A 56,213-nucleotide genomic window follows, 5' to 3' on the forward strand; every position below is an offset into this window, starting at 1 on the left:
CAGCCGCTCCAGCAGCGGCTGCACCGGCAGGGAGCCGGGCACCAGCAGCGGGGCGACGCAGATCCGGCTCACGGTGGTGCGGGAGCGCTCGGACTCGGGCACGGCGAGGGCGTCCTTGAGGTGGACGACCCCGGTGACCTCGTCGATGCGCTCCCGGTAGACCGGGAAGCGGGACAGCCCGGTGGCGCGGGTCAGGTTCAGCACGTCGGCCGCGGTGGCCGTGTGCTGGAGGGCGCTGACCTTCACCCGGGGGGTCATGACGTGCTGGGCCGTGAGCTCGCCCAGCGAGAGGGTCCGTACGAAGAGGTCGGCGGTGTCCTGTTCGAGGGCGCCGGCCTGGGCCGAATGACGGACCAGGGAGACCAGTTCGCCGGGGGTGCGGGCGGAGGCCATCTCCTCGGCCGGCTCCACGCCGAGCATCCGTACGAGCCGGTTGGCGACGGCGTTGAGGGCCGCGATGACCGGCCGGAAGGCCCGGGAGAAGACCTGCTGCGGGCCGGCCACGAACCGGGCCACCTGCAGCGGCCGCGAGACGGCCCAGTTCTTCGGGACGAGCTCGCCGACGACCATCTGGACGGCGGAGGCGAGCAGCATGCCGATGAAGACGGCGATGCCGGAGACGGCTCCCGCGGGCAGGCCGGTGGCCGCGAGCGGCCCGGCCAGCAGTCCGGCGAGGGCCGGTTCGGCGAGCATGCCGACCACGAGGGAGGTGATGGTGATGCCGAGCTGGGTGCCGGAGAGCTGGAAGGACAGCTCCCGCAGGGCTTCGACCACCGTGCGGGCACGGCGGTCGCCGTCGGCCGCGGCGCGTTCGGCCTCGGGACGTTCCACGGTGACGAGGCCGAACTCGGCCGCCACGAAGAAGCCGTTGGCGAGGATCAGGGCGAATGCCGCCACGAGCAGAAGTAGCGGGATGGTCATGCCGCCGCCTCCGTGGGGAGGGCGGCGCGGGTACTACCGGACGATCCGTCCATTGCTGGAGGGAGTCACTCCTCAAGTCGCAGGTGCCCGCGGGCCTCGGGGTCCCGGGGCCGGTGGGAGGGCGCACGGGTGCGCCCCGCCACCAGGGTAGTCACTGAGATCGCCGCCGCAATGGGACGCAGCGGCCGACCGTGGCTCCGGTGCTTCGCACGAGAGCCGCTCAAGGCCCGTTCGAGGCCTGTTCCACGGCTGTTCGCCGGGTTTTCGAGCGTCCGCCGTCCGGGGTCCGCGAGGGGACGTCCGCGCGGCGGAATCAGTGGTGGTGCGGCCCGGTTCCCCGGGCGTCGGCGAGCGCGCGCAGCGCGCGGGCGTCGCCGATGGCCTGCTGCCTGGCCACGCCCGGCTGGATGCCGAGGGCGGGCAGGCTCGTACCGTCGCTGAGGTCCAGGAACACCCACGGGTCGCCGGGGCGGAGGTTGACGCGCAGGATCTGCGCCCACTCCAGACGGCGGGTGCTGGTCAGGTTCACGACGGTGACGCCCGCCTCGTCCGCGACCACCTTGGGGCGGCTGAGCAGGACGAGCACGGACGACAGCAGGACGGCGGTGAAGATGAAGCTGAGCCGCTCCCCCGGGCCGAGGTTCTCCAGCAGCAGGGCGATCGCCGTGATGGTGGCGAACATGGCGAGCCCGACGCCCAGCAGGACCGCCCGGGTGCGGGTCGGCCGGAAGGTGACCGGCAGGGCGGGCGGCGGTGCGGGCTGGGCGGCGGACTCGGCCATGATGCGGGAGATGCCTTCGGGAGGGAGTGTGCGGATCGCGGGGAAGGCCGGCCGTACGGACGGCCGGGCCGGGTCAGAGGCGGCAGGCGTGGATCGAGGTGGTGAGGATCGCGCGCGCGCCGAGCTCGTACAGGTCGTCCATGATCCGCTGTGCCTCCTTGGCCGGGACCATCGCGCGGACGGCGACCCAGCCCTCGTTGTGCAGCGGGGAGATGGTCGGCGACTCCAGGCCCGGGGTGAGGGCGACGGCCCGCTCCAGGTGCTCGGCCCGGCAGTCGTAGTCCATCATCACGTAGCTGCGGGCCACCAGGACGCCCTGGAGGCGCCGCAGGAACTGCTGGGCCTGCGGGTTCTCGGCGTCGGCGCCGTTGCCGCGGATGACCACGGCCTCGGAGGTGAGGATCGGCTCGCCGATGACCTCCAGGCCGGCGTTGCGCAGGCTGGTGCCGGTCTCGACGACGTCCGCGATGATCTGGGCGACGCCGAGCTGGATGGCGGTCTCGACCGCGCCGTCCAGGTGCACGACGGAGGCGTCGATGCCCTGCTCGGCGAGGTGCTTGGCGACGATTCCCTCGTACGAGGTCGCGATCGTCATCCCGGTGAAGTCCTCGGGGCCCTTCGCGGTGCCGGGCTTGGTGGCGTAGCGGAAGGTGGAGCGGCCGAAGTTCAGCGGGAGGATCTCCTCCGCGCTGGCGCCGGAGTCCAGCAGCAGGTCACGGCCGGTGATGCCGATGTCCAGCTTGCCCGAGGCCACGTAGATCGCGATGTCCTTGGGGCGGAGGTAGAAGAACTCCACGCCGTTCTCGGGGTCGAGGACCACGAGCTCCTTGGACTCCTTGCGCTGGCGGTAGCCGGCCTCATGGAGCATCGCCGACGCCGCTCCGGAGAGTGAACCCTTGTTGGGGACGGCGATGCGCAGCATGGGGGCTTCCTTCAGTGCGTGGAGTGCGAAACGTGCGGGCTGGGGCGGGCGGGGGCCCGGGGTGAGGAGCTCCGGCCTAGAGGTGCGCGTAGACGTCGTCGAGGGAGATCCCGCGCGCGACCATCATCACCTGGACGTGGTACAGCAGCTGGGAGATCTCCTCGGCGGCGGCTTCCTTGCCCTCGTGCTCGGCGGCCATCCAGACCTCGGCGGCCTCCTCGACGATCTTCTTGCCGATCGCATGGACGCCCTTGCCGACGAGCTCGGCGGTCCGGGAGGTGCTGGGGTCGCCGTTGGCGGCCTTGAGCTGGAGCTCGCTGAAGAGCTCTTCGAAGCTCTTGGAGGGTGTGTTCGCCATGATGGTCCTCAGAATACGGGGTCGCCCGCCGCCACTCAGCGCCAGGGTTCGCTGACGGACCGCAGGGTCGCAGCGGTGGAGACGGCGGCGATGACCGCTTCGTGTCCCTTGTCCTCGTTCGACCCCTCAAGCCCGGCGCGGTCCAGCGCCTGCTCGTCGTTGTCGCAGGTCAGTACGCCGAAGCCGACGGGGACTCCGGTGTCGATCGACACCTGCACCAGGCCTTGGGTGACGCCCTGGCAGACGTATTCGAAGTGCGGGGTGCCGCCGCGGATGACGACTCCGAGGGCGACGATGGCATCGTAACCGCGACCGGCCAGTACCTTCGCCACGACCGGGAGCTCGAAGCAGCCCGGGACGCGGAGCAGGGTGGGCTCGTCGATGCCCAGTTCGTGCAGGGCGCGCAGCGCGCCGTCTACGAGCCCGTCCATGACCTTCTCGTGCCACTGGGCCGCGATGACGGCGACACGGAGGTCTCCGCAGTTCCTGACAGTCAGTTCGGGTGCGCCCTTGCCGCTCACAGCTGTGCTCCTCGGTTCTTCGTGGTGTGTGGTGTGCGTCGGTGGTGGTCGTGCTTATTCGTCGATCACTGGTTGCCGCAGGCCGAGGTGGTCACGGTCTGGTCCAGCCAGGGCAGGTCGTGGCCCATCCGGTCCCGCTTCGTGCGCAGGTACCGCAGATTGTGCTCGCCCGCCTCCGTCGGCATGGCCACCCGGTCGTTGACCGCGATTCCGTGCCGTACGAGGGCGGCGGACTTGTCGGGGTTGTTGGTCAGCAGCCGGACGCTCTTGACGCCGAGGTCGGCGAGGATCTGCGCGCCGGCGGCGTAGTCGCGTGCGTCGGCCGGCAGGCCGAGCTCCAGGTTGGCGTCGAGGGTGTCGCGGCCGCGCTCCTGGAGCTCGTACGCGCGCAGCTTGGACACCAGCCCGATGCCGCGTCCCTCGTGGCCGCGCAGGTAGACGACGACGCCGCGGCCCTCGTCCTTGATCCGGGCCATGGACTCGTGCAGCTGGGGGCCGCAGTCGCAGCGCAGGGAGTGGAAGATGTCGCCGGTCAGGCACTCGGAGTGGAGTCTGACCACGACGTCCTGACCGTCGCCGATCTCGCCGTGGACGAGGGCCACGTGCTCGACGCCGTCGGCGGTGGAGCGGTAGCCGTACGCCGTGAAGTCGCCGTGGGCGGTCGGCAGGGTGACCGTGGCCTCGCGGCGGACGGTCGGCTCCGCCGAGCGGCGGTAGGCGATCAGGTCCTCGATGGAGATGATCGTCAGGCCGTGCTTGCGGGCGAAGGGGATCAGCTCGGGCAGGCGCAGCATGACGCCGTCCTCGCCGGCGATCTCCACGATGGCGCCGACGGGGCGCAGGCCCGCGAGGCGGGCGAGGTCGACGGCGGCCTCGGTGTGGCCGTTGCGGACCAGGACGCCGCCGGGCTTGGCGCGCAGCGGGAAGACGTGGCCCGGGCGGACGAAGTCCGAGGGCCCGGAGACCCCGTCGGCGAGCATCCGCAGGGTGGTGGAACGGTCGGCGGCCGAGATGCCGGTGGTGACGCCGTGGGCGGCGCTCGCGTCGACGGAGACGGTGAAGGCGGTCTGCATCGACTCGGTGTTGTGCTGGACCATCTGGGGCAGTTCGAGCCGCTCCAGCTCGGGGCCCTCCATGGGGGCGCAGATCAGGCCGCGGCACTCGCTCATCATGAACGCGACGATCTCGGGGGTCGCCTTCTCGGCGGCGATGACGAGGTCGCCCTCGTTCTCGCGGTCCTCGTCGTCGACGACGACGACCGGCCGGCCGGCCGCGATGTCGCGGATGGCCTGTTCGACCGGGTCGAGCCGGAAGCCGGCGTCGAGGACGTCGTCGATGTCGGGCACGGGCTTGAGGGTGGTCATGCCGTTGCTCCTTCGAGGGCCGGGGCGGGGGTGGTGCGCGAACGCTGGTACCAGTCGTGGGCGCCCCACAGGACGAGCGCGAAGTAGACGACGTAGACGAGACCGGAGAAGGCCAGTCCGTTGGTGAAGGCGAGCGGGACGCCGACCAAATCGACGAGGAGCCAGGCGAACCAGAACTCGACGAGACCGCGGGCCTGGGCGACCATCGCGACGATCGTGCCGACGAAGATGTAGGCGTCGGCCCACGGGCTCCACGACAGGTTCGGGAAGAGGGTGAACAGACCGCCGACGGCGAGGGTGCCGAGGGCCGCCCCGGCCAGGAGCAGTCCGCGCTCCGTCCAGGTGGCGGTGCGCACGGCGAGGGTGCCGTCCTGGGCCTGCTGCCGGCCGCGCTGCCAGGCGCGCCAGCCCCAGGCGGCGACGCCGATGACGAGGAGCTGCTTGCCGACGCCGCCGGCGAGGTGGGCGGAGGCGTACGCGGCTATGAGGATCAGGCCGGACAGGAGCTGGGCGGGCCAGGTCCATATGGAGCGGCGCCAGCCGAGGGCGAGGGCCGCCAGCCCCATCAGGTTGCCGATCATGTCGGACCAGATGACCTTCTGGCCGAAGACCGTGAAGGCGTCCGCGTTGAGCCAGGTCAGCGCGCTCACGGCTGGTCCTCCCGGGCGGTCAGCGGGTTCACGCCGGCGGCGAGCAGGCGCTCCACGTACTTGGCGAGGACGTCGACTTCGAGGTTGACCGGGTCGCCGGGCTGCTTGAGGCCGAGCGTGGTCAGCGCGAGGGTGGTGGGGATGAGGCTGATGGTGAACCAGTCGGCGGCGGCCTCGACCACGGTGAGGCTGACGCCGTCCACCGTGATGGAGCCCTTCTCCACGACGTACCGGGACAGGTTCTGCGGGAGCGAGACCTTGACGATCTCCCAGTGCTCGGAGGGCGTCCTGGACAGGATCTCGCCGGTTCCGTCCACGTGCCCCTGGACCAGGTGTCCGCCGAGCCGTCCGCCGAGGGCCATCGGGCGCTCCAGGTTGACCCGGGAGCCCGCGTGCAGGGCGCCGAGGCTGGAGCGGTCGAGGGTCTCCTGCATGACGTCGGCGGTGAACTCGCCTTCGCCGGTCTCCACGACGGTCAGGCAGACGCCGTTGACGGCGATGGAGTCGCCGTGCTTGGCGCCGTCGGTGACGACGGGTCCGCGCAGGCGGAAGCGGGAGGCCTCCGAGAGCTCCTCGACGGCGGTGACCTCGCCCAGTTCTTCGACGATTCCGGTGAACACTCAGTGCTCCTTGGGGGCGGTGGGGGTGGGGACGGCTTCGGACAGGGGTACGGCGGTGATGCGCAGATCGGCGCCGACGCGGACGGCCTCGGTGATGTCGAGGCGTACCGCGCGGGCGATGTTCGTGACGCCGGCGTCGGCGAGGGCGGCGGGGCCGGAACCGAGGAGGGCCGGGGCGAGGTAGCCGATGACGCGGTCGACGGCTCCGGCTTCGAGGAAGGCGCCCGCGAGGGTGGGGCCGCCTTCCAGGAGGACGGAGCGCACGCCGCGGTCGTACAGCTGCGCGAGCAGGTCGTGGACGGCGATGCGGCCGTCGTGCAGGGGCAGCCGGAGCAGGTCGACGCCGCCTGGCAGGTGCCGGGTGTCGGCGTCCTCGCCGACGACGAGCAGCGTGGGCGCGGCGTCGTCGAGGATGCGGGCGGTCGGCAGGAGCCCGGCGCGGGTGTCGAGGGCGACGCGCAGGGGCTGGGTGGCCCCTTCGACGCCCCGTACGGCCAGGTGCGGGTCGTCGGCGCGCAGGGTGCCGCCGCCCACGAGGACGGCGTCGGCCTCGGCGCGCAGCCGGTGGACGTCGGCGCGGGACTCCGGGCCGGTGATCCAGCGGCTGCTGCCGTCCGCGGCGGCGCTGCGGCCGTCGAGGGTGGCGGCGTACTTCCAGGTCACGTGCGGGCGGCCCAGGCGTACGGAGGTGAGCCAGGCTGCGTTGCCGGCCGCGGCCTCGGCCTCCAGGAACCCGCCCTCGGCCTTGACCCCGGCGGTGCGCAGGGTGTCGGCACCGCCGCTGGCCTGCGGGTTCGGGTCGGGGACGGCGTAGACCACGCGGGTGACGCCGGCCTCGACGAGCGCCCGGGCGCAGGGTCCCGTACGGCCGGTGTGGTTGCAGGGTTCGAGGGTGACGTACGCGGTGGCGCCGCGGGCCGCTTCGCCGGCGGCGCGCAGGGCGTGGACCTCGGCGTGGGGGCCGCCGGCCCGCTCGTGCCAGCCCTCGCCGACGACGGCGCCCGCGGCGTCGGTGATGACGCAGCCGACGACCGGGTTCGGGCTGGTGGAGCCGAGGCCGCGGGCGGCGAGCCCGATGGCGCGGCGCATGGCCCGTGCGTCGGCTACGGCGCCGGCGTCGACGGGGGTCTCGCCCTCGCCGAAGGCGTCGTGCGGTGCGTGCGCGGCGTGGTTCGCCACCGGATCCTCCTGCCTCATCGGGCACGGACTCCGGGGCCTGTCGGGATACGACAGATGAAGCGGTACAGCACACGCGGGGACGCCGAGGCCGAAAATACGGTCCGTCCGGACGCATCCGCAGGGATACGCCGAGTGAACCGCCGACGGCGGCGTACCGGTGACTGGCCCGCCGCGCACTGCCTCCCATCCGGACTTTCACCGTCGGTCCAGGAATTTCACCTGGTCAACCGGCCGCTGGCTGCGGACGGGTCGCGGACTATACCGCCGGTTCGGAATTACACCGACCCCGGAGTGCGCTGCTTACTGGTACTGCTGCCATTTTGCCACGGTCGATCGTCGGCCACGCGGGCGAGGTGCTGTGGCCTGGGTCACAAGGGGGCGCCGGCGCGGGAATCCGTCACGTCGGACCGTCATTGGTCCAGACCTATTGACGGGGTGGTCTAGTCCTCTTAACGTTCCCTTCATCTTCCCCGGGAGACAGCCCGTCAGATGTGCGCACGTCACGGGCCAACACGCACCACGTTTCCGCCTGTTGTGTCCTTTGTGTCTGCCATCCTCCCCTCCCCAGGAGGCACCATGCCGTCCCCCACACGTATGAGAGCGATGCTCCTGGCATCCGGCGCGGCGATCGCCGGACTGCTACTACCCGCAGTATCGACGGCCTTTTCGCACGCCGCCTGGGGGTCCCCCCAGACGGAGTCTGGGGGAGAGAGCTGTCGCCCCGACGGGCTGTACAAGACGGCTGGCGTCGACGTCCCCTACTGCTCGGTCTACGACTCCGAGGGCCGCGAGAAGATGGGCGCCGACCACCAGCGCCGCGTCATCGGCTACTTCACCGGCTGGCGGACGGGCAAGGACGGCACCCCCGCCTACCTCGCCAACAACGTCCCGTGGTCCAAGGTCACCCACCTGAACTACGCCTTCGCCCACGTCGGCTCCGACAACAAGATCTCGGTCGGCGCCGACAGCGCGAACAACGCCGCCACCGGGATGACCTGGCCGGGCGTGGCGGGCGCCGAGATGGACCCGGCCCTCCCGTACAAGGGCCACTTCAACCTGCTGAACAAATCCAAGAAGCAGTACCCGAACGTCAAGACGCTGATCTCGGTCGGCGGCTGGGCCGAGACCGGCGGCTACTTCGGCGACGACGGCAACCGCGTCGCGTCCGGCGGCTTCTACTCGATGGCCACCAACGCCGACGGCTCGGTCAACCAGGCCGGCATCGACACCTTCGCGGACTCCTCCGTCGCGTTCATCCGCACGTACGGTTTCAACGGCGTCGACATCGACTACGAGTACCCGACCACCATGAAGGACGCCGGCAACCCGCTGGACTGGCAGCTCTCCAACGCCCGCCGGGCCGGCCTCGTCCAGGGCTACGCCGCGCTGATGAAGTCGCTGCGCGAGAAGCTCGACCGCGCGGGAGCCGCCGACGGCAAGCACTACCTGCTCTCCGTCGCCGCCCCCTCCTCCGGCTACCTGCTGCGGGGCATGGAGACGTTCCAGATGCAGAAGTACCTGGACTACGTCAACATCATGTCCTACGACCTGCACGGGGCCTGGAACGAGTACGTCGGCCCGAACGCCTCGCTCTTCGACGACGGCAAGGACGGCGAGCTGGCCGCCGCGGGCGTCTACTCCACTTCCCAGTACGGCGGCATCGGCTACCTGAACTCCGACTGGGCCTACCACTACTTCCGCGGCTCCATGCCGGCGGGCCGCATCAACATGGGCCTGCCGTACTACACCCGCGGCTTCAAGAACGTGCAGGGCGGCACGGACGGCCTGTGGGGCAAGGCCCCCGCGACCACCTGCCCGGCCGGCGCGGGGCTGACCAAGTGCGGTGACGGCGCGGTCGGCATCGACAACCTGTGGCACGACCTGGACACCAACGGGGTCGAGTCCCCGGCGGGCTCCAACCCGATGTGGCACGCCAAGAACCTGGAGAAGGGCGTCGTCGGCGACTACGTCACCAAGTACGGCTTCCCCGCGAACACCACGCTGACCGGCACCTACGCCCGCAAGTACGACTCCACGCTGGTGGCGCCGTGGCTGTGGAACGCCCAGAAGAAGGTCTTCCTGTCGACGGAGGACGAGCAGTCCGTCGCCGCCAAGGCCGACTACGTGGTGGACAAGGGCATCGGCGGCACCATGGTCTGGGAGCTGGCGGGCGACTACGGGTACAACGCCGCCAAGGGCCAGTACGAGATGGGCGACACGCTCACCTCGCTGATGTACGAGAAGTTCAAGTCGGCCGCGCCGTACGGCGCGAAGAAGGCGGGCGCGACCGCCCCGCCGGCCCAGGCCGTGGACATCAAGACGGAGTTCGGCGAGTTCAAGCTGGGCGACTCCAACTACCCGATCACCCCGAAGCTCAAGATCACCAACAATACGAAGACCACCCTGCCCGGCGGCACCGAGTTCCAGTTCGACTACGGGACCTCGGCCCCGAACAACGCCTCCGACCAGTCCGGTTTCGGCACCAAGGTGGTCTCCACCGGGCACAGCGGCACCAACGTCGGCGGTCTGAAGGGCGACTTCCAGCGGGTCTCGCTGAAGCTCCCCGCCTGGCAGACCCTGGCCCCCGGCGCCTCGGTGGACCTGGCGTTCAACTACTACCTGCCGGTCTCCACGCCCTCCAACTGGACAGTGAACATCTCCGGCACCACGTACGCCCTCGCCGGTGACCTGGCGCGCGGTACGGCGCTCGTCGAGCCGGGGGGCCCGACGATCCCGCCGACCACGCCGCCCACCACCCCGCCCACGACCCCGCCGACCACTCCCCCGACCACGCCTCCCACCACCCCGCCGGGCGGGACCTGCACGAACCCGGCGTACGTCGCGGGCAGCGTGTACACGGGCGGCCAGGTCGTCTCGCACAAGGGCCACAACTGGAAGGCCCAGTGGTGGACGCAGAACGAGGAGCCCGGCACCACCGGCGACTGGGGCGTCTGGAAGGACCAGGGCGCCTGCTGACGCCGGGCGCGTACGTCCCGTAGGCGAACGGACGTGAGGACCCGGTGGCCCGGCGGCCACCGGGTCCCTCGCACGTGCGGGCGCGGGGCCCTCGTAGGCTGCTGCCGTGATCACACCGGGCCCCGCGCCGCTCGCGGACTTCGAGGAGCACCGGCCGCGGATGTTCGGGATCGCCTACCGCATGCTCGGCTCGGCCGCCGAGGCCGAGGACACCGTCCAGGACGCCTGGCTGCGGTGGAGCTCCGCCGGGCGCCAGGACGTCGAGCACCCCGGGGCCTGGCTCGCCAAGACCGTCACGCGCCTGTGCCTGAACCGCCTGACCTCGGCGCGGGCCCGGCGTGAGGAGTACGCCGGCCCCTGGCTCCCGGAGCCGGTCCTCACCGGGGACGGTGCGCTCGGCCCGCTGGAGTCGGCCGAACAGCGGGACGGCGTCTCCATCGCCCTGCTGGTGCTGCTGGAGCGGCTGACGCCGGTGGAGCGGGCGGTGTACGTGCTGCGCGAGGCCTTCGCCTACGGCCACCGGGAGATCGCCGCCCTGCTCGACCTGACCGAGGCCCACTGCCGGCAGCTCTACCGGCGGGCGGCTGTCAGGGTGGAGACGGCACGGGCCGAGGCCGAACGAACCGGGGCCGGGCGGGCCGAGGCGCCCTCGCGCCCGCGTTTCGAGCCGGATCCGGCGCAGTGGCAGAGCCTGGTGGAGACCTTCATGGCGGCGGCCCGCGAGGGGGACCTGGCCCGGCTGGAGTCCTTGCTGAGCGCCGACGTGCGGTACGTGGCGGACGGCGGCGGGATCGTGTCCGCGGCCCGGCGGCCGGTCCTGGGCCGGCAGAAGGTGGCGCGGTTCCTGGCGGGGGCGCTGCGCAAGTACGGGGCCGGTCTGCCGGTCTCGCTCGCGGAGGTCAACGGCGAGCCCGCGCTGCTGTTCGGCGGGGCGGGGGTCCTGCAGGTGGAGTTCGAGGACGGGCTGGTCCGCGGGGTGCGGAGCATGGTCAATCCGGAGAAGCTGGAATTCCTTCAGCGGCAGCTGTCACATTCCCCGGGGCTGTCCGGTCGTAGCCGGTGAACGGAACCCTTCAGGGAAGGAACGGACACCATGAGCACGATTCTCGTCACCGGAGGCACAGGAAACCTCGGCGGGCCGGTCGTCACCCGGCTGCGCGCGGCGGGCCACGACGTACGGGTTCTGAGCCGCCGCGCGAAGGACTACCCCGTCGATCTGCGGGACGGCAGCGGGCTGGACGCGGCGATGGCCGGCGTTGAGGTGGTCGTGCACTGCGCGAGCACCCCGCGCGGCGGTGACGACGTGGCCGCCGGGCACCTGATCGAGGCGGCCCGGCGGGCCGGGACGGTCACGAACATCGTCTACATCTCGATCGTCGGGGTGGACGTGGTCCCCTTCGGCTACTACACGGTGAAGTACCAGGTCGAGCGGATGCTGGAGGCCTCGGGGCTGGGCGTGACGATCCTGCGCACCACCCAGTTCCACGACCTGGTGGCGATGCTGATGGACGCGCTGGTGAAGGTGCCGGCGGTGCCGGTGCCGCTGCCGAAGGGGGTCCGGGTGCAGCCGGTCTCCGTGGAGGAGGTCGCGGACCGGATGGCGGAACTGGCCGTACCGGCCCCGGCCGGCCGGGTCACGGACATGGGCGGCCCGGAGATCCACACGCTGGTGGAGCTGGGCCGGGCGTACCTGGCGGCGGCGGGGAGCCGGCGCAGGGTGTTCGCGCTGCCGCTGGCGGGCAAGGCGTACGCGGCCTTCCGCCGGGGCGGCAACCTGGCCCCGTCCCACGCCTCGGGCAAGGGCACGTTCGCTCAGTTCCTGGCGGCCCGGGCCGCGAAGGCGCCGGCGGCCGGAGGGTGATCGTTTCGGTGGTGTCCATGCCGGAGGGCACCGTGCGGCGCGCTGCCGTGTCCGAGGCCCGTGAGCGCCTCGCGGAGTCCCGTTTCCTGTTCGTGGACGCGGAACTCCCCGAGGAGGCACCGTCCGGGGAGCAGCCGGTCGCCCACCTGCTCGGCCTGGAGGCCGAGGGCCTGTCGTGGCTCGGCCGGGAGCGGGAAACGACCCGCGCCGAGTTCCTCGGTGACGCCGCCGTGTTCGTCGTCCCCGCCTTCGAGGGGGGCCAGGTGGTCCACCTGCACGTCGTGGCCACCGAGCGGTACCTGCTCACGGTGCACCGGGGGCCGGCGGGGCTGGTGGAGAGCTTCATCGCCCGTCTTCCGCACGAACGGCCCCCCGACGCCGTGGCGATGCTGTTCCTGCTGCTGGGCGAGGCGCTGGAGACCTACCGGCGCTCCGCCGTCCAGGCCCTGCTGGAAGTGGAGGACCTGGAGGACGAGATGTTCCGGCAGCGCGAACCCGAGCAGCTCTACAGTCTGGCGCGGCTGCGCCGGACCTCGGCGCTCCTGCACCACACGCTCCTCCCCTACCACCAGGCGGCGGAGGAGGCCATCACCCGCCGGGTGCTGAACCGGAACTTCCCGGAGGAGCGCCAGCGGATCGCCCGCGAGTACCAGCGCCTGTCGAGGCTGGTGCTGACGGACATCGAGGCGCTCCAGGATGCGGCCCGGCGGGGCTTCAGCACCTACTCCTCGCTGGTGTCCGGCGAGCAGAACGGGGTGATCAACCGGCTGGCGATCGTGTCCACGATCTTCCTGCCGCTGACCTTCCTGACGGGGTTCTTCGGCATGAACTTCGCCTACCTGACGGACGAGCTGGAGAGCAGGTCCATCTTCTGGGTGCTCGCCGTGGGCCTCCAGGTGGTCTTCCTGGCCGGCGCGCTCTACGTGCTGCACCGCACCCGTATCTGGCGCCGGCTCCACGACGACGAGGGCATCGAGGACGAGTAGGCCGCCGGTCCGCCCTGCGGCTCGGTCCGGGCCGGCCTCCGGGGCCGTTGCGGCTCGGTCCGGGCCGGCGCGGTCAGGGCGCGAAGAGGTCCGCCTGGGCGGCTTCGCGGGCGGCCAGCCGGGCTCCCGTCAGGACCGCCGAATCACCGAGGGCGGTCGCCCGGACCTCCATCGGGACGGGGGTCAGCGCCGTCAGGCGGCGGGCCACCGCCGAGGCGAGGGCGGCGCCGCCCGCGTGGCCCAGTCCCCCCGCCAGGACCAGGCAGCCCGGGTCCAGGACCGCTGCGACGGCGGCCGCGCCCAGCGCCAGTCGCTGCGCCAGGGCGTCGAGGAAGGGCTCGCCCGCCGCGCCCGACACCGCCTCCTCCACCGGCCCCGTCCACCCGTGATCCGCCGCCAGCGCCGCCACCGCGTCCCGGCCCACCAGCGCGTGGAACCCGCCCTCGCAGTCCGTGGCCGAGGGCAGCCGCCCCGTGCCCGGCACCGGCAGGAAGCCGATCTCTCCGGCCCCGCCGGAGGCGCCGCGGCGCAGCCGGCCGTCGAGGACCACCGCCGCGCCCACGCCCGCGCCCAGCCACAGCAGGACGAAGGACTCCAGGTCCCGCGCCACGCCGACCCGCTGTTCGGCGAGGGCCGCCAGGTTCGTCTCGTTCTCCACGGCCACCGCGGCCGGCAGCCGCTGCTGGAGGGCCGCCACCAGGTCCCGGTGCCAGGCGGGCAGTCCGACGGTGCTGCGCAGTTCCCCCGCCTCGGCCACCAGCCCCGGCGCGCCGACCACCACCGTGTGCAGCCGGTCCGCGCCGGCCTCCCGTCCCAGCGCCTCCAGCAGGTCCACCGCCTCGTCCACGGCGTCCACGGGGAGCGCGGCCTGGGCCAGCGGGCGGCCCAGCAGGTCGGTGACCACCGCCGTCGCGCTGTCCGTCCGTACGTCCAGGGCCGCCAGGTACGCGCGGCGGGCGACGATCCCGTACACCCGGGCATTGGGTCCGCGCCGCTGTTCGCCCGACTCCCCCACCACCTCGATCAGCCCGGCGCCGGAGAGCCGTTCCACGAGATCGGCGACCGAGGGGCGGGACAGGCCGGTCATCGCCTTGAGCTGAGTGGCGGTCAGCGGCCCCTCCTCCTGGAGGAGTCGCAGGGCGAGCCGGTCGTTGATGGCCCGTGCCGTGCTCGGCGACGCGGGCGAGGGGGCGGCGGCGGTCAGGGCCTTGGCAGGAGTCACAGCGCCCATCTTAGGTAGCTCCACCACACTAACTATCAGGCAGGGTCCCTGATAGTTTAATCCCATGACAGGGGAAACAGACCTCAGCCCGGCGCGCCTGCGCCATGCCCGCATCGCCATCGCCGCCGTCTTCTGCACCCACGGGGCCGTCACCGGCTCCTTCGCCACCCGCATCCCCTGGATCCAGGACCACGCCCAGCTCGGCTCGGGCACCCTGGGCCTCGCCCTCGCCTTCCCCGCGCTGGGCGCGGCGGTCGCGATGCCGCTGGCCGGCCGGATCAACCACCGCTTCGGGGCCCGCGCCGCGCTGCGCTGGCTGCTGGTGCTGTGGACCCTGTCCCTGATCCTGCCGAGCCTCGCCCCGAACCTGGCCACCCTGTGCTTCGCCCTGTTCTTCTACGGAGCCAGCGCCGGGATGGCGGACGTGGCGATGAACGCGCTGGGCGTGGAGACCGAGAACCGGCTCGGCCGCTCGATCATGTCCTCCCTGCACGGCATGTGGAGCGTGGGCGCGCTGATCGGCTCGGCGGCGGGCACCCTCGCCGCCCACGCCGGGGCCGATGCCCGGCTGCACCACTTGATCGCCGCGCTCGCGCTGACCGCGGCCGGGCTGGCCGCCGTGGGAGGGGTGCTGGACCTGCGCAGCGCCCCGGACGCCGAGGCGCCGCCGCACTTCGCGCTGCCGCCGAAGTCGGCGCTGCTGATCGGCGCGATCGGGTTCTGCGCGGTCTTCGCGGAGGGCGCGAGCATGGACTGGTCCGCGGTCTACCTGCGCGACGTACTGGACACGGACGCCGGCCTCGCGGCCGCCTGCACCACCGCGTTCGCGCTCACGATGGCGCTCGCCCGGCTCGTCGGGGACCGGGTGGTGGACCGGTTCGGGGCGGTGCGCACGGTCCGGGCGAGCGGGGTACTGGCCACCGCGGGCGGGGTGCTCGTGGTGGCGGCCGGGAATCCGGCCGTGGCGATCGCGGGCTTCGGGCTGATCGGGCTCGGCATCGCGGTGGTGGTCCCGCTGGCCTTCGCGGCCGCCGCGCGCAGCGGGCCGGCCCCGGCCCAGGCCATCGCGGGCGTGGCGACGATCACGTACACCTCGGGGCTGGTCGCGCCGTCGGCGATCGGCGCGGTGGCGGACGCGACCTCGCTCGTGGTGTCCTTCGGGCTGGTCACGCTGCTCGCGTTCGCGCTGGTCCTGGGGGCGGCCGTGCTGCGGCAGAAGCCGGTGGCGGCAGGGGCGGCGCCGGTGGGCAGGGACGAACCAGCAGCTGTCCGGCCGTAACATTGCGCAGGCTGCTCTGCGGCCCGGATGCCTGATCGGTTCGACGGGAGTGGTGGACACATGGGCCTCGGCGTGGGCTGGACCCTGCACGGAGACGGGCGGACCCCCGCCCCCGGTGCGGTGGTACGGCCGGACGAGCGGCTGTCGTGGCCGCGGACCGCCGGGCTCGGCGCCCAGCACGTCGTGGCGATGTTCGGGGCGAGTTTCGTCGCGCCCGTCCTCATGGGCCTGGACCCGAACCTGGCCATCATGATGTCGGGTGTCGCGACGGCCATCTTCCTGCTGGCCACGCGCGGGCGGGTGCCCTCGTACCTGGGCTGCTCCCTCTCCTTCGTGGGCGTCGCCGCCGCGATCCGGGCGAGCGGCGGGGACAGCGCGGTCGTCACGGGCGCGGTGTTCACGGTCGGCGCGGCACTGTTCCTGGCGGGGCTCGCCGTGCGGCGCTTCGGGGCGCGGATCATCCACGCCGCGATGCCGCCGGTGGTGACGGGCGCGGTGGTGATGCTGATCGGCTTCAACCTGGCGCCGGTGACGGCCTCGACGTACTGGCCGCAGGACCAGTGGACGGCGCTGCTGACCATGCTGTTCACGGGGGCGGCCGTGGTCTGCCTGCGCGGCTTCTGGTCGCGGATCGCGATCTTCCTCGGGCTGCTCTTCGGGTACGGGATCTCCTGGCTCTTCGACCTGCTCTTCGGCAAGATCCACTCGACGGTGGGCGGGGAGGCGGCCGTCGACCACTGGCGGCTGGACCTCTCGGCCGTCGGCACGGCGGACTGGTTCGGCCTGCCGTCCTTCCACGCACCGCAGTTCGAGTGGTCGGCGATCCTCATCGCCCTGCCGGTGGTGATCGCGCTGATCGCCGAGAACGCCGGTCACATCAAGGCCGTCGGCGAGATGACCGGAGATCCGCTCGACGACGAGCTCGGCACGGCGATCGCGGCCGACGGCGCCGCGTCGATGCTGTCCACGGCGGTGGGCGGTCCGCCGAACACCACCTACTCCGAGAACATCGGCGTGATGGCGGCCACCCGCGTCTACTCGACGGCGGCCTACTGGGCGGCTGCCGGCTTCGCGCTGCTCTTCGGCCTGTGCCCCAAGTTCGGCGCGGTCGTCGCCGCGATCCCCGGCGGGGTGCTGGGCGGGATCACCGTGATCCTGTACGGGATGATCGGCCTGCTCGGCGCGCAGATCTGGATCAACGGCGGGGTGGACCTGCGCAATCCGCTGAACCTGGTGCCGGCCGCGGCGGGCATCATCATCGGCATCGGCGGGGTGAAGCTGCGGTTCACGGACAGCTTCGAGCTGGGCGGCATCGCGCTCGGCACGATCGTGGTGATCACGGGCTACCACGCGCTGCGGTACTTCGCACCGGCGCACCTCAAGCAGCGGGAACCGCTGCTCGACGCGGGCACGTCGGCGTACGACGCGGGTGACGGGGGCGGCGCGAACGGCGGGGACGAGGGCGGGGCCGGCCGGGCCGGCCGCCCCTGACCGAGCCGGCGAACGGCCCCCGTTCGCCCGAACCGGCGAAGCACACGGCCAAGTCACCCGGATCCGCGCCGACGGCTGCCACGCTGCCACCCATGGAAGCGGTACTCGCGCGGATGCGCGCCCTGGACGAGCGGCTCCCCGCGCAGGACGGCGTCGCCGTCTTCAACCGGGTGTACCTGACGGTGACGGAGACGCTGCACGCGCGCATCTCCCACGGGGAGTTCCCGGCGCCGCGGCGGGCTCAGGCGCTCAGCGTGCGGTTCGCGGAGCGGTACCTGACGGCCGTGGAGGCGGACCGGGCCCCGGCGTGCTGGCGCCCGCTGCTCCAGTACCGCCGGCACCCCGGCGTCCGGCCGCTCCAGCACGCGCTGGCCGGGATCAACGCGCACATCGGGCACGACCTGGCGCTGGCCGTGGTGGCCACCTGCCGGGCCCTGGACTGCGAACCGCGCGCCTTGGAGGCGGATTTCGACCGGGTCGGAGACACCCTGGTCTCCCTGGAGGAGCACATCCGGGAGGACCTGATGCCGGGCCCGGACCTGCTGGAGGTCGCGGACCCGCTGACCCACCTGCTCGGCTCCTGGAGCCTGGAGCGCGCCCGCGGCGCCGCCTGGTCGGCGGCCCGCCTGCTGTGGACGCTGCGCCGCTCCCCCGAACTGGCCGAGGAGTTCACGGACTCCCTGGACGCGGGAGTGGGCCTGGTCGGCCGCTGCCTCCTGACCCCGCGCAGCTGAAAACGGGCCGCCGCCGCGCTCGTGGCGCGGGGGCGGCCCGTGGTCATGGGCGGAGGGACCGGGTGGGTCAGTCCTCCGGGAGTTCGACCGGGGCTATCTCGTCGTAGACGTCGCCCGGGCCGGGGTTGGTGGAGTCCGTGGTGCCGCCGAGGTGGTGCATGACGCCCCAGACCGCGTTCAGCGCCGTCTGGACCGCGCCTTCGGCCCAGCCCGCGGTCCAGGAGATGTCGTCGCCCGCGAGGAAGATGCCGCGCTTGTCCTCGGGGAGGCGGTCCTGCATGAAGTGGGTGAACAGGCGCCGCTGGTAACGGTAGTGGCCCGGCAGGTTGGCCTTGAACGCGCCCATGAAGTAGGGCTCGTTCTCCCAGGACACGGTCACCGGGTTGCCGATGATGTGACGGCGGATGTCGACCTTGGGGTAGATCTCGCCGAGGGACTTCAGCATGACCTCCATCCGCTCGTTCGCGGACAGCGGCAGCCACTTCAGGCTGTCGTCGCACCAGGTGTACGAGAGGCAGATGGTGGCCGGCTGGTCCGGGCCGTTGTCCAGGAGGTACGTACCGCGCGTCATGCGGTCCGTCAGGGTCATCGACATGACGTCGCGGCCGGTCTCCTCGTCCTTGTCCAGCCAGAACGGCCGGTCGACGGGGATGAAGAGCTTGGACGACTCCATGTAGTGGGTGCGCTCGATCGCCGTCCAGTGGTCGATCGGGAACAGCGTGTCGTCGCACGCGATCTTCGACAGGAGCATCCAGGACTGCGCCGTGAAGATCGCGGCACGGTACGTACGGATGTCGCCGTCGGCGTCGGTGACCGTGATGCGGTTGCCGGCGGTGCGGTGCAGGCGGGTCACCGCCGGACGCGGCGCGCCCTCGTGCAGGGAGGACAGCGAGGTGCCCTGCGCCCAGTGCACGATCTTCTCGGGCTCGCGCTCCCACAGGCGCAGCGGCAGCTGCTGCGAGCCGCCGACGATGCCGCGGTGGTGGTCGTCCGCCTCGGTGTAGACGACGCGCAGGATCTCCAGGATGGAGTTCGGGAAGTCGGTGTCCCAGCCGCCCGTGCCGAAGCCGACCTGGCCGAAGATCTCGCGCTTGCGGAAGGACTGGAAGGCCTCGGACTTGCAGAGGAAGCCGTAGAAGGTCTCGTCGTCGAGCTTCTCGACGAGCTTGGCCCAGATCTCGCGGATGCGCGGGACGTCCCGCTCGCGCATCGCCTGGTTCATGTCGGAGAAGTCGGCGCCCTCGTCGAGGCAGGCGTTCCACGCGGCCGACACGTCGCGGTAGACCTGCGGGAGGTCGGCGATGGTCTCGGCGTAGTGGGTCTCGCCCTTGAGGTCCACGACCGTCGAGGGGGTGGCCTCGGCGAGCGGGTTCGGGAAGGGCTCGGTGACCAGGCCCACGAGGTCGATGTAGTGCTGGAGCGCGGTGGAGGAGGGCGGGAAGCGCATGGCGCCCATCTCCGCCGTCAGGCCCTCGGTGCCGGCGCCCTCGAAGCCGACGGTGCGCAGGCGGCCGCCGATCTGGTCCGCCTCGTAGACGACGGGCTTGAGGCCCATCTTCATCAGCTCGTAGGCGGAGATGATGCCGGACAGCCCGCCGCCGATGACCGCGACCTCGGTGCCGAACTCGGTCGCCGGGATCTGGCCCAGGCCCGCGGGGTGGGCCAGGAAGTCGTCGTACGCGTACGGGAAGTCCGGGCCGAACATGGTGATCGGCGGCTGTCCGTCGCTGTGCGGGACGGCGGTGGTGGGCACCGTGGACGTCATGGGGTACGGCTCCTTGCGGGGGTGGGGCAGGGGGAGGGCGCCGGCGGGGGCGTGGGCCGGGCCGGGGCTCAGACGAGGGAGGCGTAGAGCCCGGGGCGGCGGTCGCGCAGATAGGGGTTGGTCTCGCGCGACGCGCGCAGCAGCTCGGGATCGGCCTCGCCGATCACCAGCTCCTCGCCGCGCCCGGCCCGGGTGCGGGTCACCCCGTCGGGGCTCGCCAGGCAGCTGAGTCCGACGAACTCGAACTCGCCTTCCGGACCGGTGCGGTTGACGTACGCGATGTACATCTGGTTCTCGAAGGCCCGTACGGGGACGAGCTGTTCGGCCACGAACTGGAACGGGTGCATCTGCGCGGTCGGCACCAGGAGGAGGTCGGTGCCGGCCAGGGCGTGCGCCCGGACGTTCTCGGGGAACTCCACGTCGTAGCAGATCATGATGCCGACGCGGAGGCCGTTCAGGTCCGCCTGGACGACGGGGGTGTCGCCGGGGGTGAAGGCGTCCTGCTCGAAGCAGCCGAAGAGGTGGGTCTTGCGGTAGTTCGCGAGCCGGGCCCCGTCGGGGCCGATGAGCTGCGCCGCGTTGTACACGGTGTCGCCGTCGCGCTCGGGGTAGCCGTACAGGACGGCCACGCCGTGGCGGCGGGCGATCTCGCCGATGGCGCGGGCCGACATGCCGTCGGCGGCCTCGGCGAGGGCGGCGACGTCCTCGATCTCCAGCGCGTAGCCGGTCAGGAACATCTCCGAGGTCACGAGGAGCCCGGCGCCCGCCCGAGCGGCGCGCTGCGCGGCCTCGTCGAGCGCCTTCAGGTTCTCGGCGGTGTCGCCGAGCCGTCCGGAGCTCTGGAGGAGGGCGGTGCGCAGCGGGGGCATGGGCGTACCTCTGTGGCAGGAGGGGAGTGGGTCCTATTGAAGGTACGTTCACCCGTTCGACGCCGACAAGCCATGACTGTTGCGCTCGGAGCATCGATTCGTTGCGTGTTTCGCGGCATGGGCGAAGATTCGTTGCGCGGAGGCGTTCGGCGCGCTCGGGGCATAAACGCGGCCCGGGCGGACGCTGACCCTCTTGAGCGTCGTCACCGGCAGAAGGAGTCTCCCACCCCATGGCGTCCGACATCGACACGGCCACCCCGCTCCACGTACTCGACAATCCGGTCTGGGCCGCGCTGACCGGCCCGAGCAGCGCCCTCGCCGAGACCGGGCCCCGCGGGCTGGCGGCCCGGTACGCCGCCGACATCTCGCCGTTCGTGGCGCTCGCGGATCCGGAGGACCCCGGGTCCTGGGCGGATCTGGCCGCGCTGGCCGGCCCGGGCACGACGGTCTGGATCACCGGCCTGCCGACCCCGCCCCCGGGGTGGACGACGGAGAACGCGATCCCGGGCGTGCAGCTGGACGGCGGGGCGGTACGGGCCGAGACCGCGCCCGAGGCGGTCCTGCTGGGGCCCGCCGACGTGCCGGAGATGCTGGAGCTGGTAGGCCTGACGAAGCCGGGGCCGTTCGCCCGGCGCACGGTCGAGCTGGGCACGTACCTCGGGATCCGGCACGAGGGCCGGCTCGTCGCGATGGCGGGGGAACGGATGCGCCCGCCCGGCTGGTCGGAGATCAGCGCCGTCTGCACGCACCCGGACCACCGGGGCAGGGGGCTCGCGGGCCGCCTGATCCGGGCGGTGGCCGCCGGGATCCGGGAGCGGGGCGACCGCCCGTTCCTGCACGCGGCCGCGGACAACGCGGGCGCCATCGCCCTCTACGAGTCGATGGGCTTCACGCTGCGCCGCCGCCCGGTGTTCATGGGGGTCCGCACCCCGGACGCGACGGCCTGACGCCGGAGTTGGCGGGGCCGGGTCGGGCCGGCAGGTTTCACGGGGCGCGCAGCGGTCACACGCGGGGAATCCCATGGAAACGAAAGGACCGAGAGGACCTGCGATGAACGACGTCTCACGCCTGCCCGGTGCCGCCGGCCATCACTGGCAGTGGCAGCTGCGTGCCGCCTGCCGGAATCTGGGACCGGGCCGCTTCTATCATCCGGCCGGTGAGCGGGGTGAGGACCGGGAGGACCGCGACGAGGCCGCGAAGCGGGTCTGCGCGGTCTGCCCGGTGCGCACCGCGTGCCTGGAGCACGCGCTGCGGACCCGGGAGCCGTTCGGCGTGTGGGGCGGGCTGACGGAAGAGGAACGCCGGGCCATGACGGGCCCGGCGCACGCCACGGCCTCGCGGAGGACGGCGTAGGGGTGTCCGCGACGGTGCGGACGCCTTATGCCGGGGCGCCCGAGGTGAAGCGGCGGAGCAGGGGGGAGAGGACCAGGACCGACTTGGTGCGCTCCACGAACGGCTCGCCCGCGATGCGTTCCAGCACCCGCTCGAAGTGCCGCATGTCGGAGGCGAAGATCTGGACGAGGGCGTCCGCGTCGCCGGTGACGGTCGACGCGGACACCACCTCGGGGTACCGCTCCAGCCCCCGCCGGATGTCGTCCGGCGAGGTGTTGTGGCGGCAGTAGATCTCGATGAAGCCCTCGGTCTCCCAGCCCATGGCGGCGGGGTCCACGCGGACGGTGAAGCCGGTGATGGCTCCCTCCGCCCGCAGCCGGTCCACGCGGCGCTTCACCGCGGGGGCCGAGAGTCCGACCTCGGAGCCGATGTCGGCGTAGGAGCGGCGGGCATCCTCGGCGAGGGCGTGCACGATGCGTTCGTCGAGATCGTTCAGTCGCACTGCGGGTGGATCACTTTTCTGCTGTGGCCACTTCTGCCGTGGCCAGTCGGGAGCGGCGGATGCCGTACAGGAAGTAGACCACGAGGCCGACGGCCATCCAGACACCGAAAGCGACCCACGTGGCGACCGGCAGGCTGTACATCATGTAGCCGCAGGCGAGGAAGCCCAGGATCGGCGTGACCGGGAACAGCGCCACCTTGAAGGTGCGCGGCATGTCGGGCTTGGTGCGACGCAGGATCACGACCGCGATGTTGACGAGGGCGAAGGCGAAGAGCGTGCCGATGCTGGTCGCGTTGGCCAGCTCACCCAGGGGGATGAACGCCGCGAGCGCGCCGCAGAAGAGGGAGACGATGACCACGTTGGCGCGCGGGGCGCCCGTCTTGGCGTCGACCTTGGCGAAGACCTTGGGGACGAGGCCGTCGCGGGACATCGCGAAGAGGATGCGGGTCTGTCCGTAGAGGACGGCGAAGACGACGGAGGCGATGGCGACGACGGCGCCGGCGGCGAGGACGACGCCCCAGAACTTGTCACCGGTGACGTTGGTCATGATCTGGGCCAGCGCGGCCTCGGTGCCCTCGAAGTCCTTCCAGGGCAGGGCGCCGACGGCGACGAAGGCGACGAGGCAGTACAGGACGGTGACGATGCCCAGCGAGAGCATGATCGCGCGGGGCAGGTCCTTCTTCGGGTTCTTGGCTTCCTCACCGGCGGTGGAGGCGGCGTCGAAGCCGATGTAGGAGAAGAAGAGCGTGGAGGCGGCGGCGCTGATGCCGGTGATGCCGAGCGGGGCCAGCGGGGCGTAGTTGCCGGACTTGATGCCCATGACGCCGATGCCGATGAAGAGCACCAGCGTGACGATCTTCACCACGACCATGATCGTGTTGATCCGCGCGCTCTCCTTGGCGCCGCGCATCAGGAAGACCATGGCGAGCAGGACCACGACCAGCGACGGCAGGTTGATCCAGCCCCCGTCACCCAGCGGGGCGGCGGAGAACTTCTCGGGGAGGGTGACACCTATGGTCCCGTCGAGCAGCTCGTTCAGGTACTGGCCCCAGCCGACGGCCACGGCCGAGACGGAGACGGCGTACTCCAGGACCAGGCACCAGCCGCAGATCCAGGCGATGAACTCGCCCATCGTCACGTACGAGTACGAGTACGAGGAGCCGGAGACCGGCACCGATCCGGCCAGCTCCGCGTAGGAGAGGGCCGAGAAGAGCGCGGTCAGGCCCGCGATGATGAAGGAGATCGTGACGGCCGGGCCGGCCTTGGGGGCCGCCTCGCCGAGGACGACGAAGATGCCGGTGCCCAGGGTGGCGCCGATGCTGATCATGGTCAGCTGCCACATGGTGAGCGAGCGGCGCAGGTTGCCGCCCTCGCCCTGGCCGCCCTCGGCGACCATCTGCTCGACCGGCTTGCGGCGCAGCAGAGGGTTCACGGGCTTGCGGGGCCCGGAGGTGAGCGGTGGCGCCTGGCCGGTTTCGAGCACGACGGGACTCCTTTGACACTGCGGATGGGGACTGAGGCGTCGACCGCAGCGGTCCGGGGCAGGACACAGACAAAGAGCCTGGGCATGGGGGACCGCCGAGCAGGCGGTCCGCGCCACTCCACGTACAGCGAGTGAGCCTACGAGCTGAGTGATACCGCCCGTAATGCACCATCCTTGCACATTGCCGCACGATCGTTGCGCGGATCTGTCCTGGATGGTCCTTTGTTGCGCACGGATGATCGATCAATGCGCAGGGTCCCCGAGCCCCCTTCGTTGACACCTCGTCAGATGTACCGCAGCATGCCGCCCGGACCGATGATCGGAGGCGCACCGTGAACGCAGTGAACGCCGCGAACGCCCTGAACACCACGAACGCGATCAACACCGTGAACGCCGACGGCGACGCCGGCGCCGACGGCCCGCGCTGGCTGGACCCGGGGCCGTTCCTGCGCGGGGTCGCCTGGCTCGACAAGGGCCGCCCGGTCCGGGCCGACCCGGAGGACACCATGCGGCTGCCCTGGGACACCGGGGAGCGGGCCACCCTCCCGATAGGGGTGCGTCTGGAGTTCACCGCCCGGGCGGCGCGGGCCGTGGAGATCCGCTACCGGGCGACCGTGCCCGGCCCCACCGACGCCCTGCGAGACCTCGCGCACGGCTTCGCCTTGTGGGACCGGCACGGAGTGGTCCGCGAGGTCTGGACGGAGCCGGCCGCCGAGGCCGTCGTACGGATCGAACTGCCCGGCGGGGCCGGACCGTTCACCCTCCACCCGCCGGAGGCGCAGTCCCCGCTGATCCTCGGCCTGCGCGGGATCGGCGGCACGGTGGCCCCGGCCCCGCCCGCCCCGCGCTGGGTGGTGCACGGCGATTCGATCACCGAGGGCTGGTGGTCGACCCGGCCCGCCCACGGCTGGCCCGCCGTCGCCGGGCGGGCGCTGGGCTGGGACACGGTCAACCTCGGGTACGCGGGCGCCGCCCGCGGGGAGCTCGCCACCGCCGAGCAGATCGCGGGCCTGCCCGCCGATGCCATCACCCTCGCGTTCGGCACCAACTGCTGGTCCCGCGTGCCCTTTTCGGTACCGCTGCTGTACGAGACCACCCGCGCCTTCCTCGACCTGGTCCGCCAGGGGCATCCGCGGACCCCGCTGCTGCTGGTCTCCCCCGTACTGCGCCCCGACGCCGAGCGCACCCCGAACCGGCTCGGCGCCACCCTGGGCGCCCTGCGCGACGCGATGGAGCGGGCGGTCCGCGACCGGATCGCCGCCGGGGACGACCGCCTCGCCCTGCTCCCGGGCCGCGACCTGCTGGGACCGGAGCACCTGGCGGACGGACTGCACCCCAACGACTCCGGACACCAGGTGCTGGGCCTTGCCGTGGTCACGGCTCTGCGGCGCTCCGGGTTCGGTCCCGGGTGAGTGAAACAGCCCACAGCAATCCACTTGAACGGATCGACCCCGACAGCGCGTGTCCTGAGCACAGTTGCCGACGCACCGGAAACGGGCGGCGGACACGGAGACAGACACCACACGTGGGAGAGATCAAGATGGGCATCAAGCGCGGAACCACCCTGGCCACCGTCGCCGTCGTCGTCGCCCTGACGGCGACCGCCTGCGGCGGGGACGATACGGCGGGCAACGCGAAGCCGGCCGGGGCCGCGGCCGTGGCTCCCGCCGCCGGTGCCGGCGACTACGGCTCCGACTACGGGGCGGGTGCCGCCGACGGCGCCGCGGGCGCCAAGGGCGCCGGACAGCTGGCGATCGCCCAGAACGAGCAGATCGGCGCCCTGCTCACCGACAGCGCCGGCATGACCCTCTACCGCTTCGACAAGGACACCGCCAAGCCGCCGAAGTCCAACTGCGACGGGGACTGCGCCAAGGCCTGGCCGGCCGTCGCCGCCGGTGACGCCACCGCCGCCGCGGGCATGGACGCCTCGCTGCTGGGCGAGGTCGTGCGCACCGACGGCAGCAAGCAGCTGACGGTCGGCGGCTGGCCGGTGTACCGCTACGGCAAGGACACCAAGGCGGGCGAGACCAACGGGCAGGGCGTCGGCGGCACCTGGTTCGCCCTGGCCGCCGACGGCAAGAAGGCCTCGAAGGCGGCCGCCGCTCCGGCCGGGGCGCCGGCCGGAGCGGGCGAGGCCACGGGTGCGCTGACCGTGGCCAAGGACCCCAAGCTGGGCGAGCACATCGTCGACGGCAACGGGATGACGGTCTACCGCTTCAAGAAGGACACCGCCTGGCCGATGGCCTCCAACTGCACCGGCGACTGCGTGGCCAAGTGGCCGGTGGTGCCCCCGGTGGACAAGGCCAACGCCAAGGGCATCGTGGAGAAGGGCTACTCGGTCCTGGACCGTCCCGACGGAAAGAAGCAGCAGGCCATCGACTGCTGGCCCGTCTACACCTTCACGGGTGACAAGAAGGCCGGTGACATCAACGGCCAGGGCGTCGGCGGCACCTGGTACGCGGTGTCCCCCGACGGCAAGCTGATCACCACCTCCTGATCCACCGCCCTCCTTCCCCGTCCCCCACTCACCCGCCCCTCCTCTCCCTCCTCCCCCTCACCCCCCACACATCCGGACCGCGCGGCCCCCTGCCTCCCCCTCTCCCCCCCTGGCAGGCGGGCCGCGCACCGTTCCGCCCCGGCGCGGTCATCCATACACTCCACCGCATGCTGCGCGTACTGGCCGTCGACGACGAGAAGCCGCTCCTTGAGGAGCTCCTCTACCTGCTGCGCTCCGACCCCCGGGTGCTCAGCGCCGAGGGCGCCTCGGACGCCACGGAGGCCCTGCGGCGGATAACCCGGGCCCTGGAGACCGGCCCCGAGGGCCCCGACGGCATCGACGTCGTCTTCCTCGACATCCACATGGCGGGCCTGACCGGCCTCGACATCGCCCGGCTGCTGGCCGGGTTCGCACGGCCGCCGCTGATCGTGTTCGTCACCGCCCACGAGGGGTTCGCCGTCCAGGCCTTCGACCTGAAGGCGGTGGACTACGTCCTCAAGCCCGTCCGCCCCGAGCGGCTGGCCGAGGCCGTCCGGCGGGCCTGCGCCCAGCTCGGCCGGTCCGCGGTACAAGCGCCCGAACCCGCGGGGGCGGCGGCCGGGGCCGCGGCCACGGGCGCCCCGTCCGGTCCGGCCGCCCTCGCCGGTCCCTCCGTCCCGGCGCAGCGCCGCCCGGCCCCGGAGGTGACCGTCGCCGACCGGACCGCGGACCAGATCGCGGTCGAACTGGGCGGCGTCACCCGGTTCGTGGCGATCGCCGACATCGCGTACGTCGAGGCCCAGGGCGACTACGCCCGGCTGCACACCGACGAGGGCAGCCATCTGGTCCGCATCCCGCTCTCCACGCTGGAGGAGCGCTGGGCGGCCCGCGGGTTCGTCCGCATCCACCGCCGCCACCTGGTGGCGCTGGGCCGCATCGACGAGCTCCGGCTGGACGCCGGCACCACCAGTGTCCGCGTCGGATCGGCCGAGCTCCAGGTCAGCCGGCGCCACGCCCGCCAGCTGCGCGATCTGCTGATGCGCCAGGCGACCGGATAGCGAAGGGGCGACCCGGCGTCGCCGGCGGACCGGTCGGCGAGCCGGCCGTCGGACCGGCCGTCGGACCGGCCGGCGGACCGGCCGGCGGACCCGTGGCAGGGCGGACCGCCGACCGTCCGGCGCGCGCGGGAACCGTTCGTCGCACCGGAGGTGACGTACGGCGCCCCGCCGCAGCCGTCGGTCGCAGGGCGGCCCCCTCCGCCCGCCGCCGGCCCGCCGCGGACCTATGGTGGAGCCGCCGGGAACGAGCGGGGGGTGCGTATGGCGGAGATCCAGGCGCTGCTCGACGCGCTGACCGCATTGCCCCGGACCCCGCCCGCCGGCCCCGCCGAGGCCGAGTCGCTGCTCGCGAGCCTGCGCAGCGCCGCCGCCCGCTGGGCCGAGGTCCTGTACGAGGCGAACGAGGGGGTCGGCCGGCAGCTCCCGCCCCGCGCCGAGGCGGCCCTGACCCTGGCCTTCCGCCGCGCCGAAGACTCCTACGTGGAACTGGAGATCGCGCTGCGCGACTGCGCCGAGCACCGCGACCCCGCGCTCTGACGCGCCTTTTCGGCCGGTGGGAGGGGTGGCGATCGGCCCGGTTCGCGTCTGTTGCCGGGTCCGGGGGCGTGCGTAGACTCCGGTACCCCCTCCCCCGGGCGATGAGGACCGAGCCGTGAACCAGACGTACGCGCTGACCGCGGTCACCGTCGTCGTCCTGGTAACGGTGCTGGTCGGAGCCCTGGGGCTGCGGATATCGCGGACCACCTCCGACTTCTACGTCGCCTCGCGGACGGTGGGCCCCCGGCTCAACGCGGCCGCGATCAGCGGGGAGTACCTCTCCGCGGCCTCCTTCCTCGGGGTGGCCGGACTGGTGATGCTCCAGGGGCCCGAGATGCTCTGGTACCCGGTCGGCTACACGGCGGGGTACCTGGTGCTGCTGGCGCTGGTGGCGGCGCCGCTGCGGCGCTCGGGGGCGTACACGCTGCCGGACTTCGCCGAGGCCCGGCTGGAGTCGCTGACGGTGCGCCGGGTCTCGGTGCTGTTCGTCGTCGGGGTGGGCTGGCTGTACCTGCTGCCGCAACTCCAGGGCGCCGGGCTGACCCTGGAGATCCTGACCGGCGCCCCGCACTGGGTGGGCGGGGTGGTCGTCGCGTTCGTGGTGATCGCGGCCGTCGCCGCCGGCGGGATGCGGAGCATCACGTTCGTCCAGGCCTTCCAGTACTGGCTGAAGCTCACCGCCCTGCTGGTGCCCGCCTTCTTCCTGCTCGCCGCGTGGGCCGGGGACGGAGCGCCGCGCGCCTCCTTCGACGCCCCCGCGGTCTTCCGCGAGCACACCGCCGTCACGCTGGCCGAGGACGTACGGCTCTCCCTCGACGAGCCGCTGGCGCTGAAGGTCACCGGTCGCGTCGACGGACGCGATCACACCGCCGCCGCGCTGACGCTGGAGCCGGGGGAGCACGCCGTACGGGGCGGGGCGCGGCTGGAGTTCGCCCCGCAGACCGTGGTCCCGCGGACCCGGGCGGCCTCCGGGGGCGACACCGCGCGCTGGTCGCAGGCGAGGGACGGGGGCCGGCCGGCGCTCGGCCTGTACGCGACGTACGGGCTGGTGCTGGCCACCTTCCTCGGCACGATGGGGCTGCCCCATGTGGCGGTGCGCTTCTACACGAGCCCGAACGGCCGCGACGCGCGGCGCACCACGCTGGTGGTGCTCGGTCTGCTCGGCTGCTTCTACCTGCTGCCACCTGTGTACGGGGTGCTGGGCCGGACCTACGCGCCGGAGCTCGCACTGACGGGGGACGCCGACGCGGCGGTGCTGGTGCTGCCGGCGCGGATGGTGGGCGGGGTACTCGGGGATCTGCTGGGGGCTCTGGTGGCCGGGGGCGCCTTCGCAGCGTTCCTGTCGACGGCTTCGGGGCTGACCATGGCGGTGGCCGGGGTGCTGCACCAGGACGTCCTGGCGGCGCGCGGGGTACGGACCTTCCGGGTGGCGGTGCTGGTGGCGGTGCTGGTGCCGCTGGGCGGGAGCGTGCTGCTGTCGGACGTGCCGGTGGCGGACGCGGTGGGGCTGGCCTTCGCGGTGTCGGCCTCGTCCTTCTGCCCGCTGCTGGTGCTGGGCATCTGGTGGCGCGGGCTGACCCCGCCGGGCGCGGTGGCGGGGCTGGTCACCGGGGGCGGGGCGGCGCTGGGCGCGGTGCTGGCGACCCGGGCGGGACTGCCGCCGGCGGGCTGGACGCACACGCTCATGGCATGGCCGGCGGCGTGGTCGGTGCCGCTGGGCTTCCTGACGATGGTGCTCGTATCGCTGGCGACCCGGTCGCGGATCCCGGCGGGCACGGCGGCGACCCTGGCCCGGCTGCACCTGCCGGAGAGCGTGACGGGGGCCGGCTCCGCTTCCGGCCCCGGCACCCGCGCGGGCGGTGCTCCGTGACCGGAGCACTGCTCACGGCGCTGGCCGTCGCCGGCGCGGCCCTGCTGCTGGGCCTGGGCTGGGCCGGCGGCCTCCGGCACGCCCGGCGCGGCGAGCGGGCGAGCGGCCCGGACCTGGGTTCCCCCGTGGAGCGGGCCACCTTCCACACCCTGCACACCGCCTCGCTGGCCGCTCCCCCGCTGCGCGCCGGGCTCACCGAGGACGCCGCCCGCAAGGCCGCCAGACGGCTGCGCTCGCTGCTGGGCACGGAGGCACTGTGCCTCACCGACCGCCAGTCCGTGCTGGCCTGGGACGGGCCGGGCGCCGACCACCACCAGCGGCGGGCGATGGCCCGGGTCGCCGTCATGCTGGACTCCGGCCGCAGCATGAGCGTGCGGACCGAGTGCACCCGCCCCGACTGCCCGCTGAAATGGGCGGTGTTCGCCCCGCTCACCGGCGAGGACGGGGTGCTCGGCGCCCTCGTGGCCTACGGTTCCCGGGAGTCCGCGGTGCTCGTGCGGGCCGCGACGGAGGTGGCCCGCTGGGTCTCCGTACAGCTGGAGCTCTCCGAGCTGGACCGCTCGCGCACCCGCCTGATGGAGGCGGAGATCAAGGCGCTGCGCGCGCAGATCTCCCCGCACTTCATCTTCAACTCCCTCGCCGCGATCGCCTCGTTCGTCCGCACCGATCCGGAACGGGCCCGGGACCTGCTGCTGGAGTTCGCCGACTTCACGCGCTACTCCTTCCGCCGGCACGGCGAGTTCACCACGCTGGCCGAGGAGCTGCGCTCCATCGAGCAGTACCTGGCCCTGGCCGGCGCCCGGTTCGGGGACCGGCTGAAGGTGACGCTCCAGGTGGCCCCCGAGGTGCTGCCGGTGGCGCTGCCGTTCCTGTGCCTCCAGCCGCTGGTGGAGAACGCCGTCAAGCACGGGCTGGAGGACTCCACCGAGGAGTGCCTGATCACGATCGCCGCCCGGGACGCGGGCGCGGAGGCGCTGATCACCATCGAGGACAACGGGGTCGGCATGGATCCGGCCGTGCTGCGCCGGATCCTGGCCGGCGAGCGGGGCGGTTCCTCGTCGGGCATCGGGCTGACGAACGTGGACGAGCGGATCCGCCAGGTGTACGGGGACGCCTACGGCCCGGTGATCGAGACGGGTGTCGGCGCGGGCATGAAGATCTCCCTGCGCATTCCCAAGTACCGTGCGGGCGTGCATAGTTCATGGCCCGGTCAGCAGCCGCCCCGGTACTGACCACGCCCCGGCGGCAGCCGGGGCACAGTCTGGGAGGTTCGCCGCGTGCGGGTCGGGCGGGAACGGCAGCGGGACGGGTTGCGGGACTGGGTGCGGGACTGGGTGCGCGGCGGAGCGCGGGGCCGCGGCGGCCGCCTGCTCGTGGAGGGCGAGCCCGGCGCCGGCCGGACGGCGTACGCGGGCGAGGCGCTGGCCGAGGCGGCCGCGCTGGGCTTCCGGGTGCGCTGCGCGGCCGCCGAGCCGTTCACCGCGGAGCTGCCGCTGCGGGCCGCTCTGGACTGCCTGCACCCCGAGGGCTCCAGCCGGGCGGCCGTGATCGCCCTGCTCCGCGAGGCCGGGGAGGCGGAGCAGCCCGGCGGGGCGTGGCTCGCGGCCGCGGACCTGCTGGTGAGCGGCGTCGGGGAGTGGTGCGCGCGCGGCCCGGTGCTGCTGGTGCTGGACGATCTGCACTGGGCGGATCCGGCCAGCCTGCTGCTGTGGCGGCGCCTGGGCCGGCTGGCGGACCGGCTGCCGCTGCTGCTCGCCGCGACCCGGAGACCGCTGCCCCGGCGCCCCGAGGTGGAGGAGCTGTGCGCCGGGCTGACCGCGGCCCCGGGCGGCCGCGCGGTCCGGCTGGAGCCGCTGACCGGGCCGGAGTCGGCCGAGCTCCTCCGCGACGTACTGGGCGCGCCCCCCGGGCCGCGCCTGCGCCGGGCCGCGGCGCAGGCGGGCGGCAACCCCGCCCTGCTGCGCGAGCTGGCCGCGCACTGGTCCCCCCTCATCGAGATCACCGGTGACGCCGTGGCGGAACTCGTCGTGCCCGAAGCGGAGTTGCCCGAGCCGCCCGATTCCCTTCCCCAGAACCTCGGCTATCTCTCCCGCTCCGCCTACACCACCCTGCGCCATGCCGCCCTGCTCGGGCCCGCCTTCACACCCCGCGAGCTGGCCCTCGTACGGGCAAGGCCCGCGCGCGAGGTGCTGGCCGAGCTGGAGGAGCCGCTCCTCGCCGGGCTGCTGGAGGACACCGGCGAACAGCTGCGCTTCCGGCATCCCGCGCTGCGCCGGGCCCTGTACGCCGAACTGCCCCGGGCCGCCCGCTCCGCCCTGCACCAGGAGGCCGCCGCGGCTCTCGCCGGGGCCGGGCACGATCCGGCCCGCACGGCCGAACAGCTCCTCGCGGGCGGGGCGTTGGACCGCCGGGCCGTGCAGTGGCTGGCGGACTCGGCGCCCTCCCTGATCGCGGCGGCGCCCGGAGCCGCCGCCGAACTGCTGGAGCGGGCCGTCGGGCAGGCGGACCGCGCCGACCGGGAGGCGCTGGACGCACTGGAGACCCTGGAGGGCAGCCTCGCGGACGCCGCCCTGATGCTGCGCCGCCCCGAGTCGGCGGAGCTGCTGGCCACCTTGCACGAGCGGGCCGCGGATCCCGGGGCCCGGGCCGCGCTGGCCTTCAAGCTGGTATCGGCGCTGATGATCCAGGGGGACATGGGGAAGGCGCTGGCCGTCACCGAGGACGCCCTGGCGGAGCCGGTCCCCTCCCCCGCGCTGCGCCTGCGGCTGGAGGCCTGCCGGGTCCTGTCCCTGGCCGAACTGGGTTCCGCGGCACGGGCCCGCGCCCTGGCCGTACCGGTGGTGGCGGAGGCGGCCCGGCTGGGCGATCCGCTGTGCGGGGCGGAGGCCCACCACGCGATGGCCTTCGCCCTGTTCCACCTGGGCCGGGGCCGGGAGTCGCTGCGCCACGTCGCCGAGGGGATCGCCTGCGCCCGGCGCGGCCCCGAGGCCAACGACATGCGGCTGCTCCTCCTGGCCAACCAGGCCGAGGGCCATGAGCGGTTCGACGAGCCCGAGCCGGTCGCGGCGGCGCTGCGCGAGGCGCGGGAGCTGGCGCTGGCCACCCGTTCGACGGGCCGGCTGGTGGTGACGGAGGCCCTGCAGGCCGCCTTCGACTACCGGCTCGGCGACTGGGACGCGGCGCTCGCCGGCGTGGACCGGGCGGACGGGCTGCCCGTCTCGGACGGCTGGCTCCCCGTGGTGGTGCACGGGCTGCGGGCCCTCGTTCAGGGCCACCGGGACGAGCGCGAGGCGGCTCGGGCCGAGCTCGCCCGGCTCCCGCCGGCCGCGTTCGAGGCCCCGGCGGCCCGCCGCTACAGCGGGCACGTGCTGCTGGCCCGGGCCCTGTTGGCGGAGCGGGCGGGCCGCCCGGCCGACGCGGTGCGCGAGCTGCTGCCGGCGCTCGCGGACGGTCCGGACGAGACGAGGGCGTACGAGCGCCCCTGGATGCTGTCGGAGATCGTCCGGCTGGCCCTGGAGTGCGGGGACACGGCCACGGCCCGGGCGGCGGTGGCGGCCTGCGGGCGTACGGCGGCGGCGCTGGCCGAGTACCCGGGGCCCGCTCTGGCGCTGCTGCGCTGCGAGGGGCTGTTCGCGCAGGACCCGCAGCTCCTGGAGCGGGCGCTGGAGCGGGCGCGGCGCGGCGGCCGGCCGCTGGTGCTCGGCCACGCGTGGGAGGACCTGGCGGTGGCCCGGGCCTGGCACGGCGATCTGGCGGCGGCCCGGTCGGCGCTGGCGCAGGCGGTGGCCGCGTACGAGGACCTGGGCGCGCGGTGGGACGTCGCGCGGGCCGATGCCCGGCTGCGGAGCCTGGGGGTGCGGCGCGGCAGCCGCTCGGCGCGGCGGCGGGCGGCGAACGGGTGGGAGGCGCTGACTCCGGCGGAGCTGAAAGTGGCCCTGCTCGTCGCGCAGGGGCGTTCGAATCCGGAGATCGCGAGCGCGCTGTTCCTGTCCGCCCGGACGGTCCAGACGCACGTTTCGCACATCCTGGCGAAGCTCCAGGTCCGCTCGCGGGCGGCGGTGGCGGCTCAGGCGGCGACGCGGCGGTCGGGACCGGAGGCTGCGCCGGCGCCGGGGACCGGCCCGTAGCCGGGCATGGCCTCGCGCAGGGCCCGCAGGGCGTAGTACGTACGGGACTTGACGGTCCCGGCGGGGACTCCGAGCGCCTCGGCGGCCTCGCACACCGAGGCGCCGCGGAAGTAGATCTGCACGAGCACGGCGCGGTGCTCCGGGCTGAGCGATCTCAGTGCCTCACGGACGTCGAGGACGGTCACGGCCTGCTCGGTGCCGTCCTCGGCGGCGGGCGCGTGGGCGTCGAGGGCGTCCGGCCCGACCTCGGCGGGGCGTACCCGGCGGGCCCGGCGGGCGTCGATGGCGAGGCGCCGGCCGACGGTGTAGAGCCAGGGCCGCAGGGAGGCGTGGTCGCTCTCCAGCACCTCGGGGTGTTTCCACGCACGGAAGAGGGTCTCCTGGAGAAGGTCCTCGGCGCGGTGCCGGTCGCCGAAGGTGAGGCCGAGGAGGAACCCGTAGAGGGCCTTGCCGTGCTCGCTGTGCAGGCGCGCGAGGGCGTGGGCGTCGGTGCGGCGGCAGAGGGTGGTGGTCGTCACGGGGTGCCCCTTCCGGGTCGGATGACCTGAGGGTGGCGGAGCCTGCGCCCGGAGTTATCCGCCGCATGGCGTATCCGCCCGCCACCTGCGCCGACCGGTCGAACGGCACGCCGAACGGTCCCCGGGAACGGTCACACGGTCCCCCGGAACGCCGGTGGCCCCGGGCCCGTCCGCGAGGGACGGGCCCGGGGCCACCGGAAGAGCGGGGACTAGCTCCAGCTGGCGTGCAGCGGCTTGCCCTCGGCGTAGCCGGCCGCCGACTGGACGCCGACCACGGCCTTCTCCTCGAACTCCGCGAGGGAGCCCGCGCCCGCGTAGGTGCAGGACGAGCGGACGCCCGCGATGATCGAGTCGATCAGGTCCTCGACGCCGGGGCGGGAGGGGTCCAGGAACATCCGCGAGGTGGAGATGCCCTCCTCGAACAGGCCCTTGCGGGCCCGGTCGTACGCGGACTCCTCGCTGGTGCGGTTCTGCACGGCGCGCGCCGACGCCATGCCGAACGACTCCTTGTAGAAGCGCCCGTCGGCGGCCTGCTGGAGGTCGCCCGGGGACTCGTACGTGCCCGCGAACCAGGAGCCGATCATCACGTTCGACGCGCCGGCGGCCAGCGCCATCGCCACGTCGCGCGGGTGGCGGACGCCGCCGTCGGCCCACACGTGCTTGCCGTACTTCTTGGCCTCGGCCGCGCACTCCAGCACCGCGGAGAACTGCGGGCGGCCCACGCCGGTCATCATGCGGGTGGTGCACATGGCGCCGGGGCCCACACCGACCTTGATGATGTCGGCGCCGGCCTCGATGAGGTCCTTGACGCCCTCGGCGGCCACGATGTTGCCCGCCACGATCGGGACCTGCGGGTCCAGCGCGCGCACGGCCTTGATCGCGTTGATCATCGACTCCTGGTGGCCGTGGGCCGTGTCGATGACGAGCGTGTCCACGCCCGCGTCGAGCAGCTGCTTGGCCTTCTGCACGAAGTCGCCGTTGATGCCGACGGCCGCGGCGATGCGCAGCTTGCCGTCGGCGTCGGTGGCCGGGGTGTAGAGGGTCGCGCGCAGCGCGCCCTTGCGGGTCAGGAGGCCGACGAGCTTGCCGTCCTTGTCGACGGCCGGGGCCAGCTTGCGGTGGCCGGCGTCGAGCTTGTTGAAGGCCTCGCGGGGGTCGATGTCGGCGTCGATGAGCAGGAGCTCCTTCGACATGACCTCGGAGAGCTGGGTGAAGCGGTCCACGCCGGTCAGGTCGTGGTCGGTGACCACGCCGACCGGGCGGCCGTCGGCGTCGACGACGACACCGGCGCCGTGGGCCCGCTTGGGCAGCAGGGACAGCGCGTCGGCGACGGTCTGGGTGGGCGCCAGGGTGATCGGGGTGTCGAGCACGTGGTGGCGGGTCTTGACCCAGGAGATGACGTCGGTGACGACCTCGATCGGGATGTCCTGCGGGATGACCACGATGCCGCCGCGGCGGGCGACCGTCTCGGCCATGCGTCGGCCCGCGATGGCGGTCATGTTCGCCACGACGAGCGGGATGGTGGTGCCGGTGCCGTCGGGCGAGGAGAGGTCCACGGCCTGACGGGAACCGACCGCGGAACGGCTCGGCACCATGAATACATCGTCGTACGTCAGGTCGTACGGCGGCTTCTGGTCATTGAGGAAACGCACGTGCTGAACATCCCAGTCGATCGAAGGATCCGGCTGCGGCCCCGACGGGCGGCCGGGGAAACGCACGTACTTCATTCTCCCATGGCCCGCGCTTCATGCCGCCCGGGCCGATCGTCCAGGACATACCGGGCCCCATGGTCTGTTCCTACGGGACCCTCGGCTTTTCCTACGGGACTTTGGTCCTCTCACGATGCACCGGACCGGGCCGGTGCGCCAGGGGCAGGATCGATCCTCCGTACCGGGCGGCCGTGAATTCGGCGGCGATCGACAGGGCCGTCTCCTCGGGGGTGGCGCCTCCGAGGTCCAGCCCGATGGGCGAGCGCAACCGGGTGAGCGCGGACTGCGGCACCCCCTCCTCGCGCAGCCGCTGCTCGCGCGCGGCATGGGTGCGCCGCGATCCCATGGCGCCGACGTAGCCGAGGGGCAGCCGCAGGGCGAGGGCCAGCAGCGGTACGTCGAACTTGGCGTCGTGGGTCAGGACGCAGACCGCCGTACGGGAGTCCACCCGTCCGGCCTCCCATTCCGCGGCCAGATGGCGGTGCGGCCAGTCCACGACCACCTCGTCGGCGTCGGGGAAGCGGGCCGGGGTCGCGAAGACGGGCCGGGCGTCGCAGACGGTGACCCGGTGGCCCAGGAAGGCCCCGATCCGGGCGAGGGCGGAGGCGAAGTCGATGGCCCCGTAGACGATCAGGCGGGGCGCTTCGGCGGCCGATTCGACCAGCAGCGTCAGCGGCTGCCCGCACAGGCCGCCCGCGGTGCCGAGTTCGGCGGTCCCGGTGCGCCCGGCCAGCAGCAGGTCCCGTACGTGCACGGCGGCGGCCCGGTCCAGGGCCGCACCCCCGCCCAGGCAGCCCTCGTACGATCCGTCCGGATGGACGGCGAGGGCCCGGCCGAGCTGGGGCGGCGGGCCGGAGACCACCCGGGCCAGCGCGGCCCGGCCCCCGCCGGCGGCGGCTTCCAGCACGGAGCCGAGGACGGGCCGCACCGGATCGTGCCCGCGTACCGGCGTGACCAGCACGTCCAGGATCCCGCCGCAGGTCAGGCCGACGGCGAAGGCGTCGTCGTCGCTGTACCCGAAGCGGTGCAGGCCGCCCTCGCCCGAGGTGATGGCGTCGAGGCAGAGCTCGTGCACGGCGGATTCCACGCAGCCCCCGGAGATGGAGCCGAGCGCGGTGCCGCCGGCGTCGACGGCGAGCGAGGCGCCCGGGCCGCGCGGCGCGCTGCCGGTGACGGCGACCACGGTGGCCAGGGCGAATTCCCGGTGCGCGGCACACCACGCGCGTAGTTCCTCGGCGATGTCGAGCATCAGCGGATGTACTCGCGTCTCGCGCTCTGGCCGGGGATCAGCGGTCGCGGCGGCAGTACCGGAGGGCCGGTCCGCGGGAGGGGAGCGGGCGCTCCGGTGCGCGGCCGGACGGCCGGGCCCGCGCCGATGTCGGGCCGGCCGGCGCCGGGGTATCCGTCGGGGAGCCGGCCCCGGGCGCTGAGCAGTTTCGACGCGTGGGCGACGCTCGCGAGCGTGGCGTGGTGGTGCCAGCCGCGGAAGGAGCGGCCCTCGAAGTCACGGATGCCCACGGGTTCGCAGGTCTCGGTGAAGTCAAGGGACACCCGGTCGGTGAGCTTGGCGAGCAGGAAGAGCTGGGCCAGCGGCCGGTCTCCGATGTTGGTGATCCAGAACTCGGAGGGCAGCAGGGCGGCTTCGGTCCAGGCCCCGACGAGCAGCAGCGGGGTGGGCGGCATCGGGACGGGCCGGTCCTCGCCGGGGGTCGCGAGGATGGCGGCCGAGGTCAGCAGGGTCACTGCCCCTTCGGCGCGGCCGTGCCGGGTCCATTCGACGACGCGGCGCTGGGAGCGCAGGGAGTCGATGAGTTCGCGGGCGGGTGCGGTGTGCGGTCCGGGCTTGTGGCGGCCGGCGCCGCCGAAGGAGACGGGCAGTGAGCCGTCCACCTTGAAGACGAAGGGGATGTCCTGCAGGGCGAAGGACTCGATGCTCTGCGGGATGTCGCTGTTGGCGACCTCCATCACCACGGGCCGGCGCTGGAGTTGCCAGGTGGCGGCCATCCGCTGGACGGCGTGTACGGCGTCCTGGGCGGGGGTGAGCGAGCGGGCGGTGTCGGGGATGCCGGCCCGCCGGCGGCGCATCAGCTCGTTCGTCCAGGGCCCGGGGAGGGTGAGGGTCCATTCGACGGGAAAGCTGGCCTCGCTGGAGGCGAGCCAGATGCCGCTGGCCTGCTGGCAGTTGGCGGTGCGGCCGAGCTGGGGGACGAACTGCCGGCCGACGCCGACGGAGCGGTCGCCGGCCTTCTCGATGACCATGGGCTGGACCACCCAGGCCAGCGGGCGCTGGGCGGTGCGTTCGAGGTACTGCGCGAGGGAGCGGCGCACCGGGGTCCAGTCCCAGGGGGACTTGCTGATGAACTGCTGGAGGCTCTGCTCGACGGAGCTCGCGCCCGTTCCGGCGATGTTACGGATTGTTTTCTTCCCACTGGTCCGCACGAGGCCGTTGAGATAAACGCGGGCCCAGTTTCGCTGGTCCCGCCGGGGTAAGGACTCGAAGAAAAGAGAGATCAGGACGTCGATCAATTCGGAGATTTCCTTGGCGGATTCCTCCGGCAGGACTACGCGAGCCATCTGGGCCTCCCCCGCGACCACTAGATCCAATACCCTACTTGACCGTACTGAGCGGCCGTAGGCCCCGGCGGCTACTTCCTGAGGTCGCTCGCAGATTCGAGCCGCTCTTCTTCTACCACGAGGGGGATGGGGATCTGGTTCGCCGCATAGTAGAGCGCGATCAGGAAGTGCGCGGCGAGAGTGAGAGGAGCGGAGAAGAAGGACAGGAGGACGGTCATGGGGTACGCCACGGCACCGAGGCCGAAGCGCACGCGGGTGGCCCGGGCGCCGTCCCTGTCCACCCGCTCGTGGAACAGGTGGCCGACCCGTGTGACGTACCACCAGAAGGCCAGGAACGCCAGCGCGTAGGCGACGGTGACCGAACTGTAGAGGACCGCGGCGGCGTTGGCGGAGCCGCCCTCCTCGACGAGGTGCTCGGCCAGCACGGTCGTGGTGTACGGAATCACCGATACCACCATCAGCACCAGGAGATTCAGGAACAACAGCGGCCGGTCGACCCGCTTCAGGTGGCTGAAGATGGTGTGGTGATTCACCCACATCACGCCGATGATGAGGAAACTCACCACGTATGCGGCGTAATGCGGCCACTGCTGCGCCACCCCGTGCCAGAAGTCCGATCCCTTTTCCTCCGGAACCTTTAGTTCCAGGACAAGAATCGTGATGACGATGGCGAATACACCGTCACTGAATGCCTCGACACGTCCGGTTTCTCGTTCCATGACCTCCCCTTTGCCATTTCACAAGTCAAGCGTTCGCGCCGGCACCGTCCCGGTCGCCGCAGGAGCTTGTACGTACGGGGAGGGCGCTGCCTTCGCCCTCCCCGCACACGCTACCCAGATATCGTTGGTCAGCCGCCGAAACCGGCGGTCTGGCGCCAGATCCGGCCATCGCGGACCACGAGTGTCCCGAACGCGTGCTCCGGTTCGCCGTTCAGGTTCATGATCGCGCGGTAGAAGATCGTGTCGTCGGTCTCGATGTACTCCTGGAGCTCCACCAGCGTCGGCTTCACCGTCAGGTAGCCGGTGAACGTCTCGCGCACGGCCTCGATGCCGACCGACGCGCCCTCGAAGCGCACCAGCACCGCGTCGTCGGTGTAGTTCTTCATCACCGCCTCGATGTCCAGGGCGGCCAGGGCGTCCATCTGGCGGACGAACACCGGGTGCAGCTTGGAGATGTCGTACTTGGCCATGTCGACTCCAATCTCTTTCAACGGGTGGTGGTGCTGTCGGAGTTGGGCTCATCAGGTGTTTCGGCGCAGGCGGCGGCCGTGGTGAGCGGCAGCCGGACGACCATGCGGGTCTCGCCGGGACGCGAGCGGGCGGTGATCGAGCCGTGGTGCCGCTGGGTCACGATGCGGTAGCTGAGGTGCAGTCCGAGGCCCGTGCCCTTCCCCACGTCCTTGGTCGTGTAGAAGGGTTCGAAGATCCGCGGCAGGGAGTCCTCGGGGATGCCCCGGCCGGTGTCGGTGATTTCCACGACCAGGCACACGCCTTCGGCCCGGACCCTCAGGGTGAGGGTGCCGGCGCCCTCCATGGCCTCGGCCGCGTTGTCGACCAGGTTGGTCCACACCTGGTTCAACTCGCTGGGATAGCCCGTCAGTTCGGGCAGGTCCGGTTCGTACTCACGCACGATGGCGATCCCGGCGAGCTTGGCACGCAGCACGACCAGCGTGTTCTCGATCCCGTCGGCCACCGCGAAGCGCTGTTCGGGTGCCCGGTCGAGATTGGCGTAATCGCGGGTGGCGGCGACGAGTTGGGAGATCCTGGGACCGGCCGCACGCAGCTCCGCGGCGAGCGAGCGGATCTCCAGCAGGGCCGCGAGGTGGTCCAGGGCGGCGGGCAGGGCCGGCTCCCGGACCCCTTCCAGCCGCTCCAGCAGCCAGCCCAGTTCCAGCCCGAGGTCCGAGATCCCGGAGCCGAGCAGCCCGGGCCGCTCGGTGCCCGCCTCCTCGGCCCAGTCGGCGATCTCCTCCTCGGCGTCGGCCTGGGCGAACGGGTCGGTGGTGGCCGGCGGCGGCAGCTTGTCGAGCTCCTCGGCCAGCCGGTCGAACACGGAGCGCTCCGCGCCCGTCGCGGCGGCGCCCCAGGCCTGGGCGGTCCGGGTGAGGCCCTCCAGGGCCGGCGCCAGCTCCTGCGCGGCCCTGGCCACGGCGGCCGCGGGGTTGTTCAGCTCGTGCGCGAGCCCGGCGGCCAGGGTGCCGAGCGCCTCGACGGTGGCCCGCTTGCGGGCCTGCACCTCGGAGGACTTGATCCGCCAGGCCAGTACGGGAATCAGTACGGCCGCCACCCCGTGGCAGCGGGTCAGCATCTCGAAGAACACCGGCTTCGGGTACGCCACGACCGTGGTCGCCGGGCCGCTCGCGGCGGCGGTGGCCACGTAGGACCCGTCCGTCAGCAGCGGCAGCTCGCCGGTGAAGCGGTGCGCGGCGGAGGGCTTGCCGTCGTGATCCTCGGCGGCGGCGCTCTCCTCCTCGGTGGAGTGCCGGGTCAGCACCTCCTCCCGGCCGTCGACGACCTTGGTGACGACGAGCCCGCCCGCGAGCAGGACGTGGAAGCCGTCGGCCTCCTCGCCGTCCCGGAAGAGGACCTCCCCGTCGGCGAGCACCCGGGGCTCGGAGACGGAGACCAGCCAGTCCAGCTGGTCCTCGGTGAGCCCGGCGAAGATCTCCAGCCCGAGCAGGGCCGGGCGCAGCTCCGCGGTGCTCATGTCGGCAGCCTTCATGTGGTGCTCCCTTCGGCCCGGGTGCGGGCGGCCAGCCGCAGCGTGACGAACAGGGCCAGCGCGCACACCCCGGCGACGGCGGCCATGAAGCCGACCGAGGTGCGGTGCAGACCGTGGATGTTGGTGAGCATTCCGGCGAGGACCGCCGGCACGCTCATCGCGAGGTACGCGAAGACGTAGACGGCGGCGGTCAGTTCGCCGCGGTGCGCCGGCTCGGCCAGCGTGCTCAGCGCCCGGAAGGAGCCGAGGAACGCCGCGCCCCAGCCCCCGCCGAGTACCGCGGTGCCCACGAGGAACACGGGGGCCGAGCGCAGTCCGAGCGCGAGCAGGACCAGGCCCAGCCCGGCCAGCAGCCCGCACAGGCCGAAGACCGCCGTACGCAGGGCCTCGACGCGGCCCAGCAGGAGCTGGGCCGCGGTGGCCGCGCCCGCGAGCAGGGCCACGGTGGCCCCGCCGACCAGGTAGTTGGAGCTGCCGAGCAGGGAGAGGGCCAGGTGCGGCCCGAGCGAGAGGTAGAAGCCGCCGACCGACCAGACGGCGACGATGGTCAGGACGAGGACGGCGAAGCGGCCCCGGACGGCGGCCGGAACGTGGATGCGGCGCGCACTGATCCGCATCCGGCCGCCGGAGCGCGCCTCGGGAGCGCTCTCACGCATCCTGAGCACCCCCACCAACGTCACGGCGAAGGCGGCGACCAGCAGCAGGTAGCTGAGCACGGTCGGGGCGGGCGCGTACTGGACGAGCAGCCCGGCCCCGATCCCGCCGAGCCCGATCCCCACCGTCGGCCCCGCGCTGTTGACCTGGGCGCCGAGCGCCGGCCGTGAGCGCGGGGCCAGTTCGAGCAGGGCGGCGCCCATCGCGCCGGTGGCCAGGCCCACCGCGAGCCCCTGTACGGCGCGGGCGGCGAGCAGCAGCCCGAGCCCCTGCGCCCCGGCGAACAGCCCCATGGAGACGATCGCCAGGACCAGGCCGCCCCCGAGCACGGGGCGCCGGCCCAAGGTGTCCGAGAGGGAACCGAAGAGCAGGAGCCCGATCAGCACGGTGACGGCGTACAGGGCGAAGACCACCGTGATCATGCCGGAGGACAGACCCCATCTCTGCTGGTAGAGCACGTAGAGGGCGGAGGGTACGGACGAGGAGAGCATCAGCAGGACGAGCACCGCCCCGACCACCCAGAAGCCGGAGCCTCTGGGGGCCGCGGCCGCCTCGGCGGCCGGACCGGCCGGTACCCCCGTGGTCGTCCTGGACAATTCGGCCACTGCGTCAACTCCCCCGTGGTGGGCGGTTCAGGCGAGGGCCTGGTCTGCCCTCTGCAGCGCGCGGGCGGCGAGCACCCCCGCGAGGTGGCCGAGGTACTCGGCCGAGGTGCCGCGCCCGGGGACGAACAGCTCCCTGGGCTCGGCGCGGAAGGCCGCGAGCACGGCCTCGGTGGTGTACGGGCCCGCGCGCAGCCGGTCCTCGACCCCGCGCAGCCGCAGCGGGCGGGCGGTGGCCCCGGTGACCGCGATGCGCGGCCCGCCGGGGGTGATCCGTACGGCGGTGGCGCAGACCGGGTAGAGGGTGGCCCGGTCTGCGGTCTTCTCGAAGGCGGCGGCCCGCCCGGCGGCGGGCACCAGCAGTGCGGTGACCACGGCCCCGGCCGGTACACCCGAGTCCGCGAACTCCTCGGCGGGCACGGTCCACCGCCCGCCGGGTCCGGCCAGTTCGACCCGGGCGTCCGCGGCGACGGCCGCGACCGACAGGTCGGTGGCGCGGCCTCCGGCGGCGAGGTTGCCGCCGGCGGTGCCGAGGTTGCGGACCTGGGGGTCCCCGTTGGCCCGGGCGGCGGCCGCCACTTCGGGAGCCTCGGCCAGGACGACCGTGTGGGCGGCCAGCTCGGCCAGCGTGGTCAGCGCGCCGATCCGGATCCCGTCGGCGCTCCGCTCGATGCCGCGGAGCTCTTCGAGGTGGCGTACGTCGACGAGCAGCCGGGCGCTCTCCTCGCCGGTGCGCAGGGCGGGCAGCAGGCTCTGGCCGCCGGCCAGCACCCGGGCGCCCCGGGTGCCGCAGAGCAGGGCCAGTGCCTCGTCGAGGCCGACGGGCCGGACGTAGTCGAACTCGGTGAGGATCACTGGGCTTCCCCTCTCAGGCGGCGCCAGACCTTCTCGGGGGTGAGCGGCATGTCGATGTGCCGTACGCCCAGATCGGACAGGGCATCGACGACCGCGTTGACGACGGCGGCGGCGGGCGGGACGGTGGCGATCTCGCCGGCGCCCTTGGCGCCCAGCGGATTGTGCGGGCTGGGCGTGGTGGTCTTGCCGAGCGTGAAGAACGGCACGTCGGCGGCGCGCGGCAGGGCGTACTTGGTGAGGTCGGAGCTGAGCAGCAGCCCCTGTTCGTCGTATACGGCGGCCTCCATCAGCGCCTGGCCGAGGCCGTGCGTGATGCTGCCCTCGATCTGTCCGAGGACGATCTTCGGGTTGCCGATGTTGCCGGCGTCGTCGACGGCGGTGTAGGCGACCACCGCGGTCTCACCGGTGAGTTCGTCGACCTCGACGACCGCCACGTGCGTGCCGAAGGGGTAGTTGAAGTCCGGCGGGTCGAAGTGGGTGGTCTCGTCGAGGGCGGGCTCGATCTCGTGCGGCAGCCCCCAGCCGTACCACATGGCCATGGCCAGGTCGGAGAAGCTCTTGGCGTTCTCCTCGTTGCCTTCCTCGTGGACGGTGCCGCCGGTGTAGACGACCTTCTCCTCGGGGACGCCGAGGAACACGGCTCCGGCCTTGACCAGCTTCGCCTTGATCTTGCGGGCGGTGAGGGCGACGGCGGGCGCGGCCATGCTGTAGGAGCGCGAGCCGTACGTGCCCTGCCCGTAAGGGGCCCTGAGCGTGTCCCCCTGGTACACCTGGATCAGCGCCGGGTCGATCTCCAGCTCGTCCGCGGCGACCTGCGCGAAGATCGTGTGGTGGCTCTGGCCGGTGGAGGCCGATCCGACGGTGACGGTGACCTCGCCGGTCGGGTTGACGCGGATGTTCGCGCTCTCCCAGGTGCCGCCGAGCATGCCCTCCTGGGACATCCGGGTGGAGGGGCCGACCCCGCAGATCGCCACGTAGGTGGCGATGCCCACGCCGAGCCGCTTGCCGCGGGTGCGGGCCTCGGCCTTGCGGGCGGGCATGTCGGCGTAGCCCGAGAGCTCCATCGCCTTGTCGAAGTTGGTCTGGTAGTCCCCGGAGTCGTAGGTCCAGCCGAGGCCGTTGTCGTACGGGAACTTCTCGTTCGGCACCAGGTTCTTGCGCCGCACGGCGGCGGGGTCCATGCCGATCTCGGAGGCGAACCGGTCGACGAGCCGCTCCATCAGGAAGGCCGCCTCGGCGCGCCCGCTGCCGCGCTGGGCACCGAGCGGGACGGTGTTGGTGAAGGCGGCGTACACCTCGCAGAAGGCCGCCGGGATGTCGTACATGCCGCTGATGGAGCGTCCCATGAGGGCGGTGGCGACACCGGGGCCGATGGTGGAGGGGTACGCGCCGAGGTTGGCGTGGCTGGTGGCCCACAGGCCGGTCATCCGGCCGTCGCGGGTGCCGGCGAGCACCACGTGCTGGCGGTGGTCGCGGCCCTGGACGGTGGAGTTCATCAGCCCGGTGCGGGTGTCCACCCATTTCACGGGCCGGCCGAGCGCCTTGGAGAGCAGCAGGACCAGCGCCATGTCGGGGTAGAGGTACCCCTTGGTGCCGAAGCTGCCGCCGACGGTGGGGGCGATCACCCGCAGCTTGTTGAACGGGATGCCGAGGACCAGCGCGGAGAGCAGGAAGCGGTGGTTGTGCGGGCCCTGGGTGGAGGAGTACAGCGTGTACTCGTCGGTGGCGGCGTTGTAGTCGCCGACGGCGCCGCGCGGCTCGATGGGGCTGTTGATGGTGCGCTGGTTGACCAGGTCGAGTTCGACCCTGACCTCGGCTTCGGCGAGGGCCGCCTCGGTGCGGTCCTTGTCGCCGCAGGTCCAGTACGCGTTCAGGTTGCCCGGTACGGCCTCGTGCAGCTGGGGCGCGCCCTCGGCGAGCGCCGCGTCGGCCCGGGTGACCACGGGCAGCGGCTCGTACTCGACGGCGATGGCGGCCAGCGCGGCGGTGGCCTGGCGCGGGGTCTCGGCGACGACCACGGCGATCGGGTCGCCGACGTGGCGGACGGCGTCGCCGGTCAGGACCGGGCGGGCGCCGGGGAGCCCGTACGGGTGGGGCGGGAAGTGGCTCTCGACCCCGCCGGGGATCCAGATGCAGGGCAGCGGCATCACGTCGGTGAAGTCGGCCGCGGTGGCCACCTTCAGCACGCCGGGCATCTGCTCCGCGGCCTTGGTCTCGATGGAGAGGATCTTCGCGTGGGCCACCGGGCTGCCGAGGATCGCCATGTGGGCGGTGCCGGGCAGGTTGACGTCGGCCACGTACGTCGCCTCGCCGCGCAGCAGCTGCGGGTCCTCGCGGCTGTCCATCGGCCGGCCCAGTACGCCCGATCCCTGGAGGGGTGCCTCCCCCGTCACTGCGGTCATCTCCCTCACACCTCCTTGCCGGACGCGGACGCGGACGCCGAGGCGGAGGCGGACACGGACGCCGGCGCGGGCTCGGATGCGGACCCGGACCCTGCGGGCGCGGAGACGGCGGCGGCGCCGCTGATCTCCGCGGGTATCTCGGTCCGGGCGGCGGAGCAGGCGCGCTGCACGCCCCGTACGACGCTGTGGTAGCCGGTGCAGCGGCACAGGTTGCCGGTGAGCCACTCGCGGATCTCGGGCTCGGTGGGCGCCTCGCGGTCCGCGGTGTTCTCGACGAGCTCCCCGAGGGCCATGACCATGCCGGGGGTGCAGAACCCGCACTGGGTCCCGTGCTCCTGGCGCAGGGCCTCCTGGAGTCCGCTGAGTTCGCCGCCGCGCGTGGTGACGCCCTCGATGGTGGTCACGCGGGAGCCCGCGGCGGCGGCGGTGAGGATCAGACAGCTCTTGACGGAGCGTCCGTCGAGCTGGACGACGCAGGTGCCGCACTGTCCGGTGTCGCAGCCGACCTTGGTGCCGGTCAGCCCGAGGCCGTCGCGGAGCCGTTCGACGAGCAGTTCGTTCGGCTCCGCCGCGAACTGCTCGGGTCTTCCGTTCACATTCAGTGAGAGATCCATGCCAGCGCCTGCGCTTCCGTGAGCGGCCGGTTGAAAAGGGGCCCGCCGGGCTGCTGGAGAATTCCCCCGGAGTGCAGCGGGCCGGTGTCGACGGGAGCGAATCCCAAATCCGCGATGATTCCCGCGACGATTTCCTTCGCCTTCTCGTCGTCGCCCGCCGTGAAATGGGCCAGGCGTTCGCCCTCCGCTGTACCGGCGACGGCAAGAGTCTCGAAATGCATGGTGTTCAGGGATTTCACGACCCGGGCGCCGGGATACCACTCGGCGACGAGTTCGCTGGAGGCGCGGCCGCCCAGATCGGCGGGCTTGCCACCGCCGTTGAACGCGTTCGTGGCGTCCACCAGCACCTTGTCCCGCACGGCCGCGGACGGGAGGAGTCCGCGGACGCTCGCGTACGGCACCATCAGCACCAGCAGTTCGGCCTGGTCGGCGGCCTCGGCGGGGTCCGCCGCCGAGGCCGCCGGGCCCAGTTCGGCCACCAGGGGGCCGAGGGACCGCGGGCCGCGGGCGTTGGCAAGCAAGACCTCGTGCCCGGCCGCCACCAGGATCCGCGCGAGGGTGGAACCGATCCGCCCGGTGCCGATGATGCCTGTGCGCATTGCCGCTCCTACTCGGTCGATCGCTGATTCGGTCAGTCGTCAGTCGGTCAGCCGGTCAGTGGGTCAGCCGGTCAGTGGGCCGTCGCTCAGTCCATGCCGATCCAGACCGACTTGGTCTGCGTGTAGCTCTCCAGGGATTCCGGTCCGCACTCGCGCCCGTATCCGGAGGCCTTGTAGCCGCCGTACGGCACGGAGGGGTCGTACTGGTTGTAGCAATTCACCCAGACCGTGCCGGCCTTGATCTGGGAGGCCACCCGGTGGGCGCGCCGGAGGTCCTTGGTGTGGACGCCCGCCGCGAGCCCGTACGCGCTGTCGTTGGCGATCCGGATCGCGTCTTCCTCGGTGTCGAAGGGGATGATCGACAGGACCGGGCCGAAGATCTCCTCCTGGGCGATCCGCATGCCGTTGTCGACGCCGGTGAAGATCGTCGGCAGGAAGTACAGGCCCTGGCTGGAGGCCCCTTCCGGGGTCCAGCCGGTGCCGCCGGTGCGCAGGATCGCGCCTTCCTTCTCGCCGACCTCGATGTACGAGCTGACCTTCTCGAACTGGCCGCGGTGGGCCAGCGGCCCGAACAGGGTCTCCGGGTCGCGCGGGTCGCCGGGCTTGAGGGCGGCGGCCCGGCTCACCAGCCGTTCGACCAGTTCGTCGTGGATGGGGCGCTGGAGCAGCAGGCGCGAGCCGGCGGTGCAGATCTCGCCCTTGTTGTAGTAGATGCCGAAGAAGGCGAGCTCTTCGGCGGCGTCGAGGTCGGCGTCGGCGAAGACGATGTTGGCGGACTTGCCGCCGAGCTCCATCGTCACCTTCTTCAGGGTGCCGGCCGACTTGCGGATGATCGTCTGGCCGACCGCGGTGGAGCCGGTGAAGGCGATCTTGTCGATGTCCGGGTGCCCGGTGAGGGTCTCGCCCAGTTCCACGCCCGGACCGGTGATGACGTTCAGCACGCCGTCCGGGATCTCCGCCTCCTGGAAGAGCTCGGCGATCTTCAGCGCGGTGAGCGGGGTGGCCGGCGAGGGCTTGTGGACGACCGTGTTGCCCGCCGCCAGCGCCGGTGCGATCTTCGTCATCGACAGCAGGAGCGGGAAGTTGAACGGGGTGATGGCGCAGACCACGCCCAGCGGTTCGCGCAGGGTGTACGCGAGCTGCCCGCCGGCCGGGGCCCGCGAGGAGCCGTCGACCCGGGTGACGGCGCCGGCGTAGTAGTGCATGAGCTGGGCGGCCATGGGGGCGTCGACCGTGCTGGAGAAGGCGAACGGCTTGCCCATGTCCACCGTCTCCAGCAGGGCGATCTCCTCCAGGTCGCGCTCGATGAGCTCACCGACCCGGTTCAGCCGCAGCGCGCGTTCCTGGGCGGAGAGTCTGCTCCAGGGACCTTCCTCGTACGCCGCGCGGGCGGCGGCCACGGCCGCGTCCGCGTCGGCGGCGGCGGCCTGGGCCACCGGTACGATCTCCTGCCCGTCCACGGGACTGATGTCCGGCTCGGTACGGCCGTCCTGGGCCGAGACCCATGTGCCGCCGATGAACAGCTTCCCGGGGTTGGCCAAGGGCTGGTCGCTGAGCGCGCGCTTGGTCATGGCTGCCTTCCGGTGTCGGATGCGGGGGCGATCTATCCCTTGGCGAGCTGCTCCAGGAACGTCTCGGCAAGGGCCTTGGAGGAATACGGGTTCTGGCCGGTGGTGAGCTTGCGGTCCACGACCACGTGCGAGTCCCAGATCTTCTCGGCCTTCTCGTAGCGCGCGCCGAGCCGGGTGAGTTCGGCCTCCAGGATCAGCGGGAGGCGGCCGGCCATGTTGGTGACCATCTCCTCGCTGTGCGAGAAGGCCGTCATCCGGTAGCCCTCGAAGGGCCAGCGGCCCTCGCCGTCGCGCAGCGCGAGGAGCGAGGTGTGGCCGTGGCAGACGGTGGCGAGGGGCTTGTCCTGGGCGATGGCCCAGCGCAGGATCTGGGCGAGTTCGTCGGAGTGGGGCAGGTCTCCGATGGCGCCGTGGCCGCCGCTGACGTAGATGCCGTCGTACTCGGCCACGTCCTTCTCACCCAGGGATTCGAGGGCGATCGGGTTCTTGAGCTGGGGGGTGTCCCCGACGACTCTCACGTACTCGGCGGCGTTGGCCGCGTCCTCGTTCGGCGAGCCCTCGGGGCGGACCCACTGGAGGAACTGGGGGTCGATGCTGGTCTGGTCGACCGTGGGGGCCTGGCCCCCGATCGTCGCCACGTCCACGGTGTGGCCTGCGGCCTTGAAGAGGGTGTAGGGAACGACGAATTCCTCGGCCCAGAAACCCGAGGGGTGCTGTTCGCCGTCCAACAGGTGGAGCGTTGCCTTGGCCGTCATGACGACGAGAATCTTCATGACTTCTCTCCTTGTTCTGGAATCGCTGCCGATTCAACACGCCCCCCGCAGGGGGCGTAAGGGGGGGAGCGTCAGGCGCGCGATACTTCGTGAGGTGCGTCCAACGCGGAGATGATGGTGCGGAATTCACCGACCAGGGGGTGGTCGGGATGGGCTTCGGCGAATATGCGTTCGCCGTACAGGGCGGCCATTTCCGGCACATACGGAAGGATTCCGGCCAGGGGGGCGCCGTACACCTCCTCGGCGCGCCGGCGGACCTGTTGTCCGTCGATGCCCTCGGGGGCCATGCTCATGACCAGAGCCCGCCGGCAGGCCAGCCGCCCGGCCAGGGCGATGGTCTCCTCGACCCCCGAGAGGTCGATCCGGTCGGCCCGGGCCAGGATCATCAGGACGTCGGCGCTCGCCATGGCGGTCACCGACTCGTTGTTCAGCCCGGCGTGGGTGTCGAGCAGCAGCACGTCGAGCGCGTAGTGCTCGACCAGCCGGTCGAAGCCCTCGGGCAGCAGCCCGACGTCGTAGCCGCTGGTCATGAGCTCGCGCAGGGCCGCCGTCCCAGTCCGCGCCGGTACGACGTACAGCCCGGGCACGCCGACCGGCTGCGCCGTGGCCTCGATCTCGCAGCGACCGAGCAGGTAGTCGGCCAGGGAGGGACCCGGGCCGAGTCGGAAGAGCAGGTCCAGGGTGGGCGACTGGATGTCCGTGTCGACCACCCCCACCCGGCGCCCCTCGCCCGCGATGAGCAGGGCCAGGTTCGCCAGTACCGAGGACTTGCCGGTGCCCCCGCGGTGCGAGTGCACCACGATGGTCCGGGCCATCAGGCAACCGCCGTACGGCCCGCGGCCGTGGTCCCGTCCGCGCGCGGCCCCCGCGCCGCACGTGGCCGGTGCAGGGCCAGCATGGTGACGTCGTCGTGCTGTTCCGCCGCTCCGGTGTGCTCCCGTACCGCGGTGTCCATGAGGTCGACCACCTCCCGGCCGCTCGCCGGGGGGCCAGCGAGCAGCTCCAGCATCCGCTCGTCACCGAGGAAGCTGCCGTCGGGGCAGCGCGCCTCCGGCACTCCGTCGGTGAACACGAACAGGGTGTCGCCCGGGTTCAGCTGGGCGTAGCCGAGCGTGTAGACGCAGTCCGGCAGCACACCGACGGCGGGTCCGGTGACCTCCAGGGCGAGCGGGTCGCCGCCGTCGGCGCGCAGCAGCAGCGGCGCGTTGTGGCCCCCGTTGATGTACACGAGGCTGCCGGTCACGGGGTCGAGCACACCGAAGAACAGGGTGGCGAAGTAGCCCTGTCTCAGGTGGTTGCGGGTCAGGTAGCCGTTGGTGGCGGTGACCGCGTTGAGCAGTGGTGTCGCGCCGACGACCGGGATCCGCCGGCTGCCGCCGGCGCGCCCGGCGGCCACCAGGTGCTGGAGCCCGCTGTTCTCCGCGGTGTGCCGCAGCAGCGAGCGGATCAGCGCCATGAACAGCGCGGCGCCGACCCCCTTGTCGCAGACGTCGGCGACGACGAAGGCGAGGCGGCGGCCGCGGGAGATCTCGAAGACGTCGTAGAAGTCCCCGGCGACCTGCCGGGCGGGCCGGAATCGGACGTCGATCTCCCAGCCCTCGGGCACCGGCAGCGATTCGGGCAGGAAGCCGGCCTGGATCTCCCGGCCGATCTCCAGCTCCTTCTCGTAGCCCATGAGTTCGGCACGGGCGTCGGCCTCGCGCAGGGTGCGGCCGAGTCCGGCGCGCTCCGAGCAGCTGTGCAGCCGGGCCCCGACGAGGGCGGGCAGGAAGGGCGGTACGAGGTAGTCGTGGCCGAGCCGAACGTGCTCCTCCAGGGCGGCGAACTCCGTCACCGTCCAGACGACCACGATGGGAGCCCCCGCCCAGCGGCGCAGCCGCCGCACCGCGAGCCGCACCGACTCGCCGTCGGCCTCGGCCGGGGCGAGCAGGACGTCGGCGACGGGCAGCTCCTCGAGAGGGCCCCCGCGCAGCTCCGCCAGTGTGCGGGCGACGAGTTCCGCGTCCATCGAGCGGAGCGCGTCGAGCAGTTCGGGCGGAGGCGGCGGGTACTCGTCGAGGATGATCACGGTCGTGGAGGGCATGGGTCCGTCCCCTCAGCGTTCACAGTCAGCGTGCTGATGTTGCGGCCGTCCCTGCGTACGTAGCTGAATTCGTCCACGCTGGTCAGCGCCAGGTGGATGCCGAGTCCGCCGATCCTTCGCCGCTCGGGGGGAGTCCCGGGGGCGGGGGGCAGGCGGCCCTCGACGGGGTCGAACGCAGGCGCGGAGTCCGCTATGGAGATCTGCACCCGGCCGGGACCGGAGCGGCCGCGGACGGTGATCCGCCCGTCGCCGCCCCGGTACCCGTGCATCACGATGTTCGTGGCCAGCTCGTCCACGGCCAGCCGGATCCGGTACGCGGGCCCCTTGCCCAGGCACGCCCGGCCGGCCAGCCGCAGGACGAACGCGGCGATGTCGCCCAGTGCCCCGAGCGTGGCGGGCACCTCCAGCTCCGCGGGCGTCCTCGCCAGTTCGACCATGTCACTCATGCGATTCACTCATCGGAGAGCACGATGCTGCGGTCCAGCCCGGCCGTCCGGATGGTCCGGGAGACGGGCTCGATCGCGCCGACCACCTTGATGGTCACGTGGTTCGCCACCTTCTGCTGGGCGAAGACCAGGGACCGCAGCCCGGCGCTGGCCATGTAGCCGACACCGGCCATCCTGATCTCGACCGTGCCGGTGCCGTGCCCGGCGGCCTTCTCGATGGTCTGGTGGAAGTCCGGCGCGGTCTTGGCGTCCAGCTCGCCCGCCAGCTCGATCACGGTGGTGTCGCCCTCGATGCTCAGGGACACGGAAAGCGGCATGTCAGGTCTCCTTCGGCGCTGCGGTTGGAGCGTTCGGTCAGATCGGTTGGCGGCGGCTAGAGCTCGGGATCGGGCGTCCGGCCCACCAGGATCACGACCGAGCGCGGACCGATCAGGTACTTCCCGGCGTTCTCCAGCTCGGGCTCCCCGCCGGGGGTGCGGATGTCGTGCGGGGCCTCGGCCCCGGTGTCCGCGAACAGGTGCCAGCTGCGCCCGTGCGGCAGCGCGGGCAGCTCCAGGTCGTGCGCCTCCCAGTGCGAGTTCATGGCCACGTACACCACGTCGTCGTCCCCGGTGCCGCAGCGGGCCACGGCCAGCAGCCGGCTGTCCGCCGACCAGTCGGGCTGCCAGGCCCGCTCGCCGTGCCAGCTGATGTCCGGCAGTCCGAGGCTCTCGCGGACCTGGCCGGTGGGGTGGGAGGTGGAGCGCAGTTCGCGGTGGCGCCCGCGGAAGGCGATCATCTCCCGGGTGAACCGGAGCAGTTCGGCGTTCTCGTCGACCTGGTCCCAGTCGAACCAGGACAGCTCGTTGTCCTGGCAGTACGTGTTGTTGTTGCCCTGCTGGGTGCGGGCCACCTCGTCACCCGACAGGAGCATCGGGATGCCCTGGCTGGTCATGAGGATGGCGATCGCGTTCTTCATCTGGCGCGTGCGCAGCCGGTTGATCTCGGGGTCGTCGGTCGGCCCCTCGGCGCCGCAGTTCCAGCTGGCGTTGTCGTTGCCGCCGTCGTTGTTGCCCTCGCCGTTCGCCTCGTTGTGCTTGTCGTTGTACGAGACGAGGTCGGCCAGGGTGAAGCCGTCGTGGGCGGTGAGGAAGTTGACGGAGGCGGAGGTGCCGCGGGTGGAGTACAGGTCGGGCGAGCCGGCGATGCGGGTGGCCAGCTCCCCGGTCACCCCGGGGTCGCCCTTGAGGAAGCTGCGCACGGTGTCGCGGTACTTCCCGTTCCACTCGGCCCAGCGGCCGTACGCCGGGAAGTTGCCGACCTCGTAGAGGCCGCCCGCGTCCCAGGCCTCGGCGATGAGCTTGGTGTGCCGCAGGACGGGGTCGAAGGCGAGCAGCTCCAGCAGCGGCGGGTTGGGCAGCGGCGTGCCGTCCAGGGCCCGGCCGAGGATGGCCGCGAGGTCGAAGCGGAAGCCGTCGATGTGGTAGTCGGCGACCCAGTGGCGCAGGCAGTCGAGCACGAAGTTGCGCACGACGGGGTGGTTGCAGTTGACCGTGTTGCCCGTGCCGCTGAAGTTGAAGTAGTACCCCTCCGGCGTGAGCATGTAGTACGTGGCGTTGTCGAGCCCCTTGAAGGAGATCGTCGGGCCCTGCTCGTTGCCCTCGGCGGTGTGGTTGAAGACGACGTCGAGGATGACCTCGATGCCGGCCGCGTGCAGGTCCTTGATCAGGGTGCGGAACTCGTCGCCCTGCATCCCGTAGCGTCCGGTGGCCGCGTAGCCGGCCTTGGGCGCGAAGAACGAGACGGTGTTGTAGCCCCAGTAGTCGAAGAGGTGCTCGCCCGTCTCCGGGTTGGAGCGCATGTTGTCGCTCTCGTCGAACTCGAACACCGGGAGCAGTTCGATGCAGTTGACCCCGAGCTCCTTCAGGTACGGGATCTTCTCCCGCAGCCCCGCGAAGGTGCCCGGGGCGGTGACCCCCGAGGAGGGGTGCCGGGTGAAGCCGCGCACATGGGTCTCGTACACGACGAGGTCCTCCGCGGGCAGCCCCAGCGGGGTGTCGTCGCCCCAGTCGAAGTCCTGGAGGCAGACCCGCGAGCGGTACTGGTAGCCGCGGCTGCGGTCCGGCTCCACGCCCCACACGTCGCGGCCGGAGATCAGCCGGGCGTAGGGGTCGGAGAGGACCTGGCGGGCGTCGAAGCGGTGCCCGGAGACCGGGTCGTAGGGGCCGTCGGCCCGGTAGCCGTACTCGATGTTCTCGTGGTCGAGGCCGAAGACCGTCATGGCGAAGACGCTGCCGGTGCGGAACTCCTGGGGGAATTCCAGCTCGGCCATCGGCTCGGGCTCTCCGCGCTTGTAGATGACCAGGGTCATGGAGGTCGCCTGGTCGGAGTAGACGGAGAAACTGACCCCGCCGGGGACCACGTTGGCCCCGAAGGGGAACGGTTTGCCGGCGCGGACGCGGTACCCGCCCACTTCGTGGGTCGGGTACGCGTCGACGCGCAGCACCTGCTCGGACTGGGTCTCGGTCATCGCGCGGCCGCGGTCTTGAGGGCCGGGTCGGCCTTGGACTGCGCTGCCGCCGCTTCGCCGGTCTCGAAGAAGTCGAGGAAGCCGGTGGCCGACATGACGAACCGGACTTCCTCGCTCACCCCGTACAGGGTGACCGCGACCCCGGCGTGCTGGGCCTCGCGGTAGACGACGAGCAGGGTGCGCAGGCCCGCGCTGGACACGTACGTGACGGCCGTGAGGTCGATCCGCAGCGGCCGGCCCTCGCGGACCAGCGGCAGCAGGGACTGCAGCAGTTGTCCGGAGGTCTCACTGTTGATCTCGCCGGTGGCGACGAGGACCGTACCGCCCTTGTTGCGGCGTTCCTTGACGTTCAGAGACATTGCTTTCCCCTCTAGTCGGGGCGCCCCCCGTTGAGCGCTATGAAGTCACCGGGCGCAGCCGGACCTTGACCTTGATCCGTCCCTGGACGTCCGGCAGCCGGACGGTCAGACCGTCCGCGTCGAAGTCCCGGTACGGCTTCTCGTCGATCTCGACGGACGCGATCTGCACGGAGCCGGCGGGCAGCAGGTCGGGAGAGACCCGCAGCACGCGGTCGGGCAGGTTGGTCGGGTCGGGCTTGAAGTGGAAGTCCATTTCCCGCTTGTTGATCAGCAGGTTGTTGTAGACGGCGGACAGGTAGCAGAGCTCCGCCGAGTGGTACATGGACATCGAGTGGCTGCCCTTGAGCCGCTCCGTGCCGAGCAGGTACGGCGTACCGCTGGCGAGCACGTTGAAGTAGACGGCTCCCTCGTCGTGGTCGAGGAAGAACGTGTTGTAGAAGGCCTCCGCCTGCCGGGCCTCGCGCAGGAAGGCGTCGCCGCCGACCGTGCCGTTCAGGATGAGGTAGGCGAGGATCGCCTGCTCCTGCTGCCACCAGGCCTTGCGGTCGTGCCAGGCGAAACGATACGTCTCCTGCCCGTCCTTGCTGACGGACTTGACGCGCTCCACGACGTCGTACCAGCCGCCGCGCTGCACGTCGCTGCCGACCGCCGGCATGATCTCGCCGATCTTCTTGGCGAGGTCCTCGTACGCCGGCTTGGCCTTCAGCGAGTTCATCCGCATCAGGTTCCAGGCGATCTTGAGGTTGTGCCCGACGACCGCGCGGTTCTGCTGCCAGCTGTGCGCGGTGTCGTGCGACCAGTCGCGGAAGAAGCGCTCCTGGACGAACGGGCTGTTCTTGTAGTCCGGGAACTTGTCCGCGATGGTGTCGAAGGTGTACTCCAGGAAGTCGGCGTACCTCTGGTCGCCGGTCGCCAGGTACAGGTTGATCAGGTAGGCGGGCGCGTGGTCGCCGACCGAGTTCCAGTTCTTGCGCTCGGCGTTCTCGCCGAGGGACTCGTGGTCCGCGCTGAACAGGATCGGGTCGATGTGCGAGTAGTAGCCGCCCTGCTCCTCGTCCTTGAAGAACTTGTCGAACAGCCGGATGGTGGCGTCCGCGTCGTTCTTGATCCGGATGTCACCGGTGACCCGGTACGTCTGGATCGGGCCGGCCAGCGCGTAGATCTGCTCGTACATCGGGATCGCGTCGTAGTCGTCGGAGAACTCCGAGGTGAACAGCTTGCGCTCGCTGTCCCCGTCGACGCTGATGCCGTGGTACCAGAAGACCACGTCCTCCTCGCTGTCCACGACCCGCATGTGCTTGCGCAGGTACTCGGTGCCGCGCTCGGCGACCTCCAGGTAC

Annotated in this window: 51 protein-coding genes and 1 riboswitch (2 of these 52 cut by a window edge); of the genes, 16 read left to right on the forward strand and 35 right to left on the reverse strand. The window is 72.3% G+C overall.

Translation table 11 applies throughout. The features are described from left to right. The 9 genes from ACFYXV_RS30435 to ribD form a co-directional block, all read right to left on the reverse strand. Positions 1-921 carry the 5' portion of a hemolysin family protein gene (locus tag ACFYXV_RS30435; RefSeq protein WP_389384620.1) on the reverse strand. It extends 549 nt beyond the left edge of the window, so only the first 921 of its 1,470 coding nucleotides appear in the window; it begins with the start codon at positions 919-921; the stop codon falls past the left edge of the window. 313 nt (positions 922-1,234) lie between these two features. Continuing rightward, positions 1,235-1,702, reverse strand: coding sequence for a PH domain-containing protein (locus ACFYXV_RS30440; RefSeq protein WP_385471179.1), 468 nt, complete (start codon positions 1,700-1,702; stop codon positions 1,235-1,237). Between the two features lie 73 nt (positions 1,703-1,775). Continuing rightward, the gene (gene hisG, locus ACFYXV_RS30445) at positions 1,776-2,624 is read right to left on the reverse strand and encodes an ATP phosphoribosyltransferase (RefSeq protein WP_099893832.1); all 849 of its coding nucleotides are present in this window, start codon (positions 2,622-2,624) and stop codon (positions 1,776-1,778) included. 76 nt (positions 2,625-2,700) lie between these two features. Beyond that, the gene (locus ACFYXV_RS30450) at positions 2,701-2,982 is read right to left on the reverse strand and encodes a phosphoribosyl-ATP diphosphatase (protein WP_048475498.1); all 282 of its coding nucleotides are present in this window, start codon (positions 2,980-2,982) and stop codon (positions 2,701-2,703) included. Positions 2,983-3,017: 35 nt separating this feature from the next. Then, positions 3,018-3,503 carry a 6,7-dimethyl-8-ribityllumazine synthase gene (gene ribH / locus ACFYXV_RS30455; protein WP_385471175.1) on the reverse strand — a complete coding sequence of 162 codons (486 nt, stop codon included), beginning with the start codon at positions 3,501-3,503 and terminating at the stop codon, positions 3,018-3,020. Between the two features lie 65 nt (positions 3,504-3,568). Further along, entirely contained in the window at positions 3,569-4,867 is a 1,299-nt protein-coding gene (locus ACFYXV_RS30460) for a bifunctional 3,4-dihydroxy-2-butanone-4-phosphate synthase/GTP cyclohydrolase II (RefSeq protein ID WP_383497049.1), read from the reverse strand. After that, entirely contained in the window at positions 4,864-5,517 is a 654-nt protein-coding gene (locus ACFYXV_RS30465; protein ID WP_389384621.1) for a nicotinamide riboside transporter PnuC, read from the reverse strand. Before ACFYXV_RS30465 ends, ACFYXV_RS30460 begins: the two co-directional genes overlap by 4 nt. Further along, complete coding sequence (locus ACFYXV_RS30470; protein WP_385471169.1) at positions 5,514-6,137, reverse strand: riboflavin synthase; 624 nt, start codon at positions 6,135-6,137, stop codon at positions 5,514-5,516. Before ACFYXV_RS30470 ends, ACFYXV_RS30465 begins: the two co-directional genes overlap by 4 nt. Next, positions 6,138-7,226, reverse strand: coding sequence for a bifunctional diaminohydroxyphosphoribosylaminopyrimidine deaminase/5-amino-6-(5-phosphoribosylamino)uracil reductase RibD (gene ribD / locus ACFYXV_RS30475; RefSeq protein ID WP_389384648.1), 1,089 nt, complete (start codon positions 7,224-7,226; stop codon positions 6,138-6,140). 259 nt (positions 7,227-7,485) lie between these two features. Beyond that, a riboswitch (FMN riboswitch) is annotated at positions 7,486-7,615 on the reverse strand. A 277-nt stretch (positions 7,616-7,892) separates the two neighbouring features. Between ribD and ACFYXV_RS30480 the strand changes: the two genes are divergently transcribed. The 4 genes from ACFYXV_RS30480 (at position 7,893) to ACFYXV_RS30495 (ending at position 13,139) form a co-directional block, all read left to right on the forward strand. Beyond that, positions 7,893-10,292 carry a chitinase C-terminal domain-containing protein gene (locus ACFYXV_RS30480; RefSeq protein WP_389384622.1) on the forward strand — a complete coding sequence of 800 codons (2,400 nt, stop codon included), beginning with the start codon at positions 7,893-7,895 and terminating at the stop codon, positions 10,290-10,292. Positions 10,293-10,398: 106 nt separating this feature from the next. Then, entirely contained in the window at positions 10,399-11,355 is a 957-nt protein-coding gene (gene sigJ / locus ACFYXV_RS30485; protein WP_385471165.1) for an RNA polymerase sigma factor SigJ, read from the forward strand. Between the two features lie 30 nt (positions 11,356-11,385). Next, positions 11,386-12,153: an SDR family oxidoreductase gene (locus ACFYXV_RS30490; protein ID WP_389384623.1), complete on the forward strand. Its 768-nt coding sequence runs from the start codon at positions 11,386-11,388 to the stop codon at positions 12,151-12,153. A 17-nt stretch (positions 12,154-12,170) separates the two neighbouring features. Further along, positions 12,171-13,139: a CorA family divalent cation transporter gene (locus ACFYXV_RS30495; RefSeq protein ID WP_385471233.1), complete on the forward strand. Its 969-nt coding sequence runs from the start codon at positions 12,171-12,173 to the stop codon at positions 13,137-13,139. Positions 13,140-13,212: 73 nt separating this feature from the next. Here ACFYXV_RS30495 and ACFYXV_RS30500 read toward each other — a convergent pair whose 3' ends face one another. Then, positions 13,213-14,370: an ROK family transcriptional regulator gene (locus ACFYXV_RS30500; RefSeq protein ID WP_385471161.1), complete on the reverse strand. Its 1,158-nt coding sequence runs from the start codon at positions 14,368-14,370 to the stop codon at positions 13,213-13,215. A gap of 55 nt (positions 14,371-14,425) precedes the next feature. Between ACFYXV_RS30500 and ACFYXV_RS30505 the strand changes: the two genes are divergently transcribed. The 3 genes from ACFYXV_RS30505 (at position 14,426) to ACFYXV_RS30515 (ending at position 17,865) form a co-directional block, all read left to right on the forward strand. After that, positions 14,426-15,640, forward strand: a complete 1,215-nt coding sequence (locus ACFYXV_RS30505) for an MFS transporter (RefSeq protein ID WP_389384624.1) — start codon at positions 14,426-14,428, stop codon at positions 15,638-15,640. A gap of 60 nt (positions 15,641-15,700) precedes the next feature. After that, positions 15,701-17,131 carry a uracil-xanthine permease family protein gene (locus ACFYXV_RS30510; protein ID WP_389384625.1) on the forward strand — a complete coding sequence of 477 codons (1,431 nt, stop codon included), beginning with the start codon at positions 15,701-15,703 and terminating at the stop codon, positions 17,129-17,131. Between the two features lie 92 nt (positions 17,132-17,223). Next, positions 17,224-17,865, forward strand: coding sequence for a DUF5995 family protein (locus tag ACFYXV_RS30515; RefSeq protein ID WP_383347660.1), 642 nt, complete (start codon positions 17,224-17,226; stop codon positions 17,863-17,865). A gap of 67 nt (positions 17,866-17,932) precedes the next feature. Here the strand turns inward: ACFYXV_RS30515 and ACFYXV_RS30520 are convergent, their stop codons facing one another. Together ACFYXV_RS30520 and ACFYXV_RS30525 are read right to left on the reverse strand one after the other, a co-directional pair. After that, on the reverse strand, positions 17,933-19,630 hold the full coding sequence (locus ACFYXV_RS30520; RefSeq protein ID WP_385471154.1) for a flavin monoamine oxidase family protein: 1,698 nt from the start codon (positions 19,628-19,630) through the stop codon (positions 17,933-17,935). A gap of 68 nt (positions 19,631-19,698) precedes the next feature. Next, complete coding sequence (locus ACFYXV_RS30525; protein ID WP_383347655.1) at positions 19,699-20,499, reverse strand: carbon-nitrogen hydrolase family protein; 801 nt, start codon at positions 20,497-20,499, stop codon at positions 19,699-19,701. 230 nt (positions 20,500-20,729) lie between these two features. Here ACFYXV_RS30525 and ACFYXV_RS30530 point away from each other — a divergent pair, with 230 nt between their 5' ends. Further along, positions 20,730-21,446 (forward strand): GNAT family N-acetyltransferase, encoded by a 717-nt coding sequence (locus ACFYXV_RS30530; RefSeq protein ID WP_389384626.1) that lies wholly within the window; start codon positions 20,730-20,732, stop codon positions 21,444-21,446. Positions 21,447-21,549: 103 nt separating this feature from the next. Beyond that, positions 21,550-21,852: a WhiB family transcriptional regulator gene (locus tag ACFYXV_RS30535; RefSeq protein ID WP_385471149.1), complete on the forward strand. Its 303-nt coding sequence runs from the start codon at positions 21,550-21,552 to the stop codon at positions 21,850-21,852. Positions 21,853-21,877: 25 nt separating this feature from the next. Here ACFYXV_RS30535 and ACFYXV_RS30540 read toward each other — a convergent pair whose 3' ends face one another. After that, positions 21,878-22,333 (reverse strand): Lrp/AsnC family transcriptional regulator, encoded by a 456-nt coding sequence (locus ACFYXV_RS30540; RefSeq protein ID WP_030027017.1) that lies wholly within the window; start codon positions 22,331-22,333, stop codon positions 21,878-21,880. 10 nt (positions 22,334-22,343) lie between these two features. After that, positions 22,344-23,816: an amino acid transporter gene (locus tag ACFYXV_RS30545; RefSeq protein ID WP_385471147.1), complete on the reverse strand. Its 1,473-nt coding sequence runs from the start codon at positions 23,814-23,816 to the stop codon at positions 22,344-22,346. Positions 23,817-24,202: 386 nt separating this feature from the next. On the opposite strand from ACFYXV_RS30545, the gene ACFYXV_RS30550 reads away from it, so the two are divergent. The 7 genes from ACFYXV_RS30550 (at position 24,203) to ACFYXV_RS30580 (ending at position 33,884) form a co-directional block, all read left to right on the forward strand. Continuing rightward, a complete protein-coding gene (locus tag ACFYXV_RS30550) occupies positions 24,203-25,228 on the forward strand; it encodes a GDSL-type esterase/lipase family protein (protein WP_389384649.1) in 1,026 nt (341 codons plus the stop codon). A gap of 128 nt (positions 25,229-25,356) precedes the next feature. Continuing rightward, a complete protein-coding gene (locus tag ACFYXV_RS30555) occupies positions 25,357-26,313 on the forward strand; it encodes an SCO0930 family lipoprotein (protein ID WP_389384650.1) in 957 nt (318 codons plus the stop codon). A gap of 167 nt (positions 26,314-26,480) precedes the next feature. Then, on the forward strand, positions 26,481-27,350 hold the full coding sequence (locus ACFYXV_RS30560; protein WP_385471145.1) for a LytR/AlgR family response regulator transcription factor: 870 nt from the start codon (positions 26,481-26,483) through the stop codon (positions 27,348-27,350). Between the two features lie 261 nt (positions 27,351-27,611). Next, entirely contained in the window at positions 27,612-27,887 is a 276-nt protein-coding gene (locus ACFYXV_RS30565) for a hypothetical protein (RefSeq protein WP_048477902.1), read from the forward strand. 115 nt (positions 27,888-28,002) lie between these two features. After that, on the forward strand, positions 28,003-29,757 hold the full coding sequence (locus tag ACFYXV_RS30570) for a cation acetate symporter (RefSeq protein ID WP_389384627.1): 1,755 nt from the start codon (positions 28,003-28,005) through the stop codon (positions 29,755-29,757). Then, positions 29,754-30,989 carry a sensor histidine kinase gene (locus ACFYXV_RS30575; protein WP_389384628.1) on the forward strand — a complete coding sequence of 412 codons (1,236 nt, stop codon included), beginning with the start codon at positions 29,754-29,756 and terminating at the stop codon, positions 30,987-30,989. The genes ACFYXV_RS30570 and ACFYXV_RS30575 overlap by 4 nt, the downstream gene beginning before the upstream one ends. Positions 30,990-31,034: 45 nt before the next feature. Further along, positions 31,035-33,884 (forward strand): LuxR C-terminal-related transcriptional regulator, encoded by a 2,850-nt coding sequence (locus ACFYXV_RS30580; protein WP_389384629.1) that lies wholly within the window; start codon positions 31,035-31,037, stop codon positions 33,882-33,884. Here ACFYXV_RS30580 and ACFYXV_RS30585 read toward each other — a convergent pair. The 21 genes from ACFYXV_RS30585 to ACFYXV_RS30685 all read right to left on the reverse strand — a co-directional run. Further along, complete coding sequence (locus tag ACFYXV_RS30585) at positions 33,824-34,402, reverse strand: sigma-70 family RNA polymerase sigma factor (protein WP_385471137.1); 579 nt, start codon at positions 34,400-34,402, stop codon at positions 33,824-33,826. The two genes, ACFYXV_RS30580 and ACFYXV_RS30585, sit on opposite strands and share 61 nt — an antisense overlap. A 209-nt stretch (positions 34,403-34,611) precedes the next feature. After that, positions 34,612-36,054, reverse strand: coding sequence for a GuaB1 family IMP dehydrogenase-related protein (locus tag ACFYXV_RS30590; RefSeq protein ID WP_385471135.1), 1,443 nt, complete (start codon positions 36,052-36,054; stop codon positions 34,612-34,614). A 166-nt stretch (positions 36,055-36,220) separates the two neighbouring features. Beyond that, a complete protein-coding gene (locus tag ACFYXV_RS30595; RefSeq protein ID WP_385471133.1) occupies positions 36,221-37,360 on the reverse strand; it encodes an XdhC family protein in 1,140 nt (379 codons plus the stop codon). Beyond that, positions 37,360-38,685: an IS701 family transposase gene (locus ACFYXV_RS30600; protein ID WP_389384630.1), complete on the reverse strand. Its 1,326-nt coding sequence runs from the start codon at positions 38,683-38,685 to the stop codon at positions 37,360-37,362. The genes ACFYXV_RS30595 and ACFYXV_RS30600 overlap by 1 nt, the downstream gene beginning before the upstream one ends. Positions 38,686-38,756: 71 nt before the next feature. Continuing rightward, positions 38,757-39,404, reverse strand: a complete 648-nt coding sequence (locus ACFYXV_RS30605; protein WP_383347617.1) for a TMEM175 family protein — start codon at positions 39,402-39,404, stop codon at positions 38,757-38,759. Positions 39,405-39,532: 128 nt separating this feature from the next. Continuing rightward, positions 39,533-39,874: a nuclear transport factor 2 family protein gene (locus tag ACFYXV_RS30610; RefSeq protein WP_366105134.1), complete on the reverse strand. Its 342-nt coding sequence runs from the start codon at positions 39,872-39,874 to the stop codon at positions 39,533-39,535. Positions 39,875-39,891: 17 nt separating this feature from the next. Next, a complete protein-coding gene (locus tag ACFYXV_RS30615) occupies positions 39,892-41,406 on the reverse strand; it encodes an ATP-binding protein (protein ID WP_389384631.1) in 1,515 nt (504 codons plus the stop codon). Continuing rightward, positions 41,403-42,665: an MFS transporter gene (locus ACFYXV_RS30620; protein WP_385471128.1), complete on the reverse strand. Its 1,263-nt coding sequence runs from the start codon at positions 42,663-42,665 to the stop codon at positions 41,403-41,405. Before ACFYXV_RS30620 ends, ACFYXV_RS30615 begins: the two co-directional genes overlap by 4 nt. Before the next feature lie 27 nt (positions 42,666-42,692). Further along, the gene (locus ACFYXV_RS30625; protein ID WP_389384632.1) at positions 42,693-43,517 is read right to left on the reverse strand and encodes an FAD binding domain-containing protein; all 825 of its coding nucleotides are present in this window, start codon (positions 43,515-43,517) and stop codon (positions 42,693-42,695) included. Further along, entirely contained in the window at positions 43,514-45,919 is a 2,406-nt protein-coding gene (locus ACFYXV_RS30630) for a xanthine dehydrogenase family protein molybdopterin-binding subunit (RefSeq protein WP_389384633.1), read from the reverse strand. The genes ACFYXV_RS30625 and ACFYXV_RS30630 overlap by 4 nt, the downstream gene beginning before the upstream one ends. A gap of 5 nt (positions 45,920-45,924) precedes the next feature. Beyond that, positions 45,925-46,515, reverse strand: a complete 591-nt coding sequence (locus ACFYXV_RS30635) for a (2Fe-2S)-binding protein (RefSeq protein WP_389384634.1) — start codon at positions 46,513-46,515, stop codon at positions 45,925-45,927. 2 nt (positions 46,516-46,517) lie between these two features. Further along, positions 46,518-47,132, reverse strand: coding sequence for an NADPH-dependent F420 reductase (locus ACFYXV_RS30640; RefSeq protein ID WP_389384635.1), 615 nt, complete (start codon positions 47,130-47,132; stop codon positions 46,518-46,520). 86 nt (positions 47,133-47,218) lie between these two features. After that, positions 47,219-48,703 carry an aldehyde dehydrogenase family protein gene (locus ACFYXV_RS30645; RefSeq protein ID WP_385474733.1) on the reverse strand — a complete coding sequence of 495 codons (1,485 nt, stop codon included), beginning with the start codon at positions 48,701-48,703 and terminating at the stop codon, positions 47,219-47,221. A 32-nt stretch (positions 48,704-48,735) separates the two neighbouring features. Beyond that, positions 48,736-49,476, reverse strand: coding sequence for a type 1 glutamine amidotransferase domain-containing protein (locus tag ACFYXV_RS30650; RefSeq protein WP_383348966.1), 741 nt, complete (start codon positions 49,474-49,476; stop codon positions 48,736-48,738). 71 nt (positions 49,477-49,547) lie between these two features. Further along, positions 49,548-50,291 (reverse strand): MinD/ParA family protein, encoded by a 744-nt coding sequence (locus ACFYXV_RS30655; protein ID WP_383348963.1) that lies wholly within the window; start codon positions 50,289-50,291, stop codon positions 49,548-49,550. Further along, a complete protein-coding gene (locus ACFYXV_RS30660; protein WP_385474731.1) occupies positions 50,291-51,559 on the reverse strand; it encodes a PP2C family protein-serine/threonine phosphatase in 1,269 nt (422 codons plus the stop codon). Before ACFYXV_RS30660 ends, ACFYXV_RS30655 begins: the two co-directional genes overlap by 1 nt. Continuing rightward, positions 51,541-52,005 (reverse strand): ATP-binding protein, encoded by a 465-nt coding sequence (locus ACFYXV_RS30665; protein ID WP_383348958.1) that lies wholly within the window; start codon positions 52,003-52,005, stop codon positions 51,541-51,543. Before ACFYXV_RS30665 ends, ACFYXV_RS30660 begins: the two co-directional genes overlap by 19 nt. Before the next feature lie 5 nt (positions 52,006-52,010). Next, positions 52,011-52,322, reverse strand: a complete 312-nt coding sequence (locus ACFYXV_RS30670) for an STAS domain-containing protein (protein ID WP_030157520.1) — start codon at positions 52,320-52,322, stop codon at positions 52,011-52,013. Between the two features lie 56 nt (positions 52,323-52,378). Then, positions 52,379-54,514 carry a glycogen debranching protein GlgX gene (gene glgX / locus ACFYXV_RS30675; RefSeq protein WP_389384636.1) on the reverse strand — a complete coding sequence of 712 codons (2,136 nt, stop codon included), beginning with the start codon at positions 54,512-54,514 and terminating at the stop codon, positions 52,379-52,381. Further along, the gene (locus ACFYXV_RS30680; protein ID WP_383348953.1) at positions 54,511-54,873 is read right to left on the reverse strand and encodes an STAS domain-containing protein; all 363 of its coding nucleotides are present in this window, start codon (positions 54,871-54,873) and stop codon (positions 54,511-54,513) included. The genes glgX and ACFYXV_RS30680 overlap by 4 nt, the downstream gene beginning before the upstream one ends. 37 nt (positions 54,874-54,910) lie before the next feature. Further along, a protein-coding gene (locus ACFYXV_RS30685) for an AGE family epimerase/isomerase (RefSeq protein WP_385474727.1) crosses the window boundary here: on the reverse strand, positions 54,911-56,213 show its 3' portion. 527 nt of this gene lie beyond the right edge of the window; only the last 1,303 of its 1,830 coding nucleotides appear in the window; its start codon lies off the right edge, out of view — the gene reads right to left on this strand; its stop codon occupies positions 54,911-54,913.

Origin of the sequence: Streptomyces sp. NPDC002181, assembly GCF_042890485.1 — a bacterium.
Taxonomy (GTDB): Bacteria; Actinomycetota; Actinomycetes; order Streptomycetales; family Streptomycetaceae; genus Streptomyces.

What these genes read in the sequence shown, in the direction of transcription:
- ACFYXV_RS30440 (WP_385471179.1), bottom strand. Translation starts at nt 1,702, where the DNA reads ATGGCCGAGTCCGCCGCCCAGCCCGCACCGCCGCCCGCCCTGCCGGTC.
- hisG (WP_099893832.1), bottom strand. Translation starts at nt 2,624, where the DNA reads ATGCTGCGCATCGCCGTCCCCAACAAGGGTTCACTCTCCGGAGCGGCG.
- ACFYXV_RS30450 (WP_048475498.1), bottom strand. Translation starts at nt 2,982, where the DNA reads ATGGCGAACACACCCTCCAAGAGCTTCGAAGAGCTCTTCAGCGAGCTC.
- ACFYXV_RS30460 (WP_383497049.1), bottom strand. Translation starts at nt 4,867, where the DNA reads ATGACCACCCTCAAGCCCGTGCCCGACATCGACGACGTCCTCGACGCC.
- ribD (WP_389384648.1), bottom strand. Translation starts at nt 7,226, where the DNA reads ATGCGCCGCGCCATCGGGCTCGCCGCCCGCGGCCTCGGCTCCACCAGC.
- ACFYXV_RS30480 (WP_389384622.1), top strand. Translation starts at nt 7,893, where the DNA reads ATGCCGTCCCCCACACGTATGAGAGCGATGCTCCTGGCATCCGGCGCG.
- ACFYXV_RS30490 (WP_389384623.1), top strand. Translation starts at nt 11,386, where the DNA reads ATGAGCACGATTCTCGTCACCGGAGGCACAGGAAACCTCGGCGGGCCG.
- ACFYXV_RS30495 (WP_385471233.1), top strand. Translation starts at nt 12,171, where the DNA reads ATGCCGGAGGGCACCGTGCGGCGCGCTGCCGTGTCCGAGGCCCGTGAG.
- ACFYXV_RS30500 (WP_385471161.1), bottom strand. Translation starts at nt 14,370, where the DNA reads ATGGGCGCTGTGACTCCTGCCAAGGCCCTGACCGCCGCCGCCCCCTCG.
- ACFYXV_RS30505 (WP_389384624.1), top strand. Translation starts at nt 14,426, where the DNA reads ATGACAGGGGAAACAGACCTCAGCCCGGCGCGCCTGCGCCATGCCCGC.
- ACFYXV_RS30510 (WP_389384625.1), top strand. Translation starts at nt 15,701, where the DNA reads ATGGGCCTCGGCGTGGGCTGGACCCTGCACGGAGACGGGCGGACCCCC.
- ACFYXV_RS30515 (WP_383347660.1), top strand. Translation starts at nt 17,224, where the DNA reads ATGGAAGCGGTACTCGCGCGGATGCGCGCCCTGGACGAGCGGCTCCCC.
- ACFYXV_RS30520 (WP_385471154.1), bottom strand. Translation starts at nt 19,630, where the DNA reads ATGACGTCCACGGTGCCCACCACCGCCGTCCCGCACAGCGACGGACAG.
- ACFYXV_RS30525 (WP_383347655.1), bottom strand. Translation starts at nt 20,499, where the DNA reads ATGCCCCCGCTGCGCACCGCCCTCCTCCAGAGCTCCGGACGGCTCGGC.
- ACFYXV_RS30530 (WP_389384626.1), top strand. Translation starts at nt 20,730, where the DNA reads ATGGCGTCCGACATCGACACGGCCACCCCGCTCCACGTACTCGACAAT.
- ACFYXV_RS30535 (WP_385471149.1), top strand. Translation starts at nt 21,550, where the DNA reads ATGAACGACGTCTCACGCCTGCCCGGTGCCGCCGGCCATCACTGGCAG.
- ACFYXV_RS30555 (WP_389384650.1), top strand. Translation starts at nt 25,357, where the DNA reads ATGGGCATCAAGCGCGGAACCACCCTGGCCACCGTCGCCGTCGTCGTC.
- ACFYXV_RS30560 (WP_385471145.1), top strand. Translation starts at nt 26,481, where the DNA reads ATGCTGCGCGTACTGGCCGTCGACGACGAGAAGCCGCTCCTTGAGGAG.
- ACFYXV_RS30565 (WP_048477902.1), top strand. Translation starts at nt 27,612, where the DNA reads ATGGCGGAGATCCAGGCGCTGCTCGACGCGCTGACCGCATTGCCCCGG.
- ACFYXV_RS30595 (WP_385471133.1), bottom strand. Translation starts at nt 37,360, where the DNA reads ATGCTCGACATCGCCGAGGAACTACGCGCGTGGTGTGCCGCGCACCGG.
- ACFYXV_RS30600 (WP_389384630.1), bottom strand. Translation starts at nt 38,685, where the DNA reads ATGGCTCGCGTAGTCCTGCCGGAGGAATCCGCCAAGGAAATCTCCGAA.
- ACFYXV_RS30605 (WP_383347617.1), bottom strand. Translation starts at nt 39,404, where the DNA reads ATGGAACGAGAAACCGGACGTGTCGAGGCATTCAGTGACGGTGTATTC.
- ACFYXV_RS30610 (WP_366105134.1), bottom strand. Translation starts at nt 39,874, where the DNA reads ATGGCCAAGTACGACATCTCCAAGCTGCACCCGGTGTTCGTCCGCCAG.
- ACFYXV_RS30615 (WP_389384631.1), bottom strand. Translation starts at nt 41,406, where the DNA reads ATGAAGGCTGCCGACATGAGCACCGCGGAGCTGCGCCCGGCCCTGCTC.
- ACFYXV_RS30630 (WP_389384633.1), bottom strand. Translation starts at nt 45,919, where the DNA reads ATGACCGCAGTGACGGGGGAGGCACCCCTCCAGGGATCGGGCGTACTG.
- ACFYXV_RS30640 (WP_389384635.1), bottom strand. Translation starts at nt 47,132, where the DNA reads ATGCGCACAGGCATCATCGGCACCGGGCGGATCGGTTCCACCCTCGCG.
- ACFYXV_RS30645 (WP_385474733.1), bottom strand. Translation starts at nt 48,703, where the DNA reads ATGACCAAGCGCGCGCTCAGCGACCAGCCCTTGGCCAACCCCGGGAAG.
- ACFYXV_RS30650 (WP_383348966.1), bottom strand. Translation starts at nt 49,476, where the DNA reads ATGAAGATTCTCGTCGTCATGACGGCCAAGGCAACGCTCCACCTGTTG.
- ACFYXV_RS30655 (WP_383348963.1), bottom strand. Translation starts at nt 50,291, where the DNA reads ATGGCCCGGACCATCGTGGTGCACTCGCACCGCGGGGGCACCGGCAAG.
- ACFYXV_RS30660 (WP_385474731.1), bottom strand. Translation starts at nt 51,559, where the DNA reads ATGCCCTCCACGACCGTGATCATCCTCGACGAGTACCCGCCGCCTCCG.
- ACFYXV_RS30665 (WP_383348958.1), bottom strand. Translation starts at nt 52,005, where the DNA reads ATGAGTGACATGGTCGAACTGGCGAGGACGCCCGCGGAGCTGGAGGTG.
- ACFYXV_RS30670 (WP_030157520.1), bottom strand. Translation starts at nt 52,322, where the DNA reads ATGCCGCTTTCCGTGTCCCTGAGCATCGAGGGCGACACCACCGTGATC.
- glgX (WP_389384636.1), bottom strand. Translation starts at nt 54,514, where the DNA reads ATGACCGAGACCCAGTCCGAGCAGGTGCTGCGCGTCGACGCGTACCCG.
- ACFYXV_RS30680 (WP_383348953.1), bottom strand. Translation starts at nt 54,873, where the DNA reads ATGTCTCTGAACGTCAAGGAACGCCGCAACAAGGGCGGTACGGTCCTC.